49 protein-coding genes (2 of these 49 cut by a window edge) are annotated in these 57,671 nt (G+C 44.5%); 23 read left to right on the top strand and 26 right to left on the bottom strand.

The window, feature by feature from the left end; all coding sequences use genetic code 11:
• From IQO02_RS17865 to IQO02_RS17840, 6 genes are all read right to left on the bottom strand, one after another.
• Positions 1–565, bottom strand: partial view of an SDR family NAD(P)-dependent oxidoreductase gene (locus IQO02_RS17865; protein ID WP_065100706.1) — the 5' portion only. It extends 245 nt beyond the left edge of the window; only the first 565 of its 810 coding nucleotides appear in the window; its start codon is at positions 563–565; the stop codon falls past the left edge of the window.
• Positions 566–863: 298 nt separating this feature from the next.
• Positions 864–2,423 carry a glycerol-3-phosphate dehydrogenase gene (gene glpD / locus IQO02_RS17860; protein ID WP_193838624.1) on the bottom strand — a complete coding sequence of 520 codons (1,560 nt, stop codon included), beginning with the start codon at positions 2,421–2,423 and terminating at the stop codon, positions 864–866.
• A gap of 269 nt (positions 2,424–2,692) precedes the next feature.
• On the bottom strand, positions 2,693–3,478 hold the full coding sequence (locus tag IQO02_RS17855; RefSeq protein WP_010431787.1) for a DeoR/GlpR family transcriptional regulator: 786 nt from the start codon (positions 3,476–3,478) through the stop codon (positions 2,693–2,695).
• A gap of 262 nt (positions 3,479–3,740) precedes the next feature.
• Positions 3,741–5,267, bottom strand: a complete 1,527-nt coding sequence (gene glpK / locus IQO02_RS17850) for a glycerol kinase GlpK (RefSeq protein ID WP_010431785.1) — start codon at positions 5,265–5,267, stop codon at positions 3,741–3,743.
• A gap of 59 nt (positions 5,268–5,326) precedes the next feature.
• The gene (locus IQO02_RS17845) at positions 5,327–6,178 is read right to left on the bottom strand and encodes an MIP/aquaporin family protein (protein WP_010431784.1); all 852 of its coding nucleotides are present in this window, start codon (positions 6,176–6,178) and stop codon (positions 5,327–5,329) included.
• A gap of 497 nt (positions 6,179–6,675) precedes the next feature.
• Entirely contained in the window at positions 6,676–7,107 is a 432-nt protein-coding gene (locus tag IQO02_RS17840) for a PACE efflux transporter (protein ID WP_010431783.1), read from the bottom strand.
• A gap of 126 nt (positions 7,108–7,233) precedes the next feature.
• Between IQO02_RS17840 and IQO02_RS17835 the strand changes: the two genes are divergently transcribed.
• A complete protein-coding gene (locus IQO02_RS17835) occupies positions 7,234–8,121 on the top strand; it encodes a LysR family transcriptional regulator (RefSeq protein WP_010431782.1) in 888 nt (295 codons plus the stop codon).
• Positions 8,122–8,204: 83 nt separating this feature from the next.
• Here IQO02_RS17835 and arsB read toward each other — a convergent pair whose 3' ends face one another.
• From arsB to IQO02_RS17820, 3 genes are all read right to left on the bottom strand, one after another.
• On the bottom strand, positions 8,205–9,260 hold the full coding sequence (arsB, locus tag IQO02_RS17830; RefSeq protein ID WP_010431781.1) for an ACR3 family arsenite efflux transporter: 1,056 nt from the start codon (positions 9,258–9,260) through the stop codon (positions 8,205–8,207).
• 105 nt (positions 9,261–9,365) lie between these two features.
• Complete coding sequence (locus IQO02_RS17825) at positions 9,366–9,707, bottom strand: ArsR/SmtB family transcription factor (protein WP_016789951.1); 342 nt, start codon at positions 9,705–9,707, stop codon at positions 9,366–9,368.
• A 134-nt stretch (positions 9,708–9,841) separates the two neighbouring features.
• Positions 9,842–10,366: an HPP family protein gene (locus tag IQO02_RS17820; protein ID WP_016789950.1), complete on the bottom strand. Its 525-nt coding sequence runs from the start codon at positions 10,364–10,366 to the stop codon at positions 9,842–9,844.
• A gap of 140 nt (positions 10,367–10,506) precedes the next feature.
• On the opposite strand from IQO02_RS17820, the gene IQO02_RS17815 reads away from it, so the two are divergent.
• From IQO02_RS17815 to IQO02_RS17800, 4 genes are all read left to right on the top strand, one after another.
• Complete coding sequence (locus IQO02_RS17815) at positions 10,507–11,079, top strand: TetR/AcrR family transcriptional regulator (RefSeq protein WP_016789949.1); 573 nt, start codon at positions 10,507–10,509, stop codon at positions 11,077–11,079.
• A 78-nt stretch (positions 11,080–11,157) separates the two neighbouring features.
• Complete coding sequence (locus tag IQO02_RS17810; protein WP_102282461.1) at positions 11,158–11,955, top strand: Cof-type HAD-IIB family hydrolase; 798 nt, start codon at positions 11,158–11,160, stop codon at positions 11,953–11,955.
• 180 nt (positions 11,956–12,135) lie between these two features.
• On the top strand, positions 12,136–12,783 hold the full coding sequence (locus tag IQO02_RS17805) for a DsbA family oxidoreductase (protein ID WP_102282460.1): 648 nt from the start codon (positions 12,136–12,138) through the stop codon (positions 12,781–12,783).
• A gap of 34 nt (positions 12,784–12,817) precedes the next feature.
• Positions 12,818–14,026 carry a winged helix-turn-helix domain-containing protein gene (locus IQO02_RS17800; protein ID WP_102282459.1) on the top strand — a complete coding sequence of 403 codons (1,209 nt, stop codon included), beginning with the start codon at positions 12,818–12,820 and terminating at the stop codon, positions 14,024–14,026.
• Between the two features lie 63 nt (positions 14,027–14,089).
• Here IQO02_RS17800 and IQO02_RS17795 read toward each other — a convergent pair whose 3' ends face one another.
• Complete coding sequence (locus IQO02_RS17795; RefSeq protein ID WP_016767368.1) at positions 14,090–15,028, bottom strand: LysR substrate-binding domain-containing protein; 939 nt, start codon at positions 15,026–15,028, stop codon at positions 14,090–14,092.
• Positions 15,029–15,134: 106 nt separating this feature from the next.
• Here IQO02_RS17795 and IQO02_RS17790 point away from each other — a divergent pair, with 106 nt between their 5' ends.
• From IQO02_RS17790 to IQO02_RS17780, 3 genes are all read left to right on the top strand, one after another.
• Positions 15,135–15,458 (top strand): putative quinol monooxygenase, encoded by a 324-nt coding sequence (locus IQO02_RS17790; protein WP_010431757.1) that lies wholly within the window; start codon positions 15,135–15,137, stop codon positions 15,456–15,458.
• A gap of 3 nt (positions 15,459–15,461) precedes the next feature.
• Complete coding sequence (locus tag IQO02_RS17785) at positions 15,462–16,436, top strand: Gfo/Idh/MocA family protein (protein ID WP_016800420.1); 975 nt, start codon at positions 15,462–15,464, stop codon at positions 16,434–16,436.
• Between the two features lie 198 nt (positions 16,437–16,634).
• Complete coding sequence (locus IQO02_RS17780) at positions 16,635–16,973, top strand: hypothetical protein (RefSeq protein ID WP_010431750.1); 339 nt, start codon at positions 16,635–16,637, stop codon at positions 16,971–16,973.
• Positions 16,974–17,300: 327 nt separating this feature from the next.
• Here IQO02_RS17780 and IQO02_RS17775 read toward each other — a convergent pair whose 3' ends face one another.
• The gene (locus IQO02_RS17775; RefSeq protein ID WP_016767370.1) at positions 17,301–17,516 is read right to left on the bottom strand and encodes a hypothetical protein; all 216 of its coding nucleotides are present in this window, start codon (positions 17,514–17,516) and stop codon (positions 17,301–17,303) included.
• A 179-nt stretch (positions 17,517–17,695) separates the two neighbouring features.
• Positions 17,696–18,454, bottom strand: coding sequence for a DeoR/GlpR family DNA-binding transcription regulator (locus IQO02_RS17770; protein WP_010431743.1), 759 nt, complete (start codon positions 18,452–18,454; stop codon positions 17,696–17,698).
• Between the two features lie 280 nt (positions 18,455–18,734).
• Between IQO02_RS17770 and ltnD the strand changes: the two genes are divergently transcribed.
• The 8 genes from ltnD (at position 18,735) to IQO02_RS17730 (ending at position 28,071) form a co-directional block, all read left to right on the top strand.
• Positions 18,735–19,649 (top strand): L-threonate dehydrogenase, encoded by a 915-nt coding sequence (ltnD, locus tag IQO02_RS17765; RefSeq protein WP_010431740.1) that lies wholly within the window; start codon positions 18,735–18,737, stop codon positions 19,647–19,649.
• A 2-nt stretch (positions 19,650–19,651) separates the two neighbouring features.
• The gene (gene otnK, locus IQO02_RS17760; RefSeq protein WP_010431737.1) at positions 19,652–20,908 is read left to right on the top strand and encodes a 3-oxo-tetronate kinase; all 1,257 of its coding nucleotides are present in this window, start codon (positions 19,652–19,654) and stop codon (positions 20,906–20,908) included.
• 11 nt (positions 20,909–20,919) lie between these two features.
• Entirely contained in the window at positions 20,920–21,567 is a 648-nt protein-coding gene (locus IQO02_RS17755) for an aldolase (RefSeq protein ID WP_016784348.1), read from the top strand.
• Positions 21,567–22,343 carry a 2-oxo-tetronate isomerase gene (gene otnI, locus IQO02_RS17750; RefSeq protein WP_065099283.1) on the top strand — a complete coding sequence of 259 codons (777 nt, stop codon included), beginning with the start codon at positions 21,567–21,569 and terminating at the stop codon, positions 22,341–22,343. The genes IQO02_RS17755 and otnI overlap by 1 nt, the downstream gene beginning before the upstream one ends.
• Before the next feature lie 178 nt (positions 22,344–22,521).
• Positions 22,522–23,976 carry a GntP family permease gene (locus IQO02_RS17745; RefSeq protein WP_010431730.1) on the top strand — a complete coding sequence of 485 codons (1,455 nt, stop codon included), beginning with the start codon at positions 22,522–22,524 and terminating at the stop codon, positions 23,974–23,976.
• Between the two features lie 113 nt (positions 23,977–24,089).
• Entirely contained in the window at positions 24,090–25,277 is a 1,188-nt protein-coding gene (locus tag IQO02_RS17740) for a glycerate kinase (protein ID WP_016794833.1), read from the top strand.
• 287 nt (positions 25,278–25,564) lie between these two features.
• On the top strand, positions 25,565–27,016 hold the full coding sequence (locus IQO02_RS17735) for a catalase (RefSeq protein WP_010431722.1): 1,452 nt from the start codon (positions 25,565–25,567) through the stop codon (positions 27,014–27,016).
• Positions 27,017–27,198: 182 nt separating this feature from the next.
• Complete coding sequence (locus IQO02_RS17730) at positions 27,199–28,071, top strand: patatin-like phospholipase family protein (protein WP_010431719.1); 873 nt, start codon at positions 27,199–27,201, stop codon at positions 28,069–28,071.
• 132 nt (positions 28,072–28,203) lie between these two features.
• On the opposite strand, the gene IQO02_RS17725 is transcribed toward IQO02_RS17730, so the two are convergent.
• From IQO02_RS17725 to IQO02_RS17715, 3 genes are all read right to left on the bottom strand, one after another.
• Complete coding sequence (locus IQO02_RS17725; protein WP_010431715.1) at positions 28,204–29,199, bottom strand: 2-hydroxyacid dehydrogenase; 996 nt, start codon at positions 29,197–29,199, stop codon at positions 28,204–28,206.
• Positions 29,200–29,420: 221 nt separating this feature from the next.
• The gene (locus IQO02_RS17720) at positions 29,421–29,753 is read right to left on the bottom strand and encodes a DUF1971 domain-containing protein (protein WP_010431713.1); all 333 of its coding nucleotides are present in this window, start codon (positions 29,751–29,753) and stop codon (positions 29,421–29,423) included.
• A gap of 79 nt (positions 29,754–29,832) precedes the next feature.
• A complete protein-coding gene (locus tag IQO02_RS17715) occupies positions 29,833–30,642 on the bottom strand; it encodes a ferredoxin--NADP reductase (RefSeq protein WP_010431711.1) in 810 nt (269 codons plus the stop codon).
• 332 nt (positions 30,643–30,974) lie between these two features.
• On the opposite strand from IQO02_RS17715, the gene IQO02_RS17710 reads away from it, so the two are divergent.
• Positions 30,975–31,919, top strand: a complete 945-nt coding sequence (locus IQO02_RS17710) for an acyltransferase (RefSeq protein ID WP_010431709.1) — start codon at positions 30,975–30,977, stop codon at positions 31,917–31,919.
• A gap of 110 nt (positions 31,920–32,029) precedes the next feature.
• Here IQO02_RS17710 and IQO02_RS17705 read toward each other — a convergent pair whose 3' ends face one another.
• The 3 genes from IQO02_RS17705 to glgX all read right to left on the bottom strand — a co-directional run bounded on the left by IQO02_RS17705 (position 32,030) and on the right by glgX (position 36,862).
• Positions 32,030–32,752 carry a tRNA (adenine(22)-N(1))-methyltransferase gene (locus IQO02_RS17705; RefSeq protein ID WP_010431701.1) on the bottom strand — a complete coding sequence of 241 codons (723 nt, stop codon included), beginning with the start codon at positions 32,750–32,752 and terminating at the stop codon, positions 32,030–32,032.
• A gap of 142 nt (positions 32,753–32,894) precedes the next feature.
• The gene (locus IQO02_RS17700; RefSeq protein ID WP_010431693.1) at positions 32,895–34,637 is read right to left on the bottom strand and encodes a diguanylate cyclase domain-containing protein; all 1,743 of its coding nucleotides are present in this window, start codon (positions 34,635–34,637) and stop codon (positions 32,895–32,897) included.
• 230 nt (positions 34,638–34,867) lie between these two features.
• The gene (gene glgX, locus IQO02_RS17695; protein ID WP_016789939.1) at positions 34,868–36,862 is read right to left on the bottom strand and encodes a glycogen debranching protein GlgX; all 1,995 of its coding nucleotides are present in this window, start codon (positions 36,860–36,862) and stop codon (positions 34,868–34,870) included.
• A gap of 434 nt (positions 36,863–37,296) precedes the next feature.
• Between glgX and lamB the strand changes: the two genes are divergently transcribed.
• Complete coding sequence (lamB, locus tag IQO02_RS17690; protein ID WP_010431678.1) at positions 37,297–38,505, top strand: maltoporin LamB; 1,209 nt, start codon at positions 37,297–37,299, stop codon at positions 38,503–38,505.
• Between the two features lie 162 nt (positions 38,506–38,667).
• Positions 38,668–39,495, top strand: a complete 828-nt coding sequence (locus IQO02_RS17685; RefSeq protein WP_010431676.1) for a MalM family protein — start codon at positions 38,668–38,670, stop codon at positions 39,493–39,495.
• A 604-nt stretch (positions 39,496–40,099) separates the two neighbouring features.
• On the opposite strand, the gene pulA is transcribed toward IQO02_RS17685, so the two are convergent.
• A complete protein-coding gene (gene pulA / locus IQO02_RS17680) occupies positions 40,100–43,747 on the bottom strand; it encodes a pullulanase-type alpha-1,6-glucosidase (RefSeq protein WP_016787363.1) in 3,648 nt (1,215 codons plus the stop codon).
• 403 nt (positions 43,748–44,150) lie between these two features.
• Positions 44,151–45,923 carry an alpha-amylase family protein gene (locus tag IQO02_RS17675; protein ID WP_050613098.1) on the bottom strand — a complete coding sequence of 591 codons (1,773 nt, stop codon included), beginning with the start codon at positions 45,921–45,923 and terminating at the stop codon, positions 44,151–44,153.
• A 180-nt stretch (positions 45,924–46,103) separates the two neighbouring features.
• On the opposite strand from IQO02_RS17675, the gene IQO02_RS17670 reads away from it, so the two are divergent.
• Positions 46,104–46,493 carry a DUF1294 domain-containing protein gene (locus tag IQO02_RS17670; RefSeq protein WP_010431668.1) on the top strand — a complete coding sequence of 130 codons (390 nt, stop codon included), beginning with the start codon at positions 46,104–46,106 and terminating at the stop codon, positions 46,491–46,493.
• A gap of 56 nt (positions 46,494–46,549) precedes the next feature.
• On the opposite strand, the gene IQO02_RS17665 is transcribed toward IQO02_RS17670, so the two are convergent.
• Positions 46,550–47,134, bottom strand: a complete 585-nt coding sequence (locus IQO02_RS17665) for a LysE family translocator (RefSeq protein ID WP_010431665.1) — start codon at positions 47,132–47,134, stop codon at positions 46,550–46,552.
• Positions 47,135–47,275: 141 nt separating this feature from the next.
• On the opposite strand from IQO02_RS17665, the gene IQO02_RS17660 reads away from it, so the two are divergent.
• A complete protein-coding gene (locus IQO02_RS17660; RefSeq protein WP_010431662.1) occupies positions 47,276–47,716 on the top strand; it encodes an Lrp/AsnC family transcriptional regulator in 441 nt (146 codons plus the stop codon).
• A 26-nt stretch (positions 47,717–47,742) separates the two neighbouring features.
• A complete protein-coding gene (locus IQO02_RS17655; RefSeq protein WP_016767381.1) occupies positions 47,743–48,672 on the top strand; it encodes a LysR family transcriptional regulator in 930 nt (309 codons plus the stop codon).
• A gap of 185 nt (positions 48,673–48,857) precedes the next feature.
• On the opposite strand, the gene IQO02_RS17650 is transcribed toward IQO02_RS17655, so the two are convergent.
• The 5 genes from IQO02_RS17650 to dsrO all read right to left on the bottom strand — a co-directional run bounded on the left by IQO02_RS17650 (position 48,858) and on the right by dsrO (position 56,071).
• On the bottom strand, positions 48,858–49,919 hold the full coding sequence (locus tag IQO02_RS17650) for a c-type cytochrome (RefSeq protein ID WP_016767382.1): 1,062 nt from the start codon (positions 49,917–49,919) through the stop codon (positions 48,858–48,860).
• Between the two features lie 9 nt (positions 49,920–49,928).
• Positions 49,929–50,570 (bottom strand): c-type cytochrome, encoded by a 642-nt coding sequence (locus IQO02_RS17645; RefSeq protein ID WP_010431654.1) that lies wholly within the window; start codon positions 50,568–50,570, stop codon positions 49,929–49,931.
• 412 nt (positions 50,571–50,982) lie between these two features.
• Complete coding sequence (locus tag IQO02_RS17640) at positions 50,983–54,075, bottom strand: tetrathionate reductase subunit A (RefSeq protein WP_016794825.1); 3,093 nt, start codon at positions 54,073–54,075, stop codon at positions 50,983–50,985.
• Positions 54,076–54,089: 14 nt separating this feature from the next.
• The gene (gene nrfD, locus IQO02_RS17635) at positions 54,090–55,238 is read right to left on the bottom strand and encodes an NrfD/PsrC family molybdoenzyme membrane anchor subunit (protein WP_102282458.1); all 1,149 of its coding nucleotides are present in this window, start codon (positions 55,236–55,238) and stop codon (positions 54,090–54,092) included.
• The gene (dsrO, locus tag IQO02_RS17630) at positions 55,235–56,071 is read right to left on the bottom strand and encodes a sulfate reduction electron transfer complex DsrMKJOP subunit DsrO (RefSeq protein ID WP_102282457.1); all 837 of its coding nucleotides are present in this window, start codon (positions 56,069–56,071) and stop codon (positions 55,235–55,237) included. The genes nrfD and dsrO overlap by 4 nt, the downstream gene beginning before the upstream one ends.
• A gap of 221 nt (positions 56,072–56,292) precedes the next feature.
• Between dsrO and IQO02_RS17625 the strand changes: the two genes are divergently transcribed.
• Positions 56,293–57,671: the 5' portion of a sensor histidine kinase gene (locus IQO02_RS17625; RefSeq protein ID WP_102282488.1), read on the top strand. It continues 493 nt past the right edge of the window; the window shows 1,379 of its 1,872 coding nt (coding positions 1–1,379); its start codon is at positions 56,293–56,295; its stop codon lies off the right edge, out of view.

Raw genomic sequence — 57,671 nt, 5'->3', positions numbered from 1 at the left:
GGTTTACTGCAACAACCATCGGCCCTGTTGAACCTAATTCTTTTGCCATTTTACGAGTCCACATGGTGATCGCCAGTTTGCTTTGTGCGTAAGCATCACCATCAGAAAGCGTTTTTTCCCCTTCGAGAGCTTCAATACTTACTGCCGCTTGTGCCGCTGAAGATAGGTTCACCACTCGGCTAGATGAACCGAGCAATGGCAATAGACGTTTGGTTAGGTGATAAGGCGAAACCGTATTCACTGCAAAACGAACATCTAACCCGTCTTTAGTTATTGGGTTCGGAGTGTTGAACACGCCAGCGTTGTTAATCAGTACATCAATCTTATCGTGCTCAGCAATCACTTCGTCGGCCAACGTATCGACCTCTGCCAGAACCGATAAGTCTGCTACGTAGCTTTGAATTTTCGCTTCAGTCGAGAGCGTCACAAGCTGTTGCTCAACGTTTTTGAGTTTGCTTGGGTTACGTCCATGCAATAAAACGTGGTGGCCTTGTTGAACGAGTACTTTTGCAGTTTCGAAGCCGATACCATCAGTAGAGCCAGTGATCAGGATAACTTTTTGCATGGAATAGATTCCTTATTAAAGCGCTGACATCGCGAGCGTTTTTGAATGTTTCGTTGAGATAAAGAATAGCAACCTTTTGTAAAGTTGATAATCCAGCAGATTAATAAAACACTATTTAGTTTTTGTTGAAAATAGGGGAATGAACAAAGCCTCAGTCAGTGTGAAGGAGACGATCAATCGAGAGGTTTATCTGATCGAGCTCTTAGATCGGAATAGTAGACAATAAAAAAGCTTAGCGTGGGGAGCGCTAAGCTTTGTCATTATTTATATTCAGGAGCAGATGGTTTTGCTAGAAGAACTAACCGACTTGAGAAAAGTTCACCACAGTGCTTTCAAGGTTCTCTTTTAAGTAGCTAGAAACTGCATGCTGCTCTGTTTCACTTAAGTACAGACCAAGCTTGGTTCTGCGCCATAAAATGTCTTCGTCTGTTAGTGCCATCTCTTCATTGATCAAGTAATCGATCTCAGCTTGATAAACGCCGTGTGCTTCGCTTGAGAATTGGATACCAAGATCAGCTTCGCTCGTTGCACCTTCCAGCAGCTTCCAAGTGTAAGTACCAAATTGAGTCACATAACGTAGTAACAGTGCTTCTGATATCCAAGGGTACTTGGTGTGGATCATCTTAGCGAGCTGTTCTCTGCTGCAGCTGAAGTTACCACCTGGCAGGGTATCGTTAGCCGTCCACGGAGCGCCCATGTTGGTTAGGTAAGGGTTGAGTTTCTTAAGCGCCGCTTCACCTAGCTTACGGTAGGTGGTTAGTTTGCCGCCGAAGATCGAAAGTAGTGGCGCTTGGTCTAGCTCGGCATCTAATTCCAGTGTGTAGTCACGAGTGATCGCTTGTGGTGAATCCGATTCATCATCACAAAGCGGTCTTACGCCACTGTAAGTCCAAGCTACATCTTCACGCGCTAACTGTTGTACGAAGTGCTGGTTAACAATATCAATTAGGTAATCCACTTCTTCATCGTTAATCTCTACTTTACGTGGGTCGCCTTTGTACTCAAGATCGGTAGTGCCAATGATCGAGAACTTATCTAGGTAAGGGATCATAAACACAATGCGATTATCTTTGTTCTGCAGAATGTAGGCTTGTGGTTCGTCATGAATGCGTGGCACGACAATGTGCGAACCTTTAATCAAACGAATATTTCGAGGAGAAGCCTGTTTTAGCCCGTCATCAAAGAATTGCTTAACCCAAGGGCCGGCAGCGTTCACTAGCGCTTTCGCTTTGCGCTCGAAACGTTGATCCGTCATTACGTCGTGGATCGTTACATGCCAGATTCCACCTTCACGATGCGCTTTTTCAACTCGGCAATAGTTACGCACTTCTGCGTTATTCTCTTTAGCCGCTAGAACGTTGAGCAATACCATACGCGCATCATCAACCCAACAATCTGAGTATTCGAAGCCCGTCTTCATTTCTGGTTTCAATAGACCTGATTTTGCTAAGTTGACTGTCTTACTTCCTGGAAGCGTGGTGCGTTTACCCAAGTTATCGTAAAGGAATAGGCCACAGCGAATCATCCAAGCTGGGCGCAAAAATGGTCGATGAGGTAAACGGAAGCGCATTGGTTGTGCAACGTGAGGTGCTTTTCTTAGCAGAACTTCACGCTCAGCAAGTGCTTCCGAAACCAAACGAAACTCGTAATGTTCAAGGTAACGCAAGCCACCGTGAATTAGCTTTGAGCTCGCCGATGACGTAGCAGAAGCAAAATCATTCGCCTCGTATAAACCAACGTTAAGACCTCGACCTGCCGCATCTGCCGCGATGCCCGCACCATTGATGCCGCCGCCGATCACGATCAAGTCTAAAGTGGAAGATGTACTATTTTTTGAATTATTTTGTTGAGCACTCATGGTTTTGACCTCTTTCTGAGCGAACGAGCATTTTAGAACATAATTGAATCCTATATTAACTTTCGTTTGCGGTCATTTATTATTTTCGTTTATGAGCGTTTTATGTGATTTGTGCATAAAAAAACCTCTGCTTATGAAAGCAGAGGTTCAAATAAGTCTAATTCGAGCATAGAAGCGACAGTGACAGCGAGCAAGTTTTACTTTATTAACTTTTCTATAAAGAATCGTGATTCATTGAAGAAAGTGGCGTCACTGAGTTATTTTTTGATTTATACGCTCATAGGACGAGCGGTATCGATCACTTCTAATGGTATTGCAGAATCTTTAAGGATGTTGAGAATCTCTTCTGGTGGTTGCTTGTTGGTAAATACCATGTGCGCTTGAGATATGTTACCAAGCTTAACCATCGCGTTACGGCCAAATTTACTGTGATCGACCGCTAAGAAAATACTGCGGCTATTATCGATAATCGCTTGTTTTACGCGAACTTCATGATAATCAAAGTCAAGCAGTGAACCATCAAAGTCGATGCCGCTGATGCCCAAGATACCGAAGTCGAGACGGAACTGCTTTACAAAATCGAGTGTCGCTTCACCGACAATACCACCATCGCGGTTTCGTACTTCGCCGCCCGCCAAGATAACCTTAATCTCAGGGTTCGGCAGAAGGATACTTGCTACATTGATGTTGTTGGTCACGACTCGTAACTGTTTGTGGTTTTTGTTTAGTGCTCGGGCAACGGATTCTGGTGTAGTTCCGATATCGACGAATAGAGTTGCGCCATCTGGAATATGCTTAACCAATTCATCCGCAATTACGTCTTTTTCGTTAAAGTTAAGTGCTTTACGCGTGTTGTAAGAGGTGTTTTCTGAGCTTAAAGGAATGGTTGCACCGCCATGATAGCGACGAATTTTGTTGCTGTCAGCGAGCTCATTTAGGTCACGTCTGATGGTTTGAGGACTTACATCAAACTTCTCTACCAACTCTTCGGTACTCACATACCCTTGTGTTTTAACCAGGTCGACTATCTGCTGGTGTCTTGGTATTTGCTTCACTTTACTTACCACTCCCTGCACGCTGCTGTGTTTTAGCGCACTTAATTCTAAATATCACCTCGCGCTATTGTGCTCGAATTGATACTCAGAGAGAAGTAATGATGGTAAGGAATCATGTCTAAACCGCAAAAACGAAGCTCAAAATGTAGAAATAACCACTGAAACGCAAAAAAGAGCACAAGATTGTGCTCTTTTTGGTTTCGTTTACTGAGACTCGAATAACCGGTTTATTCGTATCTTAGTTTTAGTCTGGGCATTTGGACTAGTCTTCACCTTCGTCTTCATTGTGAAGCTCAGACCAAACTTGCGCACACTTGATTGCGCGTTTCCAACCTTTGTAACGGCGGTTGCGTTTTTCTTCATCGTGATGTGGCATAAACGTACGGTTTAGTACGGCTTTATCTTGAAGCTCATCAATACTGCCCCAGAAACCAACCGCTAGACCCGCAAGGTAAGCAGCACCCAATGCCGTTACTTCTGTTACTTCAGGACGGTGAACTTCAGTATCCAATACGTCTGATTGGAATTGCATTAGGAAGTTGTTTGCTACTGCGCCCCCATCAACACGTAGGTTGGCTAGCTTAATACCAGAGTCAGCTTGCATTGCGTCTAATACGTCGCGAGTTTGGTAAGCAATGCCTTCCAGCGTTGCACGAATGATGTGGTTCGAGTTCACACCACGAGTCAGGCCAACAATCGTACCACGAGCATAAGCGTCCCAGTATGGCGCGCCAAGACCAGTAAAGGCAGGAACAACATACACACCATTTGACGAGTCTACTTTCGTTGCAAAGTACTCAGAATCTTCTGCGCCAGCCAGTAGCTTCATTTCATCACGTAGCCATTGGATTGATGCGCCGCCCATAAATACCGCACCTTCAAGTGCGTAAGCTGGTTCGCCGTTAGGGCCACATGCTAGTGTTGTTAACAGGCCGTTCTTAGATGTGACTTTCTCTTGGCCGGTGTTCATTAGAAGGAAACAACCTGTGCCGTAAGTGTTCTTAGCTTGGCCTGCTTCTACACACATTTGACCGTAAAGAGCGGCTTGTTGGTCGCCTGCAATACCTGCGATTGGAATACGAGTACCACCTTTACCACCAAGGTTCGTTTGGCCGTAAACTTCTGAAGAACGTTTTACTTCAGGCATCATTGACGCTGGAATACCCATTTCGTCTAGCAGTTTGTTATCCCAGCATAGGTCGTTGATGTTAAATAACATAGTACGTGACGCATTGGTGTAATCCGTAACGTGAACACGTCCTTGAGTCATCTTCCAAACCAACCAAGTATCAACCGTACCAAACAGTAGTTTGCCAGCTTCAGCGTCTTCGCGAGCGCCTTCAACGTTGTCTAGAATCCATTTTACTTTTGTACCTGAGAAATACGGGTCAAGGACTAAGCCAGTATTGTCACGTACGTAGTCTTCTAGGCCACGCGCTTTTAGGTCTTCACAGATGTCTGCTGTACGGCGACACTGCCATACGATTGCGTTATAAACCGGTTTGCCTGTTTCTTTGTTCCAAACAATGGTGGTTTCACGTTGGTTAGTGATACCAATACCCGCTAGCTCATCGCTGCGGATGCCGGCTTTAGCAAGTGCTTCAACCAATGTAGAGCTTTGAGTTGCCCAGATTTCCATTGGATCGTGTTCAACCCAACCCGCTTTCGGGTAAATCTGAGTGAATTCTCTTTGAGAAGAGCTAACGATGTTTGCATCGTGATCGAGGATTACAGCGCGAGAACTTGTGGTGCCTTGGTCTAGGGCAACAATGTATTTTTGCTCGGTCATGGTAAGAATCCTTTTTGTCTTGTTATTTATATTTTAGTAAATGTAGGGGCGCTTAGGGATTAAGCTTGAGCTTGTTCAGCTTCTTCTGTATCACATTGGTTTGGAATGGTGCAGCCTTGGCCTTCAATTGGCAGGTAAGCACCGATAACTCGTGGGTATAACCAACCACCAAAACAGGCACCAGCAATTGGAGCAAGGATTGGTACGATGAAGTAAGGGATATCACGAGCACCTGTTAGTGCGAAATCCCAGCCTGCAAAGTAAGCAAACAGTTTTGGTCCAAAGTCACGAGCAGGGTTCATTGCAAAACCAGTTAGTGGACCTAAAGAACCACCGATAACCGCGATCAGTACACCAATTAGTAGAGGGTTCATTGCGCCGCGTGATGCGCCGTTGTTCTCATCACCTAACGCTAAGATAGCGAACATCAAAACAGCAGTAATCACAAATTCCACAGCAAAAGCGCCAAAGAAAGAAAGTGAAGCATGTGGGTATGTTGAGAAAATACCGGCTGTTGATAGTGCATCTTGGCTGCTACGTACGAAGTTATGTGCAATTTCGTAGTCGGTGAATAGGTTACTGTACAGGCTGTAAACCAATGCCGCAGAGCAGAATGCACCAAGTAGCTGAGAAATGATATAAGGCACAACTTTTGCTTTATCAAAACCGTGGAACATTGCTAAGGCAATAGTCACTGCAGGGTTGATATGAGCGCCAGAAACGCCAGCTGTACAGTAAATGGCTATTGCTACGCCGAAGCCCCAAATAATGCTGACTTCCCATTGTCCGAATGTTGCACCAGTTAATACCAGTGCCGCCACACAGCCAACGCCAAAGAATATGAGCAAGCCTGTACCGATAAATTCGGCTAGGCATTGCCCGAATAAAGAAGGGTGTTTGTTTGTTGTCATGTTCGAGTCCTTGTTAGTTTTTGCTTATCTAGCACGTGCATTGTGCATATATTTGCGAACTCGAAAACAAACGAACATTAAAAGTGAGCGTTTGAGCATAAATTTGTTAATTAAAGTCACTTGAAATGTTAATCCGAACACTTTTGTTCGAAAAAGAAGCTCGCATGAACGTCATTGCTCGAATTGATATGTTCCGTGGTCGCTAAAACTACCTGTATGTAAGTGAATGCACAACTGGTACGAGGAGCCTTCTGTTGGGATTTGTGACGGTACTTCGTGGATGGTGGATTATTAAACTGAAATTTTGTGGACTTTGTAGCGTTCTCAATATGTTAGAAAAGCGTTAACAAACAAGGCGATATTGTCTAAATGAATAAACTACCAAACCCGATGTGGTTTGGTAGTTCGTTTTTTTGGTTTTCTTTTCTAAGCATTAAGCATTAAGCAGTTAATCACTTGAGCATTCAAGAACTAAGCATGAGCGATCGAATGGTTGATTAACTTAGTGCACGGACTTTTCCTTGAGCGACAAAGTAATCCCGAACCGAGTCATACACCCAGTTAAAGCCAATTGCATACAGCACGAAGAAAACCACTAGGCCAATGTCCATGATCAGTACAGTTAAGAAATTGAGCTGCAGGACCCACATCAAGACAGGTAGAGTTACTGTCATCAAGCCAAGTTCGAAACCTAGTCCATGTAGTACGCGTGTTTTCTTGGTTCGTTTACTGCGGTCTGCTCCGAATACCTTGTCGTAGCCGTAGTTGTAAACATAGTTCCAAGCCATTGCGATTAAAGACATAGCGAGTGCCAATCCTGCCATTTTCCCCGCGCCATCCCCAGTTATGTAAGTTGCAAGCCCTGCCATCAAAATCAAAGCTGCTAATTCAAATAGCACCATGTGTAACATGCGTTCTTTATGTGACATCTTTTACTCTCTTTATATTTTCTAGCCTCTATGAGCTAATGACTTGTTTAGATAATATCTATTTAAGTGATAATATAAAGATAGTTATCATCACATATGGTGATAGTAAGTGTTGGGAGATACCGAATGTACAACATTGAACAGCTAAAAATGTTTGTGTATGCCGTTGAATTAGGGTCATTTTCTGCAAGTGCTCGCCAACTTGGAAAAGTGCAATCGGCGGTGAGCCAAGGCATCAGTAATCTTGAAATAGATTTTAATGTTAAGCTTTTTGATCGTTCGACTCGAAAGCCCTCACTAACCAAAGCGGGCGAGCAGTTATTTAAACAGGTCAAAGCAATCGTGCTTCAGGTTGAAGACCTGAATGTGACGGTTAATGCGATGGGGAGCGGTGAAGAAGGACTCATTAAAATTGCATTAGATGATTCATTATTGGTCCCGAACCTATCTAAAATCCTAAGTGAGTTTAGTAAACAGTTCCCTGCGACTGAAGTTGAACTGGTGGCGTGTACCACAACAGAGGTTAATCCGTTGATTATCGAAGAGAGGGCTGACATTGGATTAATGTTTACCAACTTGGCTTTTGACGTCGGATCTGAGCCATGTTTTATCGGTCACTTACCGTTTATTGCTGTGTGTCACCCAAGTCATGCGCTCGCAAAAACAGGTGTTGCGAAACTCTCTGACTTACTTCCGCATCGTCAGTTAATGTTGAGGGGAGACAAAGGTAAGGTGATGGATCAGTTTCCGCTGATTGCCGGAAAGGTATGGTGGTCAAACAGCTTTATTGTTATCAAAGAGGTGGTGCTCGGCAGTGATATTGGTTGGGCTTATTTACCCAAACACCTTGTCGAAGAGGAGTTGGATAAGCAACGTTTAGTAGAGATTAATGTCTCATTCGATCACAAAACATGGTCGCCACCCGTTGATCTTGTTTTGTCTAAAACACGCTCGAAAGGTCCTGCATTACTTTGGCTTGAACAGGCCCTGAAAGGCTTATTGGACGAAACGTAAACTGGACGAAACTGAATAAAGAAAAGGCTCACCGTTTAACGTGTGAGCCTTTCTGTTTTGTGTGATGCAGTTTTTTGTTAGTGCTAGATGCTAGGTTTTACGGTTTGACCGTTGTAATACTTGCCTTTCATCTTAAGCGCCACGTTCACTAGGTAAATCAACACAGGTACTTCAATCAGTGGACCGATAACACCAGCAAACGCTTGGTCTGAGTTGATACCGAATACGGAGATAGCAACGGCAATCGCTAGCTCAAAGTTGTTACCTGTCGCTGTGAATGCAATTGATGCGTTCTTGTCGTATTCAATACCCATCTTCTTACCAATGAAGAAGCTGATGAAGAACATCGCTGTGAAGTAGATAGTCAGTGGAACCGCAATCAGCAATACGTCCATTGGCAGTTCTACAATCATCTCGCCTTTTAGGCTGAACATTAGAACGATAGTGGCTAGTAGTGCAATCAGTGTGATTGGAGAGATGCGTGGAATAAACACATCGTTGTACCATTGCTCGCCTTTCATCGACACAAGGATTTTGCGGCTTAAGAAGCCCGCTAGGAATGGGATACCTAGGTAGATAAGTACACTGTGTGCAATATCGATCATCGAGATATCAACCATCATGCCTTCGTAACCGAATACAGGTGGTAGAACGCTGATGAATAACCACGCCATAAAGCTGTAGCTCACCACTTGGAATGCGCTATTCAATGCAACCAATGCTGCGCCGAACTCTTTGTTACCGCCGCCGATATCGTTCCAAACCAGAACCATCGCCACACAGCGAGCAAGACCAATCAGAATGACACCCACCATGTAACCAGGGTGGTCACCCAAGAACGTCAGTGCCAGCACGAACATTAGAATTGGGCCAACTAACCAGTTCATGATTAAAGATAGCTTGATGGCTTTCTTATCTTTGACCACGGTGCCTAACAGGTTGTAGTCAACCTTAGCCAGAGGTGGGTACATCATTAAGATAAGGCCAATCGCAAGTGGAATGTTGGTAGTACCAACCGACATCGATTCATTCCACTGTTCGATCTGTGGGAACAAGGTGCCAAGCAGAACACCAAGCCCCATCGCAATAAAGATCCACAGTGTTAAGTAGCGATCTAGAAAACCTAACTTTGGTTTCATGATATTTTCTCTTTAGTTGATATCGTTAATCGTCGAAAGACGATATTTAAAAACAAAAAAATACGCTTAGTTTGTTCTGTATTCGACAAACTAAGCGCGATGAATCTATTTTAGAATGGTATCGATTAGCGTCTCAAATTGCTGAATCTTATCTCGATTAATGCGGTAGCACATCTTCGGTGGTATCGATTCAGCAGTGATGAAACCTGAGGTTTTCAAGATTCTTAGGTGCTCTGATACTGTTGATTGCGCCAAACCTAATTCGCTAACCAAGTCGCTGTTCAAGCAGCCCCCCGATTTTTCTAGCGTTGAAAGGATACTCAATATACGAACTCTTGCCGGGTGAGCAAGCGCTTTGGCCAGAGCCGCCATTTGCGTTTCAGCTTCGGCATCACCATGTCCGATTGGTAGAGCACAGCCACCAGTTGTAGGGCAAGTTTCGTTCATATTGATGTTTCGCTTTCTATAATCGTTAAAAGACGATTAATAGTAAGCCCATTTTATATAAGGGTCAATATGATCTTTCAATTTGCTTTTAAATTGGATGTCAAAATCCATATTTATCATTGAAATTCAATGGACTAAGACTTGGATGAACCAAACCAGTATAACGGCCACTTTTGTTGTGAATCGCTGTTATTCAATAGCGCACTGATACCAATCAAAGCGATGCTGCCTACTAATACGGGAGTGAATAAGAACGTCCAATCCACATGCGTGGTACCCGCTAAAGCTATCACAATCGGATTAGCGCCAGCGGGTGGGTGAACCGCACGAAAGTATTGCATTAGCATGATGGATGAGCCGACAGCGATTGCCATGGTCAAATAAGAATCCCCAAAGCCATATAACGCGATTAAGCCCACAGCAGCCGAAATAAAGTGACCCGCAATGACGTTTCTAGGTTGAGCTAACGGCGATGTTGGCACCGCAAACAGCAGTACGCACGTCGCACCAAATGGAGCCATTAACCACGGGAACCCAGAGCTTTCTGCTAATAAGCACAAGATTAAGATACCGAGCGTACCGCCAATAAAACCTTTAACAAGCTGGCTTATGCTTGCTTTCGGAGGAAGGGCTCCACCACCAGATAGTTTGCTGATCATAATCGTTTCCTCTTCGTTTTCTGTTTTTTATTGAAAGTGTACAGATCTGTACTGTTTGATTTGGATGATACAGATCTGTACACTTCTTGCAACGAGAAATTGAGCTCTACGATTTCAGAGCGAGTCGAGGTTGATGAACGATGAGTAAAAAAGATCTGATTCTGGATGTAGCAGAATCGTTGTTTAATCAGTTTGGTTATACCGCTGTTGGGGTGGATATGATTAGAGATGAGGCAGCGGTTTCCAAAACATCCATGTACCGCCACTTTGGATCGAAAACCAAGCTGATTGAAGCCGTGTTAGAAAGGCGTCATCAGCGTTTCGAGTCGAGTTTAGAAGCGGCACTATCATCAACTTCTGGATTACAAAACCAACTCGATGCGCTGTTAGATTGGCACCTTGCATGGTTTGAACAACCTGACTTTAAAGGCTGTATGTTCATGCACGCGCTGGCTGAATTTAAAGAGTCTGAAGATGACATTGCGATGCTCTCGCGACAGCACAAGGTTTGGCTCAAAAATAGCATTCGTGATGTGTTAAGAGGTAATGAAGAAGTCGACACTGCAATACTCGAATTACGCAGTGAATCGGTTATGACTTTTATCGAAGGACTTATTGTAAGAGGTGAATTTGGTCAGCTTGATTCAAAGTCAGACTCAAACAGACAAGCCTACCGAAAAGCATTGCATTCACTGGCTATTCTAGCGATATAATCGAACGCAGAACCGTTACACAAGATAACGAAAAATCATAATTTACACTTTAATCTTTACTTATAGGTAAGCCCTGAAATGCCACAACAGAACATCAAATTTATCGCTGCTGATATGGACGGCACTCTGCTTAATGAACACGGAAAGTTAGACCCAGAATTCTTCAATCTTTATGAGCGACTAGAAGCTCAAGACATCATTTTTGCTGCGGCATCGGGCCGCCAGTACTACAGCTTGATGGAAACTTTTTCCCCGCTAAAAGATCGCATGATGTTCGTTGCTGAAAACGGCACATTAGTGATGCACAAAGGCCAAGAGCTCTACAGCTGCTTACTTGATACTGATGCCATCAAAGAAATCATTAAAGAAGCGCGTGCGATTGAAGGCGCGCATGTAGTGCTATGTGGTAAGAAATCAGCGTACATCGAAACCAAAGATGAGCGTGCTCTGGCGGAGATCTCTAAGTACTACCATCGCCGAGAGCAAGTAGAAGACTTACTGGCGGTAGAAGACGATTTCATCAAGGTGGCTATCTGTCACTTCGACGGTTCACAAGAGAAAGTGAACCCAACTATTGATGCCAAATTCGGTGAGAACTACCAAGTGGTTGTGAGTGCAAAAATTTGGTTGGATGTGATGAACGCTGAAGCGTCAAAAGGTGCGGCGATTAAGCATCTACAAAACACGTTAGGCTTCACTTACGAGCAGACCATGAGCTTTGGTGATTACCTAAATGACTTGGAAATGCTTAAAGAGAGCTACCACTCTTACGCGATGGAAAACGCACACCCTAAGCTGAAAGAGATCGCTCGTTTTGGTGCGCCAAGTAACATCGATGCAGGTGTGTTCCAAGTGCTAGAGAAGCTGCTCGCGTAATGTGGTAAAGCTCAATCATATTTTTATCAAAGCCAACTCGGTAGTATGAGTTGGCTTTTTTGTTAGGTAATGTTGAATTGAGTTAAATTTGAACGAGTGTTCAGCTTGTTGTAGTCTAATCAGAAAGATGGGTATTCACTTTGAATTGGATACACTTTACTAACGACATTTGGAATGATGATGAGCAATAAACTTCAACTCGATATTATTTCTGACGTAATGTGCCCATGGTGCGTGGTCGGTTACAAAAACTTAGAACAAGCCATTGCTGAGCTTAGCTTGGCAGGTCAAATTGAACTTGAATGGCAGCCGTTTGAGCTGAACCCTGATATGCCGCAAGAGGGTGAAAACATGCGAGACCATATCATGAGAAAATACGGTTCTAGCGCAGAAGAGAGTCAGCGTTCACGTGAGCAGATCGTGGATCGTGGTAAAGCGGTTGGGTTCGACTTTGACTTCTATGAAAGTATGAGAATGGTGAATTCACGTCATCTGCATGTACTTCTCGACTTTGCGCTAGCGTATGGCAAGCAGACTGAGTTAAAGCTACGTTTCTTTCATGCCCATTTTACAGAAGAAAAAGATCTGTCTGATCTTGAGGTTATTGCTCAAGAACTTGAAGCGGTTGGCTTGGATTCTAATAAGGCATTGAAGCGTCTAAAGAATACCGATAACTTGAAGAAAATCCAAGCTCAAGAGTTTGAATGGCAACGCATGGGTATTTCAGCGGTGCCAACAGTGGTATTCAATCGTAAAAGTGCGGTAACAGGTGCTCAGACGGTAGAAACGTACAAGCAAATTCTTCAAGAACTTATTGCTGAATCATAAGCCGATCATTGATATCAATTAGAGTCTGAATCTCATGGAATCACTGTCACTCGCTCAGGCGCAAAAAATGGTACTGCTTTCGCAGAAATTGCCACCTAAGAAGCTGCCGCCTAAAAAGCAACGTAATGGCGGCTCCTTGGCGAATACACTGTCTGCGATTGAAAACCTTGGGTATGTGCAAATTGATACCATCTCTGTGATTCAGCGAGCTCACCATCATACGCTGTGGAATCGTAATCAAGACTATCAGCTTGATCATCTCGACAAGCTGTTAGAGCGTCGAGAGGTGTTTGAGTATTGGTCGCACGCCGCCGCGTATTTACCCATGCGTGACTTCCGATTCAGCCTACATCGCAAGAGTGGATTCGCAAGCGGTAAGCTTAAGCATTGGTATAAAAAAGACGATGCCCTGATGGCGCATGTTCTCAAACGTATTGAGAGCGAAGGGCCGTTGATGGCGAAAGACTTTGAAGGGGATAGGCCAAACCCCGGTGGGTGGGGCGGTAAACCGGCCAAGCAAGCATTGGAAACCTTGTTCATGCAAGGCGATTTAATGGTGCCAAGCCGAGTGAACTTTCATAAAGTGTATGACTTAACCGAGCGAGTTTTACCGAGCGGAATTGATACCTCTGAACCGACTGAACAAGAGTACATCGAGCATCTGATAACTCGTTATTTAGAGGCTAACGGAGTTGGAATAGCGTCGGAAATGAGCTACCTACTCAAGAACACAAAGCCTCTTATTCAGAAAACACTCCAACAGATGTTTGAAAATAATCAGGTGCTGAAAGTGGATGTTCAAGGTTCTGATTACTATGCTCTGCCGTATGCCTTTGACCTGTTGAATCAACCCCTTTCTAGAACCAAACTAAAGATACTGTCGCCATTTGATAATTTGTTGATTCAACGTAAACGAATGCAATCATTGTTCAACTTTGACTACCTCCTTGAGTGCTATGTGCCAGAGGCCAAGCGTCAGTTTGGTTACTTTAGTTTGCCTATTCTGTGGCAGGGTGAGCTGGTGGCACGAATGGATTGCAAAGTTGATAGGAAGAGTGGCTTACTCAATATTCGTAACTTGGTTGTTGAAGATCGAATCAAAAACCATGAATTATTAATTCACGCCTTATGCGATGAGCTTAAACACTTCATGGTGTTCAACCAATGTGATGAGATGGTCGTCCATAACACTACTCCTTCTGAGCTTGGTAAGCACTTGATGAGTCATTGGCAAATGGTTTAGCGTTCATCGTTGCTTTAAAGCCATTAGTAACGCAGCCCACCTTAGTTACTCAGATCACTCTAGTTATTTAGAAAGCTCGGCTAACAAGAACTCGACAAAGGTTCTGTTCTTCAACGACAGTTGCTTGGTCTTGTAGAGTAAGTGAATCGGTTTGGGTAACGGTGCCATGCCGGGCAAGATCTCCAATAGCATTCCACGCTCAATTTCTTCGGCAACTAAGATAGTCGGCTGTAACAATACGCCTACGCCTTGAAGGGCAGCATATCGCAACACATCCCCATTGTTCGACATCAAACGTACTTGCCCTTTATTCACCGCGCTATGCGTTGCTTGGTGGTTCTGAGGAGCTAGGAGTTGCGATTCACTGCTTTGCGCACCCCGCGCTTGTGTATCTCGACCACTCACATCACGACGACTGCTATAGCTGAATCCAAGCGATGGGTGTTGTGCAAGGTCTTCCAACACACGGATTTCTGCATGTTGGTTAAGGTACTCAGGAGCCGCGCAGTAACACATCTCATAATCCCCTAAGTATCTAGCGACTAAACTAGAGTCAGATAGATCGCCGATTCGCACAATCAAATCAATATCGGATGAATAAGGGTCGACAAGGTCATTATTCAACACGAGTTCGACGTTGATCGTTGGGTGATTTGCGAGGAACTTAGCCACTATCGGGGCAAGTACCTTGTTTCCATAGGTGACCGGGCAGTTTATTTTTACCGTGCCTTGAGGCTGGTTTTCCAAGGTTTGAATCAGGTTTTCAGCATTGCTGAGGTCTTCAAGAATTCGTTTACATTCTCGATAATAAAGCTGACCTGAATCGGTTAAAGATTGCTTACGCGTGGTGCGATGAATCAGCTGAGAGTTAAGGCTCGTTTCAAGGTGGTGGACATGTTTACTGATCATGGTTGCCGACAGGTTGAAGTGGTTGGCGGCGCTGCGAAAGCTGCCTTGCTCCACTACGTAAACGAAGACCTTCATGCTAGTTAACTTATCCATTAAACACTCTCAGTTGATAAATAATAAACAAAAGGTGAGTTTATCAATTATTAGGGGTTAATTATATTAATGGCAAACCGATAATTAACTTAAATAAGAGCGTGAAATGCCTCAAACAAACGAAACCATCTTTGTGACTGCCGAACTTAAGATCAAAACCAACATTGAACGTGAGGCTGCGGTTGAAGCTATCGAGCAGTTTTGCCTAGACATGCAAAGCGAACCTGGCTGCCTACAAGCAATTGCGACCTATGATCAAAGCCAAAGCGATCGTGTGATTTTGCTTGAGCAATACGCAAACCGCGAGGCTATTAATCAGCACTTTGTGATGCCTCATACCCAAGCGTTTATTGAGCGTGATATTACGGAATTGGTGCAAGCATTTGAAACACAACGTGGACCTATCAAAACACAAGAGCAGGAGATCTAAGACATGAAATGGGGAATCCTAGGAACCAGTTTTATCTCAGGTGTAATGGCCGATGCGATTAAAGGTGATGCTCAAAGTGAATTGTATGCCGTCGCTGGACGCACAGAGAAAACACTCAATGAGTTTGCTGCACAGTACCAGCCAACACGAACCTTCAACAGCTACGAAGCCTTGATTGAAGACGAGTCGGTCGACATTATCTACATTGCTCTTCCAAACCACGTTCATCACGAATACGTGATTAAAGCGGCTCAAAAAGGCAAAGCTATCTTGTGTGAAAAGTCTCTGTCGGTTGATATGGAAAAAACCGAGCAAGCTTTGCAAGCAGTGAAAGAAGCGGGCGTATTCTTCGCTGAAGGTCTGATGTACCTAAACCATCCACTGATCGCCAAGCTTCATCAAGAGCTAGCGACAGGTGAGATTGGCGAAGTGCGCTCTATTCAAGGTTCCTACGTTGCGGCGATTGATCAGTTTGTTAACCCTGCGAGCAAGGGTGCACTGTACAACTTGGGTTGTTACCCAATGTCTCTGATTCACTCTGTCGCGCAACAACAGTTTGGTGAGAGTGTGTTTGATGATGTGCAGATCTCAGCAATCGGTCGACGAGGTCAAGATGGCAATATCTGTGAATCGTCGGCGATGATACGTTTTAATGACCACTTCACCGCACAAATCCATACCGCAGAAGACCACGGCTTAAAGCATGGCTTCACGATTCTAGGCAGCAAAGGCTGCATCACTATTGATACTAACCCATGGTTACCGACCGAAGAAAACTCGTTTACGGTAGAGATCTATGAAACGTCGACACGTGAAGTGAAAGTTGCAGCCCAAGGCGACGGTTTCCACTATCAAGTTCGTAATATTCGCCAAGCAGTTGAGCGAGGTGACACACAACTTGCTGCGCCAATGGCGACCCATCAAGACTCGCGCGTAATCATGAAGCTATTAACCGATTGGGATCTCGCGGCGAGTTAGTGTCTTAGTCAATTCTATGTTCGCCTCATGCTTGATAGCCTTGTCAGTGATCAAGCAGGAGGCGTTTCCTCTATATCTTCTAGCCGACTCTCCTAATAAATACTTTGCATTTGAAACTGCCACAGTGTCCAATGTCGGTTAAGACAATATTGACAGAAAAACCTTATTTTTTAAGGTGTTAAATAGGACCTTTGCCGCATGCGTAAATCAGACAAGAAGATCGAGAATCAAATCAGAGATGTGTTAAATGATGTTTGTGAAGATACACTGAAAGGCTTCGATGGTTTTTTGTGGGTGACTCACTCGGTCAACTTCTCTTCATTCCCACAAAGTTTGAAAATTGTCTGTGTATTCGATACCAACCAGGATAGAACGAACTTCTTAAATGGCGAAGGTCAACAGAGTGTCTCTGCGGCAATCCAACAAGCGTTCAATCAAGTTGGGATTCAACTGAAGAATATCGATAAGCACATCAGTTACGATACACAAGAAAATTGCGACCGAGACCATCAAGGGAAGTGGAATAAAAGGCTTTAATACTTTTTCTGCTTTAGAGCCCCCCTGTGTTGTGATCAAAAGGTCGTGAAATGAAAAAAGCTTAAATATCGCTTAACAAGAACACACTGCTAAGTGTGTTCGAGCAACTTTTAATACCAGCCTTATGGCTACTCGCAGGAAGTGTCGTTTGGTTTGTTTGGTTTGTTTGGTTTGTGTGGGGGATTAACGTTGTCCCCTTTGACGATCCTTACCTCTCTGATACTGAGTATCAGCGTCTAATTAAGTAAGAAACTCAGTTGATCAATATCGGCCTATGGGTAGGCAAGCTTTATATCGCGTGTGTGGTGATGTTTTTTATTGTACGCGTTAGGAAAGTGCTTCGAGCCTCAAGCGATTGATGAAATCAGTAAGGGTTTCGCTTTGAACAACTTTTTGTATCAATTTGACCTGGGCTTCGGTCATGGTTTTCGCAAGTGCATTTTCTTGTTCGATGCGTTCCATTCGTTCACTAAACGTTTCGGTGTGCGCGGAAAATACAAAAGTAACGGGTAAAACCAATGCCAAAAGGCGCTTGAAAAACATAACCTAACTCGTTGAATGGACTCATGACTATTATGCCGACCAACGACAATATTATTAATGAATAAACACGCTTAACTGTAAAAATTATTTTTATCGAGTGGATAAATAAATGTTCTTGGAATTGGGTTATTCAGGCTCTGAATGTTTGGTTGGTGAGCCTGAAAATTGATGAGGATCCGTTACGAATTAATGACCTTAATACCTTTGTCTTGAAGTTCATCAATCACACTACTCGAAAGATCAATATCGGTGATCACGCCATCAAGCGCGCTTAAATCTAAGGCGTGGAAGGTAGCGATGCGCCCGTATTTGGTTGAGTCTGAAATCAGATAGTTTGAATTAGCTGCTTGAACAATGGCTTGTTTGACTAACACCTTATTTTCACAAGGTGTCGAGAGCCCTTTTAGATTCCAAGATGAAGAAGAGATAAACGCAATATCAATATTCATCCCTGCCAAAAACTCAGCCACTTTACCCCCAATACTCGATTGATTTTCACGGTCAATCTTGCCACCAGTATGGTAAATCTCAGATTGTGTGTTGTTCATTAGGTACGCGGCAATTGCGAAGTCATTGGTGATGATAAGCAGATCATCTCGCCCTGCAAGTTGGTGGGCGATCTCCAAAGAGGTTGTTCCAGCGTCTAAGTAGATAGTCGAATACTTAGGAACCAATTGAGCCGCTAGTTGACCTATTTGAGCTTTTTCGCTTGCTTGCTGTTCTACCTTTATGTCGTGTGACAATTCGCTGTGAAGTGCTTTAGTCAGCTGAACACCGCCCGAAACTGAAATCACTTTCCCTGATGTCTCTAGCTTTACGATATCCCGACGAATGGTCATATGAGAGACCTCTAGGTGCTCTACAAGCTCAGAAATACTGATCACTTCTTGGTGTGATAATAGTGACAAAATGGTTCTCTGACGTTCCGCTGGAATCATGATTCTTCTTCTATGTTCTTATTTTTCATCATCCTATCAATCTTTCTCTGTTTTGTGAATATCTGTGAATATCTGTTGTTAAATAGTAATTAGAACTGTGATAGTCGCCGAAATTACCATTATCAAATGCCTCGAAAGGGTTAAATTACTCATAAGTGTTAACTTTTGTTAAAAGTGTGACTTGTCACTAAGTCGCATTCGATTGCTTCACATATAATCACAAACATAAACAAGAATTAACAAATTTAGAGTTTAACAATTACGTGAAAGGCATCTTGCTATGAATGAAGTTCAATCTGTTGGTGTTATCGGTTTAGGTTCTATGGGCATGGGCGCAGCGAAGTCATGTGTGCGAGCAGGGCTTGATGTATATGGTTTCGATTTGAATCCGCAAGCGCTTGAAACCTTGGGTGAATATGGTGCAAAAGTGGTCTCGACAAGTGCGGTTGAGTTTGCAGACAAACTTGATTCTGTTTTGATATTAGTTGTGAATGCTGCTCAAGTTAACACGGTACTGTTTAAGACTGGTCTTGCGGCGGCACTAAGACCTAATACACCGATTATGGTATCGGCGACGATTTCCGCGGAAGACGCAAAACAAATCGAAGCTCAGTTATCTGAGTACGGTCTTGTGATGCTTGATGCTCCCGTTTCAGGTGGTGCAGTAAAAGCAGAAGCCGGTGAAATGACCATTATGGCTTCAGGCGCAGTAAGTACATTTGAAGCTCTGGCTCCTGTACTCGATGCAACTGCAGCAAAAGTCTACAACATTGGCGAAGCGGTTGGACTTGGCGCGACTGTGAAGATTATTCACCAGTTACTTGCAGGTGTTCACATTGCTGCTGGCGCGGAAGCGATGGCATTAGCGGCACGCGCAAACATCCCTCTAGATCTGATGTATGACGTAGTGACTAACGCAGCGGGTAACTCTTGGATGTTCGAGAATCGTATGAAGCACGTTGTTGATGGTGATTACTCTCCAAAATCTATGGTCGATATCTTCGTAAAAGATTTGAACTTGGTATCGGATACCGCTCAAGACCTGAAATTCCCACTTCCTCTATCAAGTGCAGCACTGAATATGTTCGTGAGTGCGAGTAATGCTGGCTTTGGTCAAGAAGACGACAGCGCTGTGATCAAAGTGTTTCAAGGCATTGACCTGCCAGGTGTTAACACACCAAAAGTGGAGAAGTAATCATGTTATTAGGCGTTATTGCAGACGACTTTACTGGTGCGACAGATATCGCGGGTTTCCTTGTTGAAAACGGTATGCGCACTATCCAATTAAATGGCATTCCTACTGGTGATTTTGAGGTTGCAGCGGATGCGGTCGTGATCAGCCTTAAATCACGTTCTTGCCCCGTTGATGAAGCTATTACCGACTCCGTTGCCGGGCTTAAATGGCTACAAGCACAAGGCTGCCAACAGTTTTACTTCAAATATTGCTCCACTTTCGACAGCACGGCTGAGGGCAATATTGGGCCTGTCACTGATGCGCTTTTAGCGGAACTTGGGGAATCATTTACGATGGTTTGCCCTGCATTGCCAGTAAATGGTCGTACGGTTTACAACGGTCACTTGTTTGTTTTTGGTGAGTTGCTCTGTGATTCAGGTATGCGTTATCACCCTGTTACACCAATGACGGATTCAAGTGTGGTTCGAATGATGGACGCACAGTCAGCAGGTGTTTCCGGTTTAGTTAACTTTCAAACGATTGAACAGGGCTCTGATGCTGTTACCGCTCGTCTTAACGAACTCAAAGCTCAAGGTAGTCGCTACGCCGTGGTAGACGCATTTAATGCAGAGCACTTGGTGACGTTAGGTCAAGCGGCTAAATCTCTGAAACTAATCACAGGTGGCTCAGGCCTAGCTGCTGGTATTGCTAAAAATTGGACGAAACATCTTGCTGACCAAAGTGATGCAAAACATGCAGGTAGCCCAGTCAAAGCACCAACGGTTGTATTCTCTGGTTCTTGTTCAGTGATGACTAACCAACAAGTTGCGCTATACAAACAGCTTGCTCCTCACTTTGCTATCGATGTGAAGGCTTGCTTAACCAATGATCAATACGCCAATGAAGTATTCGATTGGGTGATGACTCATATTCAAAGTGAATTTGCACCGTTGGTATACGCGACGGCTGAAGCAACGGCACTAAAAGTTATTCAAGAAGAGTATGGCGCGCATGCCTCTAGTCATGCGGTTGAACAGTTCTTTAGCCAGCTAGCGATTAAGTTGCAGCAGAACGGAGTGAAGAACTTCATTGTCGCTGGTGGTGAAACCTCTGGTGTAGTGACCCAAAGCTTGGCTGTGAAAGGTTTTCATATTGGCCCTCAAATCGCACCAGGTGTGCCTTGGGTGAGGTCGGTTGAAGGTGATCTTTCATTGGCACTTAAATCTGGCAACTTTGGTGATGAAAACTTCTTCGCTAAAGCTCAATCATTCTTTTCATAAGCGAGATTCAAATGAGTAAAGTTTTGATGAACGAGCAGCAGTTAAGAGAGCAAATGGTCACGCTCGCTCGTTCAATGTTCGAGCGAGGTTATGCTACAGGTGGCGCAGGTAACCTATCTATCAAATTGCCAAATGGACATTTTCTAGCAACACCAACAGGCTCTTCATTTGGTCGCCTTATCGCTGAGGAATTGTCGGTTGTTGATATTGATGGTAACCACATTTCAGGTAAGAAGCCTTCGAAAGAAGCCGCGTTCCACTTAGCGATTTATAGAAATAATGAAGAGTGCAATGCGATTGTGCACCTGCACTCTACATATCTAACTGCACTGTCTTGCCTTGAAGGGTTGGATGGTAACAACGCGATTAAGGCTTTCACACCGTATTTCGTGATGCGAATTGGTGAGTTGCCAGTGATTCCTTACCTACGGCCCGGCGACCCAAAAATTGCTGAAGAGTTGGCAAAACGAGCAGGTGATTATCGAGCATTTTTGTTAGCAAACCACGGCCCAGTAGTCACTGGTACCGATTTTGTAGATGCGGTGGATAACGCCGAAGAACTGGAAGAGACCGCTAAATTGGCGTTCTTATTGAAAGATAAAGACATCCGTTACCTAACAGACGAAGAAGTGATGGATTTAAAAGGGAGAGGAAAATAATGGCTAAGTTCGCTGCAAACTTAACAATGCTGTTCACAGAAGTGCCATTTCTAGAGCGTTTTGAGAAGGCACACCAAGCGGGCTTCAAAGCAGTTGAATACCTATTCCCTTATGTATTTGAGGCCGAAGAGCTTTCAGAAAAAATGCAGAAATTTGGTTTTGAACAAGCGCTCTTTAATATGCCTCCAGGTGATTGGGATGCAGGCGAGCGTGGCTTTGCCGCTATTCCTGGTCGTGAAGATGAATTCAAAGCCAGTGTCGACAACGCGCTTATGTATGCCAAAGCTTTAGGCTGTAAAAAAGTACACGCTATGTCTGGTCTACTGGATGAACGTTTTACTAAAGAGCAACACGTAGAGACGTTCATATCGAACATTCGTTTTGCGGCAGACCAGTTTGCTGAGCAAAACATTGAATTGATGATTGAACCGCTGAATAGCCGTGATGTTCCTAATTACTTCGTTGCTCACCAACGTGATGCTGTCGAACTGATTAAGTTGGTCGATAGGCCAAATGTGAAGTTGCAACTCGACCTTTATCACGCGCAAATTATGGATGGTGATTTAAGTACTTTGATTCGTGAAGTTGCTGCTTATACCGGCCATATCCAAATTGCTTCTGTACCAGAAAGGCATGAACCATCGGAAGGCGAATTGAGCTACCCACACTTATTTAGTGTTTTGGATGATTCAGGTTACCAAGGTTGGATTGGTTGTGAATATAACCCAAGAGGCACGACAGAAGAGGGGCTTGGCTGGGTAAAAAGTTATTTATAGCGTGGTGTGAATGGCGTTTATATGTAACGAACCATAAAAGTAAAAACTGATTTAGATAACACGGCTTACAGGTAAGCCAACACATAACGATAAAGTGCAATAGGTGATCCCGATATCACCTATATGCACCACCCTACAATTTTCATAAAAATGAAGAAAGAGACAAAAGGAATATAAAATGGATGGAGCACTGATAGGCATCGTAATTGGCATTTTAGCCATGATGGGTATGATTATTAAAACGAGAATCCCAGTCGCACTTGCTATGATTATTGCAAGTATCATCATGGGTCTGTTTGCAGGAATGGCACCAACCGAATTGATCAACGCAATTAAAGCAGGCTTCGGTGGTGTTTTAGGCGGCATTGGCCTGATTATCGCGTTTGGCGTGATCATGGGCGCGTGTTTCGAGCGTTCTGGGGCTGCGGTTCGTATGGCAAAAACCTTTGTTAAGCTTTGTGGTAAAGGCCGTGAAGATTTAGCACTAGGTTTCACTGGCGTATTAGTGGCTATCCCGGTTTTTTGTGACTCTGCGTACATCATTTTGCATTCCCTTGTTCGCGCAATCTCACGAGATACGGGTAAGTCAGCGGTTGGCCTTGGTGTGACTCTAGCACTTGGTTTGCTTATCACTCACGCACTTGTGCCACCAACACCGGGCCCAGTTGCTGTGGCTGGAATTCTAGGTGTAGATCTAGGTGAGTACATGTTGTGGGGTTTGATGGTTTCTATCCCTATGATGCTTCTTTCTATGATTTATATTCGCCGAGTAGGTAACGAGTACTACCGCGTACCAAACGGTGAAACATGGATTACGAACCAAGCTGATTGGGCAAACCTTGAAAAAGTAAAAGAAACAGATGACAGAGAGCTACCAAGTAACTTTTTATCATTCGGTCCAATTTTGTTGCCAATCGCATTCATTCTAATCAATACGCTTGTTGGTCAAGGTGATACTGCAATGCACAACGTTATTTCGTTGATTGGTAACCCAGTGGTGGCTGTAGGTATCGGTGTTCTTATGGCGCTATACGGTCTTACTCGCCACATCGAACGTAAAGACATGGTTAGCTCTATGGATGATGCGCTATCGACTACAGGTCTAATATTAGTAGTTACTGGTTGTGGTGGTGCAATGGGGGCTGTACTTAAAGCATCAGGTGCTGGGCCTCAAGTTGCAGAAGCGATCGCGAGCAGTGGCATTCCACCATTATTAGTACCATTAGCAATTGCATCTATGCTTCGCTTAATCCAAGGTTCAGCAACGGCGTCCATGATGGTTGCGGCGACAATGACATTACCTCTTGTTGAAACGTTAGGTTTGGATCCTGTGTTCGTGGCCCTTGCTTGTGCAGTAGGTCCTGTAGGCTTCTCTCACTTGAATGATTCATACTTTCATATCATTAACCGTACGTTAGGTATTACTGAACTTGCAGACCAAATCAAGATCTGGTCTGTGTCTTCAACTATCGCATGGGCGATTGGTGCAAGCATCATCATGGTTCTCAACCTGGTATTTGGTAAAGGCGGTACGTGGATTGATCCACTGATACCAATTGCTGTGTTAGGTGCTCTGTTTGTGTGGCTAAAAAGTAAAGAGAAATCACAAGTAAAGACAGCCGTTACTAACTAATATTACATAGCTTTATATACTGCCCCTATTAAGTGATTAGCTTGCTGATCTTCAATAGGGGCATTTTTGGATCGGGCACTCATCAAAATTACTAATCTTTTGGATATCTCAGTATGAAAATTGTTATTGCACCAGACTCGTTTAAAGAGTCTTTATCTGCCTTATCGGTGGCAGCGTGTATCGAAAAGGGCTTTCGTGAAATCTTCCCTGACGCTGACTATGTGACCTTGCCTTTGGCCGATGGCGGTGAAGGGACTGTGGATGTATTGCTCCAAGGGCTTTTTGGTGAAAAGCGACATAGCCAAGTCGAAGGGCCGTTAGGGCAACCAGTCAATGCAGAATGGGCAATGCTAGAACCGTCGGATCAGAATCCTAAGAAAACGGCTTTAATTGAGGTCGCCGCTGCCTCTGGTTTGGATTTACTTAAATCAGAACAGCGTAACCCGTTAATAGCTTCTTCATTTGGTACAGGGCAATTAATCTTAGAAGCCATTGAACAAGGTGCTGAGAGCATTATTTTAGGATTGGGTGGCAGTGCGACCAACGATGGTGGTGCAGGTATTGTTCAAGCGTTAGGTGGACGCTTGTTAGTTAGTAAAGGGCAAGATAGTACTGGACAAGAGCTTGGCCGAGGTGGTGCTGCACTTGCAGAATTAGCATCAATAGATCTTACAGGTTTGGATTCGCGCTATGCAGATGTCGAGTTGATTGTGGCATGCGATGTTGATAATCCATTGTGTGGCGATAACGGTGCCAGCCATGTATTTGGTCCGCAAAAAGGAGCGACACCTGAACAAGTCTTAATGCTTGATAAGGCGCTTGCGAATTTTGCTCAAGTCGCAGAAACGCAAGGTTGTGTAGACGGCGGTGAATCCGTTCAAAAGCGTATGGGTTATGGTGCGGCTGGTGGCTCGCCGATGGGACTTGGTTTGCTATTCAACATGCAAATTAAACCTGGTATCGAGATGGTACTGGACGTTTTGCAAGCCGATGATGTGTTGAAAGGTGCCGACCTTGTGATTACCGGTGAAGGGCAGATGGACAATCAAACTCTGCAAGGAAAAACACCTTATGGCATTGCCAAACGTGCGAGCTTACAGGGCATTCCAACCATAGGAATTGCCGGATCTTTAGGCACCGAAGTAGAAGCGCTTTACGGCGAAATGAGCAGCTTGTTTGGAACTGTAAGATCGCCACAAACTTTAGAAAAAGTATTACAAGAGGCGGAGCTTAACTTAACAAGAACGGCAAGAAATATCGCAGCGACTTTACGGTTAGGTCACAAAATATCTCAAAAATAGTGGGCTTCTACGAGGTAGGCTGCGCCTAGCTTTGGTTTGCTGTGTTTTGTAAGTTCATGATTATTATATTGTAAATATTATTGTCAATATTGAATGATTATGATTTAGATCATTAATTTGATAGGTTTTATCCATGATAACTATAAATACAAACGATTATATTTTACTTTAGCCCAGGCGTATCCTATATCCTTAATTACTGCGTGGTTTTGTGTGATGAATAGCCACCATTCAGAAGTAAAGATGCAACAAAGATGGTGCATCTAAAAGGTAATAAGGAATAGATGATGAGTAAAAAATTAACTACAGCTGCGGGTTGCCCTGTTGCTCATAACCAGAATGTTCAAACTGCGGGTAAACGCGGTCCTCAACTTCTTCAAGATGTTTGGTTTTTAGAAAAAATGGCGCATTTTGATCGTGAGGTGATTCCAGAGCGTCGTATGCACGCGAAAGGTTCAGGGGCTTACGGCACTTTCACTGTGACTCACGATATTACTCAATACACCAAAGCTAAACTATTCTCTGAAATTGGTAAAAAGACGGATCTGTTTGCACGATTTACAACGGTAGCGGGCGAACGTGGCGCAGCGGACGCGGAGCGTGATATTCGCGGTTTCGCGTTGAAGTTTTATACTGAAGAAGGTAACTGGGATATGGTGGGTAACAACACGCCAGTATTCTTCCTTCGTGATCCTCTTAAGTTCCCAGACTTAAACCACGCCGTTAAACGTGACCCTCGCACTAACATGCGCAGCGCGAAGAACAACTGGGATTTCTGGACTTCTTTACCTGAAGCACTTCACCAAATTACTATCGTGATGAGTGATCGCGGTATCCCTGCGACTTACCGCCACATGCATGGTTTCGGCAGTCACACGTTCAGCTTCATCAATGCTGACAACGAACGTTTCTGGGTTAAATTCCACTTCAAATCTCAGCAAGGTATTAAGAACTTGTCTGACGCAGAAGCGGCACAAGTGATCGGTGATGATCGTGAAAGCCACCAACGCGATTTGCTAGACAGCATCGATAATCAAGATTTCCCGAAATGGACGTTGAAAGTTCAAATTATGCCAGAAGCTGATGCGGCAACGGTTCCTTACAACCCATTCGACTTAACTAAGATTTGGCCTCACGCTGATTACCCATTAATTGAAGTGGGCGAATTTGAGCTAAACCGTAATCCACAAAACTTCTTCGCAGAAGTTGAGCAGTCGGCGTTCAACCCAGCAAACGTAGTTCCGGGTATCAGTTTCTCACCAGATAAGATGCTTCAAGGTCGCCTATTTGCTTACGGTGATGCACAGCGGTACCGTCTAGGTGTTAATCATCAGCATATCCCAGTAAACGCACCTCGCTGTCCTGTACACAGTTATCACCGTGATGGTGCGATGCGTGTTGATGGTAACTTTGGTAGCACATTAGGTTATGAACCAAACAATGAAGGCCAATGGGCAGAGCAACCCGATTTTGCAGAACCAGCATTGAATCTTGATGGCGCAGCAGCGCATTGGGATCACCGTGAAGATGAAGATTACTTCTCGCAACCCGGTGACCTATTCCGTCTGATGACACCAGAGAAGCAAGCGATACTGTTTGATAATACCGCTCGTAACTTAGGCGGTGTACCAAAAGAGATTCAACTACGTCACTTAAGACACTGTTACAAAGCTGACCCTGCATATGGTGAAGGTATTGGTAAACTGCTTGAAATCGACGTAAGCGAGTTTAATTCGTAACGGTTTAATCTAATTCGATTTAGATGCTTAAACTTTAAAAGCTGTTGGGTGAACACCTAGCAGCTTTTTTCTATTTTAATTGATAGCTTTTGCCTATCGAAGTTATCAATTTATCCCATTATATTTCTAAGCCTGAGCGGATTATTCTGTCCCTATCAATTTATAAAGTAGTTGGGTTTGAGATGAGTAAAAGCGCATTAATCGTTGAAGGTGGAGCAATGAGAGGTATTTTCGCTGCCGGAGTGTTGGATGCTTTTATGCAAGACGACTTCCGTCCTTATGATTTTGCCATTGGCGTATCTGCGGGTGTGTCTAATTTGGTGGGTTACTTATCTCAAGCACCGAAGCGTAGTTATGATGTTATTACAACGATGGCAACCGATAAGACGTTTTTTAACCCCGCGCGCTTTGCCAAAGGTGGCAACTTAGTAGACGTGAAGTGGTTATGGAACGAATCCAATCAACGTTATCCACTCGATTGTGGTGAGCTGTTTTCAAGCCTCCCACTCATAGCAGCTGTCACAAATGTCGATACGGGTAGTGCAGACTACTATCATATCAAGCCAGAAAACCTTTCTAATGTGGTTGAAGCAACAACAGCTTTACCTATAGCTTACCGCGAAACACCGTGTTTCTCGGGTGGTTGTTATACCGATGGTGGTGTAGCGGATTCGATTCCGGTTCGCGAAGCATACCGTCGCGGCGCACGAGACATTACGGTGATTCTTTCTCATCCTCTTAGCTACCGAATGAAACCGCAGAGGTATCAGTGGATGCTGAAAAAGCTGTTAAAGAAATTCCCAAATATTGCTGAGTCGATGGCTGTGCGCGCCGAAAACTACAACCAGTCTTTGGAGTTCATTCGTAACCCTCCCAAAGATGCGACCATTAAAGTGATTGCGCCGCCAGAAGCCTTCGCGGTGAAGCGTTTGACCATGGATCAAGTGACACTTGATGCAGGTTACGAGATGGGCATCCAAGCTGGGGAAGAGCATATCGCGATCCGAAAAGGCGTGTATGGTTTGGATATTGAAGATTGTCACTTTTGTGTCTAGTTCTGTTTTCGATAATGGACTAAGCTAAAAAGCCACGCTATTCATTAAGACCTAGCGTGGCTTTATATTTTAGAAAACAATCTATTTTTAAAACAATATTTTATTAAAGCAGCCTGTTACTAAACCAGTCTATTACTCGACCAATTCATTACCGCTGGTGTTACCAGTAAAGAAGGCATCAACACTGGTGAGCGTTGTGTTGGCAATGTTGAACAACGCATCTTTAGTCAAGAAAGCTTGGTGACCTGTGAACAGTACGTTGTGGCAAGCGGACAGGCGGCGGAATACATCATCCACAATGACATCGTTCGATTTGTCTTGGAAGAACAACTCTTTTTCGTTGTCGTAAACATCGAGGCCAAGCGCGCCAATCTTGCTCTGTTTAAGCGCTTCGATTGCAGCTGTTGAATCTAACAATTCACCACGACTTGTGTTGACTATCATCACGCCATCTTTCATTTTATCAAATGCAGTCGCATCCAATAAATGGTAGTTTTCTTTGCTCATTGGGCAGTGCAGAGAAATAACATCAGACTCTTGGTAAAGCTCGTCTAGTTCAACATATTTAGCCCCAAGTTCGACAGCCAACGGATTCGGATATGGGTCGTAGCATAGGATGTTCATGCCTAAACCTTTCAGAATACGCATGGTCGCTAGGCCAATTTTTCCAGAGCCTATCACACCTACAGTTTTACCGTGGAAGTTGAAGCCTACCAAGCCCTCAAGAGAGAAGTTTGCATCACGAGTACGCTGATACGCTTTGTGCAGCTTGCGGTTTAAACACATCATCATGCCGACCGTATGTTCTGCTACTGATTCTGGTGAATAAGCAGGAACGCGAACCACTTGTAGACCAAATTCTTTGGCTGCGTCTAGATCGACTTTATCAAAACCTGCACAACGCATCGCAATCAGTTTGGTGCCACCTTGCGCTAGAATTTTAAGCACGTCTCGTGACAGGTCATCGTTTACAAAAGCACAAACAACTTCGTTGTCGTGCGCCATTTTTGCGGTTGTTGTAGTGAGTCGAAAATCGTGAAAATGAAACTCAGCATCGAGTTTACCTTTCGCAAGTTCGAATGATTTTTCGTCGTATGACTTTGAGCTAAAAAAAGCAATGTTGAGCATAGCTTCCTCTCTTACCTAAAATGTGAAGACCCAAAATTTTATTATCTAAAACCGGGTTCAAATTAATAACTTTATTCAGTGTGCTAGAGTTTTTTTGTCTTGTCTATCACCATTAGCCATTGTAATTATTATGGTTAATTAGATTTCACCTTCGCTTTTTTAACATTGAAAACCATATTACGAAGTAGCTAGCTCATAAGTTCATTCAGATTGAATTGATCTTATTTTCGGGTATTAAACATTTTCTTGGTCTCTTTTTCTGACCAGAAGTTGATATTAAACTGAGCATCGTCACTAAGTTCAATACGGTGCCAATATTGCGGAGGGCTTGTCGCAAATTGTCCGGCATTGATGATCACGGTGACTTCTGGTTCTGTCGCATCTGCGTTTGCAAAACCGTGGTAGGTAACCGTACCTTCCATAACACATAATTGACCGAATACACCCTCTGCGGTGTTGTGGTGGCTGATTAACGCGGCAGGCACGTTGTCTTTAGTGAAGAATGGTGTTGAACGTTGAATCTTCCAATGTGAAGGAATGCGTAAATGACTCATATAAAACCTCTCAGACTTTCATACTTTATGTAATGGACGTATCAAGTGCACGATCGCCCCTCAATATTTGTTAACTTTATTACCAGTAGTTTTCGCTACTAAATTGACCTGGTTTTTTACGTAAGTGTTTTTGTAATCCCAATGAGATCAGTGCTTCGCTCGTGTCTCGAACCATTTGGGGATTACCGCAAAGATAGAAGAAACTATGTCTTTGGTTGATAGTGATAGACGAGGCTCGCTCAAGGTCGCCTCCACGTAACAAGCTTGGGATTCGTCCGCGCAATGTTCCGGTGACTGATTCTCTAGAAATAATTGGCACATACTGTAGTTTCCCCTGAAAATGTTGAACAAGCTGAGTGATACGATCTCGATAAGTCAGGTCTTGCTCTGTTCGTACTGCGTGAATCAGCACAAGGTTTTTGAACGATTTACCCTTTTCTGGCCCTAACCCTGCGTCTTTCTGCTGTTGTATCTGCATGCTTTCGAGCATCGAGATAAACGGACCAACCGCGGTTCCTGTCGATAGCATCCATAGATCGTCTGCGATCTCTGGGATCTCATCCAATGTCATAAATCCACTAGGGTCTTTGCCGACAAAGACATCATCACCCACCTTCAGTTGATGGAGTTGAGGAGAGAGCTGGCCGTTTTGATCCTTAACAATCAAAAACTCCAGGTGTTGATGACCTTTTGCATGTTCTGGCGCATTCACCATTGAATAAGCGCGTCGAACAAATTCACCTTCACTGTTGCGTAACCCCAACTTTGTGAATTGACCAGCTTGGTAGGATGAAACTGGTGCACTGACTTGGAGTGAGAACAATTGATCGGTCCACTCTATCTTGTGTAGGACTTTTCCGGTTACCAAACCATGAGGAATATCTGTCATATCATCACCTTTACGTAGAGAAGCTATCTCATTAAGGATACTCAACTATCTTACTTTTTGGAGTTGCATGTACCATGCCAATAATGAGAATGCTTATCAGTACTAATTCTTTAGTGGGATATAGGTTTGATTGAGTCAGAAAGACTAGATTATTTTGGTGTCCAAAAGACTCTATTGTGTTTTTTTGTTTCTATTAGCGTTCTGAGAGTTAAGTGAGCCATGTCCGAGATCTGTTGAGTGGTTCGACCCTTAGGATATTCCACCAATAACTAAAGAGAATAATTTGTAGATGCGTATAATGGCGGCTTTCGATCTCAATATAGCCGTGTTTTATGCTTGATAATCTTCGTATGGCCTTGAACGTGTTGTTCGTGACCATCAATACTGCAATGACTGCGTTTACCGTAAGCTTCTTTGGCCTCATTAAACTAATTCTTCCAATCCCTGTTGTGCAGAAGTCATGTACTCGTCTCGCTAACTTCACATTTTGGTGTTGGGCTTCGCTCAATCTTTGGATGTTGAATGTTAATAATGATATCGAATGGCAAGTCGAAGGGGGGGAGGACATTTCAACCAAGCAGTGGTACTTGATGATGTCTAATCACCTGAGCTGGGCGGATATTGTGATTTTGTCTTCTATCTTGAAAGATAAGATGCCGATGACTAAGTTCTTCCTCAAGCATGAATTGTTATACGTTCCTTTTGTCGGACTGGCATGTTGGGGTCTAGATATGCCTTTTATGAGACGCCATTCACGTGAGTTTCTGATTCGTAACCCTGAACGTCGCAATGATGATTTTGACGCAATTAACAAGGCGTGTACTAAGTTCAAGTTGGCGCCGACGACATTGGTGAATTTTGTTGAAGGAACCCGTGCCAACCATGAGAAATTATCGACAGTGAAGACACCTTATCGACACCTACTAAAGCCGAAAACTGGTGGTGTGGCGTTTGCTTTGTCTGCAATGGGTCCGATCTTAGATGGTATTGTCGATGTTACTTTGGCTTATCCAGAGAATCAGACTTCTCCATTTGAAGACATGCTGAAAGGTAAGATGAAAAAGGTGGTCGTGCGTATTAAATTACACCCAATGGATGAGAACGTAAACGGTAACTACTTTGAAGATAAAGCCTTTAAACGCCGTTTCCACAGTTGGTTGAATAACACGTGGAAAGAGAAGGACGACTATCTTGATACGGTTTATGGGGTTGATACGCCCTGTGAGGTTGAAACGTTTGATGAGCCCGATGCGGTTCATAAGAAACAAGAGCAGTAAGCTTAAACTAAACCAATAGCATCAAAAAAGCCGATAGTTCATTGAACTATCGGCTTTTTTATTGAATTGGTTGTATCAGAGGTAAGCGATAGAGTTAGTACTTACTACAGTCAAATCGCTTGGTAAGCATCAATGATGTGCTTCACTTCGCTAGGCTTACCTTGCTGATCTTGGCCTTGATGAATGCGTAAATAATGCTGTAATGTTTTGGCTTTGTATTGCTGAGATATCTGTAACTGATGCTCACAACTTGGCGCCCAGATCTTGTCACCAACGTTTGATATCTCACTAAGTGGTCGAATGTTTTCGCTTTCGCCTTGGTTGTTACTGACCAATAAAATCTCGTAGTAACGGCGGTTCTCTTCAATCAACACTTCGTCAACAAGGCCGAACTTGAGCGCTTTTAAATGGCTTCTTAGTTCGAATTGCTGATGCACTGGGCAAAGCAAAAAATCGATATCTTTGTCTGGATGCTGGTGATGAATGTCGTCGACGAGCTTCTGAGTCAGATCGCCACCCACACCAGCAATAATAACGAGGTGTTTGCCAGTGTGCTTATTCAGAGGAATGGCTGCGACATCTAAACAATAGACTTTCCACTGACTCCGCTTGTGTTGTTCAACGTTGTTATCTTGAGGAAAGTAACGCGTTAATTTGCCTTCAAGATCGTGCATAAGAGAGGGAACAATATCGACAAAGTGAATCAGAGGCGCTTTGTTGTCTGACAACAATTGAACACCCAAGAATCCATGATCACAGCAACAATCCCAAATGTGTTGGTAATCATCGCTGACAAGAGAATGGAGTGTTTGCAGTCGGTTACTTAGCTTCATAAGGTTCGTGTCGTTAGGAATAGGGTATTGTCGTGGCGAAGGCGCATTGTAATGACTTTCTATAAAAACAAAAGCACCTAGAAAATAAATCCTAGGTGCTTAAGAAGTCGATGCTTGAAACAATGAGTGACTTCAAGGCTCTTTAAGATTCTTTTGCGACTGCTCTTATATGGCCTTCTACTCTGTTCTTTCCGAGTTGTTGGGCGATAAGTTTCGCCTGTTCCGCTAAAGCTAACGCTGAATCTCTTTCGCCTTCTATTCGTGAAAACCCTACACTAACACCTAACGAAAGCGTGATGTCTGGTGTAGCGATAGTTTTCTCTGAGATCCTAATTCGACATTGATCCAATTGGAATTTGGCATCTTTAGCATCATTTGCTTTGAATAAGATGGCGAACTCTTTCCCACCAACTCGAGCAAGGCACAAGCTCCTTGGTTTAGGGAAGTAGGAACGTAGAGTTTCTGCAGTGAGCTTTATCATATTGTCGCCAATCGCTTCACCGTAGGCGCGGTTTACGTGGTCAAAATTATCGATATCAAGTAAAGCAACATAGGTCTCTGGCTCACTTGCGTAGTTTTTTAATGCGACATTGAAACTACTTTTGTTATCTAGCTGCGTCATCAGATCCTTGCGGCTCAATTGGTGGTTGAGTAACAAGTTAGATAAAGAGACTTCAGTGTAATCTCTGATCATACGCAGAATACTTTGGCTGATCGGCAAACTCGCATTCACATAGAGAATCGCAATCAACTGTTTGCGAGAGTGTAAAGGAATACAGTAATGACGTTGATGGATCTTGAGTTTACATGCCAATGGATCTGCGTACTTTCCGTTTCGGTAAACCATGGTGTCTTCTGGAAAGCGCTCTGCAAGGGATTGACCATAGTGTACTGTTGATTTGTTCCCATGATAATCAATGGTACTAAACGAATGATTTTCCGGCTGATAAAGGCAAAACTGAACGCCTTTATGGTACGTAAAGCTATCCAGTATCGATTTTAACTCTCGCTTAAAGCTGGCGAGGTCATCGACTTTATTAAGTCGTGATAACAACACATTTAAGCGGTAAGCCAGATAGTTTGCCCCAATCCACAGTAGAAGCAGTGAGCCTAGCACCACGCCCGTTAACGTAAATTGGTGTGAACTGGTTAATATGTCGTGGCGATCAGTACCCGCGATGAAAACCCAATTTAAGCTGTTGTCAGCGTCGAAAACCGATATCTTAAAATTATCTTGGTAGTAGTATTCGTGTAACCCGCCAGTTTCACCTTGTGAGAGTTGCTTGCTGATACCGGCATGATAGCTGATTGATTTAGAACCAATACGTTTCGGATCTGGGTGGAATACCAGTCTTTCAGTTGTTCGATCGACAACGAAAACATAGCCATTGCTGAGTGTTTTAAGGCTTCTTAAACCCTGCGTGGTGTGCAACAAGTCAAATTCAATCCATATTTCCTCGTTCAATCTTTCTACCGTGTGTTTTACCGCAAATACCCAACGCCCATCAGGCTTTTGATAAACGGAAGAAATGTAGAAATCCTCAACGACGTTGTCTATTGAATGCCATTGTATTACGGCGATTTGTTCGCTCGAAAGTGGAAGACCTCGAGTGGAAATATAATTTTGAGATTGCGGTTTGTATCGAACGATATCTGAGAAATTGGGTGTTCTTTTTAGGATATTATCACTGATTTCGCGAAATTTTTTGTCATCAAAGCTGGATGCCTTAGGTAAGCCTAAACTGGTCTCAAGAAAGTAAAGCTTGCCGAAAACGGCTTCGATATTTGAGCGAATAGTGGAACTAGCGATACGAATATTTGATGATGATTGGTTAGTTGCTGTAGTTTCTACTTTCTCTAGTTGAGCGATAGCTAAATAAAGCATTCCTCCGGTTAGTAAGAGTATGTATGGTTTGAAAAGCCGAATAAGTGTTTTAGGTAAAGCCATGATATCCAAGACGTTATAGATTCATTTTTATAGTACGGCAATACTAAACAGTTTCATCCATCACATCAATGCAAATGATTCCATATAAAAGAATGATTTATGTGATATTCAGCTAATAAAAAAACCAGCTATAAATATAACTGGCTTTTATGGTTTTTGGCGTTTTATTAAGCTAGCTTAGCTTTTACTTCAATCAAATCAGTGTTATCTGGCGAGTAGTGCAAAATTGCCATCGAAGTCGGCGATAGCAGCATTTCACCTTCTGCATGACCTGGTTTTACATTCCGTAAGTTGGTATCACAAATGGTGACCCAGTTTTGGTCGCGATCAGTCGGTAACGAGAATCGAGCGGGTGCGTTGGTTTGGTTTATCAAATAAATCAATTCGTCACCGTCTTTGCCAATACCTAAGTGCAGCGCAACAGAGCTTAAACGGTTCCAATCATCATGCTCCATGAGTGTGCCATCGACACGGCTCCAGAAGATGCGGTTCGAGTTGCGTTTTTCTCCACTGAACGCCTTAATAAAAGGCACCATATATTGTTGACGTGCAGAGATCATTTCAGCTAACCAAGTCTTGAAATAAGTTTTTCGCTCAGAATCTTCCCAGTTAATCCAGCTAGTTACACTATCTTGACAGTAAGCGTTGTTGTTGCCTTTTTGAGTGTGAGATAACACATCAGCTGTCAGAATATGTGGAATGCCAAAGGCAAACAACAGACTCGCCATGAAGTTACGTTTCTGTTTTTCGCGTGTGGCAACAACCAATAGGTTTTCGGTTTCCCCTTCAACACCGTAGTTATCAGAGCGGTTATCACCGTGTCCATCTCGGTTGTTCTCGCCGTTATCTTCATTGTGCTTGTGTTTGTAAGAGACAAGATCTTGCATTGTGAAGCCGTCGTGATACGTGATGTAGTTTACGGTTAGTCTATATGGCCAGTGTGCTGCGCTGTAGATATCGCGAGATCCCATTAAGCGCGTCGCAAACTCTTTTAGATAGCCTTGATCACCGCGCCAGAAGCTACGTGTTATATCACGCAGTTTGTCGTTACATTCATTCCAGCCTAGTGGAAAGTTACCTACTTGATAACCGTTAGGGCCAATATCCCACGGTTCTGCAATCAACTTGGTCTCTTTGAGCACAGGATCTTGAGCAACGGCTTTGAAAAAAGCAGCTTCAGGGTTGTAATTATCGCCTTCACGTCCCAGCGTCGCGGCCAAATCAAAACGGAAGCCGTCGACTTTGAATTCACTCACCCAGTAACGAAGCGTATCCATCACTAAGTTGAGTGCGGGCTGGTGGGTGAGATCTACTGTGTTTCCACAACCCGTGAAATTCGCATAATGGCAGCCATGTTTAATGTAGTAGCGGCTATCGAGTGCTTTTAGGTTGAAGGTGGTTCCGCCTTCCCCACCTTCTGCTGTGTGGTTGTACACCACGTCTAGAATGACTTCGATGCCATTGCGGTGCAGTTCGCGAATCGCAGTCTTTAACTCGTTTACGGCATCTTTCTCTGCGTAGCGAGGGTCAGGCACCATAAACAAGTATGGGTTGTAACCCCAATAGTTCACTTTACCCATGTCTAATAGGTGTGGTTCATGCATGCATGCGGCAATGGGCAAAAGCTGTAGAGAGTTGATATTTTGCTGTTTGTAGAACGCAAGCATTTCAGGGCTAATCAACCCTAAATAACGACCTTTCGCGTTAGTCTCCACCGCTGGATGAAGTTTAGATAGACCTTTTACATGAGTTTCAAAAAGAACAGTTTCTTCGCGGCTAATACGTGGCTTTTCGACGTCTTGCCAATCAAAGGCATCATCGACAACAACACATTTCGCCATCGAAAAGCTTTTTTCATTGGTATATGGAGTGACGTAATCGAGCGGTTCGCTGATTGATTTGGCGTATGGGTCTGAAAGTAAGATTGGGCCATCGTCAGTTTCAGCAATGAAGCCGTATTTTTGTCCAGCTTTAATGCCTTCGATAAACACATATCTGATATCGGCGTATTCATCTTCCAACGTGTAAGTGGTGAATTCATCGTTCTCATCAAAGAGCGCGAGAGATAGAGATTTACAGTCAGGAGAAAAAATAGAAAAGTTACAGCCAGTGTTACCTAGCGTTGCGCCTAGCGGATAAGGGCGAGCGAGCGTTCTAGTCATTGCTTGATTTCTTGTTCGTTTATCGACATCAGTGAACTATAAGTAAAAAGCTTTGTCACAATAAGGTCAAGCAACTTCACAGATTAATTACGGTAAAAAAAATAATTCATCGATGAAGTTCAAATTATATATTTGAGCTAGATCTCACTTATGTTGAATAATTAGATCTGTGTGCTGTCTACTCCTCCTATATTAAGTGATCTACCTCTTTAAAACACCATTCTGTATATTTTCTACTCCCCTCTAGTCCCCCTTAATTAACTTAGGGGCGGAGGAAGTCAAACTTGTCATCCCCTCTTAATATTGACCCCGTTGAAACGAATCAGGGGAAACCCTAAACCTCTCTATCTTACGACTACCATTACTGCCTTTGGTTGCCGCAAGAGAGCAAAAATATAAAAACCTAAAATAAATCGTCCTTAATGGAGTTAAGAATGAAAAAAGTAAGTTTGATTGCTGCTGCAGTGGCAACTACGTTAGCTGCTGGCTCTGCGTTCGCTGTAGATTTTAATGGCTACATGCGTGCTGGTACTGGTATTAGCGGAAATGATGGTGGTGACGTTTCATTCATGAAGAATGGTATTGGCCGTCTAGGTAATGAAAACGACAACTATTCTGAGTTTGGCTTAGCTGAAGAACTAAAAACTGGTGAGCAAACCTGGCGTTTAGAATCAATGATCGCTTCTGGTGCTGATGGCGCAAATGGCTGGGAAGACGGTGACTTTAACGTCGCTCAGTTCGCTGTTAAAGCAAAAGGCGTTCTATCTTTCGATGAAGAAGCGACTCTTTGGGCTGGTAAAACATACTACCAACGTAAAGATATTCATATTACTGACTTCTACTTCCTAAATACATCAGGTACTGGTGGCGGTATTGAAAATATTTCAGTTGGTAACCAAAAACTTTCTTTAGCGATTATTCAAGATGGCGAAGATGATAATGGTGCTGGTTACATGGCTGATGCTCGCCTAGCAAATATCGGGCTATGGGAAGATGCTAGTTTAGAGCTTGGAGTTGTTTACAACTTCGGTACTGAAAACAAGAATGGCAAATACGATGGTGATGATGGTCTACTTGCTACAGGTATTATCCACCAAAACATGAGCAATGGTTTCAACCAAACAGTTGTTCAGCTAGGTACTGCTGGTTACGGCGTTCAAATGGCTAATTTCTGGGGTTCAGGTGCGTACTATGATCGCTCTGGTGCTCAAGACGATGGTTTTGGTTACCGTATTCTTAACTGGGGTGTAATGAACCTAGGCGAATCTTGGGAAATGGGTCACCAACTTGCATACCTAGCAGGTTCAGACCTAGGTACTGATAAGCATGATTCAAGCCAATACTCTATCGTGGCTCGTCCAATGTATAAGTGGAACGACACAATGCGCACTATCTTCGAAGCTGGCTATAACGCTGGTGAAGTAGACAACGTTGACTTTGGCGGCGCTAAATTTACTGTTGCTCAAGCATGGGCAATGGGCGACAGCTTCTGGGCTCGTCCTGAAATTCGCGTATACGGTAGCTACCTGATGGATCTAGAAAACGATTCATTCGGTGAAGTTAAAGATGAAAACGGTGTTGTTACCGGCCAAGGCGCAGACAACGATTTCGTTGTTGGTATCCAAGTTGAAGCTTGGTGGTAAGCCACTTAGCTTAAAATCCTAAACTGTCCTAATTCATAGCCGGCTTGCGTCGGCTATTTTTTTAAGGAATGTACGATTAAGTTGATCGTTCCCTAGGTGAATAGTTCTCTTTGTGGTAATTAAAGTTAGTAAATTTCTTAAAAAAATAAAAAAGGAAGGGTTATGTATTTCAAAGCTCTGATGTTGAGTGGCTGTGTAGCATTGGCCGGTTGCCAATCAGCACAAGTAGTCGAACAAGTGCAAGTTGCACAAGCTGAACAAGTTAACTCGATTACTGGTCTTCAATTTGCTCCTATGAAGCTACCAAGCTCGGCAATTTTTGACGTGACACCAAATAGCCAAGTATTAAACTATCAAGGCATAAACAGCCCTGTAGTAGCGATTGAATTGCCTGCAGACCGCGGTGAGTATTCAATTAATATCACGAGCATTATCGGTGATACTGCCTTTGTTCCAAATGCGGTCATCTATGACGAAAATGGTCGTGAGCTAGAGCGTTATGGTAAAGATAGCTTCGAATACGCGAAACCAAGATTGCACTTGGGGAACCGTCTCGTTACTGAGAACGATTTTTACCCACCGACAACAGCAAAATCAGTTTATTTAGTTATCTACACAGATCAAAACGATCTTGGTGGCTTTACTGATGTGATCCACCCTGCTCGTTTGGACGCGGAAGGCCGTGGTAATTATTTACCTGAAGTGAAAGATATCCCGATTCCAAATGCTAACGTTGGTAAGATAGAAGTTACAATCGATAAAGCGAGCTTCTTCTCAATTGGTTCATCAAACAGTGAATCTAATGCTAAACCTGCTGTTGCTAAAATCGATACTATTCAACCTGAAACGCAAACCTACTATCACAATGCGATTCAAACAGCTGTAACTGAAGACAATATTCCTAAAGCTCTTAGCTTATTAGATGAAGCAAAAGCATTAGGTATTGAAGGCGCGCAAGAAGTATTTGTAAAAGCTGTCAATAAAAAGTAATTCAACAGTTTGTAAATACTGAATGACATGATAATAAGGGACCCGTTTGGGTCCTTTTTTATTGCTTTAGATAAATATAATTTGAGTGGAAAATAAATTTGGTGAGAGAGGTGACCGAAATAACCAAGCTAGATAGAGTGGCTAAAACAGCCATTGTTACCCATTGCCAAATAGCTGAAAGCAATAGTAGCCATAATTATTTACGCTAAAGCTATTTACGCTAAATTATCGATGCTCTATCGAATAACACTATCTATTGACTCTCGTTATATTATTTTTGAACCTCATAAGTTAATAACCAAGTCTTTACTTATCTTAGTACCGATAAGTCATTAGGATCTCCAATCATGCTTGTGGTTTTAGGCATAGTCGCTATTGGGCCTGCCAAGACCCAAGACCCAAGACCCAAGACCCAAGACCCAAGACCCAAGACAGTTTGTGCATCGTTTCATCAAAGAGCATCGATCGATGTAAGGATAGTAAGAATCGTGTGGTTCATTTGGATTGGAGTTTATTTAGCACAAAAAAAGGGAGACTGACGTCTCCCAAAAGGCTAGCTTTCGCTGGTTTTATTATTTGTTATTAGAATTCTATGCTTTAAGACTTAGTTCTTGGTTACTGAAACGACCGCTTTTTCAACGCTGTCATCCAACTCATGAATCGCATTTAGAGTGAATGTGTAGTCGCCAGCTTCTACTACGCTTAATTGGCAGTTACCATCAGTACCAAGGTCGATTGAACCATCAGCAAGTTCAACTGAATCACAACCGAAGTTAGGTGTTTTCCAGTCAGCATCGGCAAACTTGAAGCCATAGTCCCCCGCTTCCAAAGTACCTGTTACAGAGTAAATCCCATTAGCAACAAAGCTCATCGCCCAATTATCAGCTGCACCCCATCCATTCATGTGACCACGAACGTAAACCGTTGTTTGACCGTATGGAGGAATGCTAGACACATCTTTATCAGAGTTATCAACTGGCAGACCGACACCTTGTGCGTCACCTTGTACTTGTACAAATACAGCGGTGGTTAATGCAGGTACCGTGAAGGTTTCAGCGGCAAAGCTTGCGCCTTTCACTGTGTTATCAGCGGAGTTTTGTTGAACGTCGTGAAGTGTAAAGCCTTTCGCACCTGTGATTTTGAACGATTGAGATTCATTGGTTGAGTTTACAACTGCCACAATCGCATCATTGGCTGGGTCAAGATCTTCGCCCGCAGACACGCCGTCATCGATAGACATTACAATCAGGCCTTCGACTTGATCTTCGCCAACGTTACGGAAGTCGACTCGCTTCATGACTTCGTCTGCTGTGTCTAAGCGGAACAGTTCACTTGAGCTACGGATTTTGAGTAGTTCTAGGAATTGCTGCTTAGTCAGCGCAATGTCGTCTGCGTCCGGTTCAGCCGTGCTGTCACCAATGATGGTTTTGATCAAATCCCAGTTAGCACCATCTTTATCTTCACGTGGTAAACCAACATTCCAGTTATTGTCAGTACCATCAAACATGACGCGGTTGTACCAGTCACCTGAATCGTAAGAATCACGCTGCATAGACTTAGAGCGAAGTAGTTCAGAACCCATATGGATGAATGGTATGCCTTGGCCTAACATCACGGTAGAAAGCGATACAGACTGCATTCGAGCACGCTCTGCTGAGCTAGTACCTGCCGCGATCTTGTAAGCGTTGTTATCCCAAAGCGTTTGGTTATCGTGTTTTGAAACGTAAGAAATGTTTTCTGAAGGCATTTTGGTGTAGCCAGCAGGCGCGCCGTTGTAGTCAACGTTTTTACCCAGTTTGGTGTCGCCTTTGTAATCAATCAACACGTATTCTGCGAGGTTACCTGCCATACCTAAGCGAACAAGATCTTGGTTATGCAAGCGACCATTGATCGAATCTTGATCAACTTTGGTTTCTTCGTTGGCAATCGCTGCGTTACCAAAGCCTTGGTTAAAGCGAAGCGGGTGGTTGCCTTCTGAATCGACGCCACCATCAAATGGGCTGCCGCCTCGTACTGCATCACGTAAACGATCCGAGAAGGTACCGATTTCTGTGCCTGCCATGTTGATTTGGTTTGCTTGGTCGAAGCGTGCATTGTTTGCTACTTCGCCAAAGTCCCAGCCTTCTCCATAGAACAAGGTATTCGGATCGATCTTACGCACTTCTTCCAATGCTTCTACCATCACGTCTTTTGGCTGGTGGCCCATTAAGTCAAAACGGAAACCATCCACTTTATAGTCGTCAGCCCACACCTTAAGTGAATCGACCATTAACTTACCCATCATTAGGTTTTCGGTCGCAGTGTTGTCACAACAAGTCGAGTTTTCGACGCCACCAGTGTTTACGTTAAGACGGTGATAGTACCCAGGGACAATCTTATCCAGTACTGATTTATCGTTCACACCAGACGCGTTGGTATGGTTGTATACCACGTCCATGATCAGCTTGAGATCCATGTCGTGCGTGGCTTTCACCATTTGACGGAACTCTAGGATACGCTTAGAACCATTTGGATCTGTCGCATAACTTCCCTCTGGAACCGTATAATGGAATGGGTCGTAGCCCCAGTTGAAACTGTCGAGCATGCGCAGGTCGTTCATTAGCGCTTGGGCATCGCCTGTAGAAGGGTCATAACCATCGAGTACATCCTCGATGACCTTATTTTCGTCTTCGTTTCCACACAAGGCGGCAGCAGGTTTTACATCACATAGCTTACCAACGGTGTCCGTAATATCGACACGGCTCGCTTCATCTTCATCGACGGTAGCGATATCGAATGCGGGTAAGATATGTAGTGTCGTTAAGCCCGCATCTTTCAATTCTTGAAGGTGTTTAACCGATTCACGATCTGCTTCTGTGAGCGCTAGGTATTTGCCGTTCCATTCTTTTTTACCTAGAGTGTCGCTGAAGCTAAAGTCTCGAAGGTGTGATTCGTAAAGCACGTGGTCTTCGTCTTTCTCTACAGTAGGACGTTTATATCCAACCCAACCTTCAGGCATTAATGCTGAATCATCAAGGTCGATGACTTGAGAGTACGCAGAGTTTTTCGATAAGCTCAGAGAGTAAGGGTCGGTTACTAGGCGAGTCTCAATGTTACCTGTAGTTGGGTGGTAAACCTTCACTTGGTAACGATAGTAACTGTTGACTGCATTAGATACAGCGTCAGTTGCCCAAATACCGGTTTCAGTGCTTTCCGTCATTGGAATGACTTGTGAACTTTGCAGATCTTCGCTGTATAGGACGAGTTCTACATCTTGAGCGGTTGGCGCCCATAGTTTGAAGGTCGCTGCACTGCCTTCAACAATAGCGCCTAGTTCTTCAGCCATCGCATTACCAGCATCTTCACTTGCAAATACCGCATCAAGCACACCCGGCTTTTGAACCTCAGTTGAAGAGGTAACGTCGCCATTAGTATTGTAGGCAACAAGAATTATCTGAGATTTCAAGATGGTACGTAGCGTACTGCCGTCCACATCGATAGCAAGGGCAGGTAAGCTTGCAAGGTGTCGGAAACGCTCTTTCAATTCAGAGGACAGCTCCCCGTCTTTGCTTAGTTCAATTGCAGTGCCACCCACGATCTCTTTGTCGTCGTTCATGGTAATGCTGTTATCTAATGCATAGAACAATTTTACAGAGTCAGCATTATCAGCTGCTTCCCAACCTATGGTGGTAGTATCTAACCAATGTGCTTTCTGGCCGTCAATATTGACTGGGCGATCTGAAATCGGGTCATAATACAATTCACTGCTGCCATGGAAACCGAATACGCCTTGGGATTCACCAAGTTTATCTAGCTCGACTTTAGAATTGGCGCTACCAAATGCTTTCTCATCGCCATTATGTAGGATGAAGTTCATACACTTGTGCGGGTCAGATGCGTCCGGATTCACTCTCAACACGTAGTAAGCACCATAGGTATCGCTGATACCCTCGTATTCGTAAGGGCTGTTCCAATCGGTTCCAGTTTCACTGAGACCCATGGCAACGAGGTCAGTGCTGGTACAGCCTTCGCCGTTCCACAGATGAAGGCCCCAGCCGTCGTAGGTTGAGCCAGAAGTACTCGCGGCTGCAACATCACGTTTGTAATAAATAACAACCTCGTTTTCGCCCGCTTTGTACAAGCCACTGTTGCCAGCCTCTGTACCGTTGTCGCTATCATTATCACTGCCACAACCTGCGATCAAAGTTGCCGTGAAGAGAGGTAAAATCGCTTTAGCCAAAGTAGAGCGTTTGAAGCTCCTCTTTTTGGTCATGTTAAAGGTACTTTGTAGAGTCGCGTTTTTATTAATATTTATATTGTTCACGTTTAATATCCATATTTCACTTTTTATGAAGATGAATATCCTAGTCCGAATGATGGCCAACTATTTGTGATGGCTATATGTAAAGTTATTTTTAATATGTAAAAATACGAAACCTAGTGTCAGTATCACGCTTTGTATTTAGTTTAAGTAAAATTAATTGGATCAATAGCTCATATATTCGATATTAATAACCTAAGGCGTAGATGCTAGGAGTAGATAATAAGGATGAGAGCTCATCCTTATTAATGTGAGGAAGGTATCGAATTGAGAGTCTGTTAATTTAACTCGGAAATTAAGTTAATTATCAACGAGAAAGGTAATAGTTGCTTGGAAACTAATATTGATAGATAGGTTATTCATCTAACGATAATACCCAAACCAAAGATGCGAGCGGCTTTAATTCGATATTAAAAGTACCAATGCCCTTTTCAATGGTGAATTTTTGCCGTTGAACGCCTTCAATATGTTCATCTAGCAAGTAATTACCATCAGTTATTTTGAGCTTTAGGACAACATCGTTTGGAATCTTCAAGTGAATACTCTCAGTGGCGTCCTGGCTGAAGTTTGCGGCAACAATGGTGAGCTCTTGGTTGTCATAGCGCAGGAATGCGTAAACGGAATCACTCAAGTTGTTACTCTGGTGTAAGTCTTGATAATCACCAGTTATTGAAGAGTGCTCAAGGGAAAAGTTCATTACCTTCTGATAGAAGTGACGTAGTTGCTTTTCGTTGTCGTTTAATAATCCGCCATCGAATGCACCGTGATTCATCCATTTTTGATGTTGTGGGACTCTGATGTAATCGAATATAGAGGTACGTGAGGGTTGTCCAAAGCCTGCATCTTCCGCTCCCGGTTCGCCAACTTCTTGTCCAAAATAGATCATGGTCGGTGAACTGCTTAATAATGCGCTGACGAGCATTGCAGGCTTTGCGATATGTGGATTGCCAACAAACTCTGGGGAAGCGATGCGTTGCTCATCATGGTTATCCAAGAAATGCAGCATGTGATGTTCAATATCCATCATCTGATGTTGGATATCGGGGATGATTGCCGTTGAAGCCTTGCCTTGCATGATGTCTTTTAGACCGTCATAAAGGTCAACTTTATCGTACAGGTAGTCCATTTTTCCTAGGTGAATATAGTCGCGGTACAAGTCCGGCTGATAAACCTCTGCCATTAAAAAGGCATCTTGGTTTTCCATCTTTATCGATGAGTTGAGGTAACTCCAGAACTCGACGGGCACCATCTCTGCCATATCGTAGCGAAACCCATCAACGCCTTTTTCTAACCAGAACAAGGCGATGTCTCGGAATTTAACCCAAGAGCTAGGTACATCAACAGATTCCCAGAAGCGGAAATGATCCATGTAATTTCTCTGAGCATAGTCACTTGGCAGTTCAGGGAAATCTTTTGAGCCGTCAGGGCGCACGCCGTAATTGATTTTCACCGTTTCATACCAATCATCGAAATTGGGCTTGTCTAAGCGAGAGCCGTTACCTGTCCATTTGGCGGGCGTTTCGATAAACGGAGAGCGTAGGTTAGGGTGCTGTTCACCACCAAGCGGGGTAAAGGCAGGAGCTATATCTGGCAGTTCAAAGGAGCTGTTGGGAATGTAATAAAAGTTGTTATTTCGGTGATATTCGAGTGTTATGTCATCTTGAGCGCCAAAGTCACTGACTCCCTCTGGGTTATTTAAGCCTTGATAATGACGCGCAACGTGATTCGGTACGATATCGAGGATCACTTTTAAACCGTTGTTGTGGCTCCTTTTGATTAGTGACTCAAATTCTTCTACACGGCGTTCAGGGTTCTCAGCGAGGTCTGGGTTTACTGAGTAATAGTCTTTGACTGCATAAGGTGAGCCTGCGCGTCCCTTTACTACGCTCGGGTGATTGTCTGAAATCCCGATGTGTTTGTAATCATTGATGACGGCGTGATGTGGCACTCCGGTATACCAAATATGCGTAATGCCGAGTTTGCGGATTTCCGATAGCGCTTTGTCGGTAAAGTCATTGAACTTGCCGACGCCATTTTGCTCGATTGTGCCCCATGGAACATGCTGGGTGTTTTTATTGCCGAATAAACGCGTAAAAACTTGGTAGATGGCGTACTTTTGGTTGTACATATTTAAAATTCCTTTAACTTCCATCATGTTATGTAGGGATGGAAGGGCTTTTCTCTTAATTGGGAGGCTGACCTAATTGCTGTTTTATTTATACCAATCGTGGTAAATAACGGCTCATCCTTATCAAAATCTATAGGGCGTAATTGCTACAGTATATGAGCTGTTACCCAAAAGGAGTTGATGTTGTCTTCATCTATTCAAATCGCTATCACCTATATGGTGTTGGTGGTGGTGTCTGTGTTGTTTGTAGAAAGTTCGAAAGCGCTGTTGGCGTGGTATTTAGTTATCGGTGTGGTGACGTTCTTTGTATACGCAAAGGACAAGAGAGCAGCGATCAATGGTAATTGGCGTGTGCCTGAGAAAACCCTGCACATTTTGTCTGTTGCTGGTGGTTGGCTAGGGGCGTTAATCGCTCAAGATAAGCTGCGTCATAAAACGCAAAAACAACCGTTCAGAGCGATTTATTGGCTGACTGTGTCAATGAATGTAGCAGCGTTTGTGTGGACGTTAACACCGAGCGGGCAGGCGTTATTTGGTCGTTGGTTAAGTGAGATTATTGGGTATCTTTAACGAGAATGATGGCTAGTACTCGTGTACTAACCATCACAATATAGGACGTTATTTGATTAGAGCATCGGAATCGTCGAGGCTAACAGTAAGCCCGCCATGCCGTAATTAAAGCTTTTGATGCGTACCGGCGTTGTTAGCCAGTGCTGTAGCTGTTTGCCTGCTGCCGTCCAGAAGGTCACGGATGGTAAGTTGGCTAGCGTAAAGATCGCCGCGATGATCGCAAGCTCCCACCATGAACTGCCACTGCTGTACACTGAAATCGCAGTCAGTGCCATTGACCAACCTTTCGGGTTTACCCACTGAAAACTTGCCGCGCCAATGAAGGTCATGGGCTTATAAGCCTCGGTGCTTTTGGCTTTGCCGCTCAATGCAATCTTAATTGCTAAGTACACAAGGTAAGTCAGGCTTAGGTACTTCAATATTTGGTGAGAAACAGGGTAAGCGTTGAAAATGCCCATTAAGCCGAAGCCAACCAACAACAACATCGCGGCAAACCCTAGAGCTATCCCAAGCATGTGCGGAATAGTACGGGCAAAGCCAACATTGGCACCTGATGTCATGAGCATGATGTTATTTGGACCCGGCGTGAAGGTCGAGACAAACGCAAACAAGGCAAGTGCGCTAAGTTGTTCTAAAGGCATAATGGTTCTCCAGCAATAAAATGAACGAAGTGACTGACCGGTCATGACTTTCACGTGTTGAGAAACATAGTAGGTGGAAAGTGAGGCAATTATGTGCTTTTATTTCCTCTATTATCACTAAATGCACAATAATAAGTACCTATGGATAGATTTGACGAAAGGATATTGCAAGAGCTTAAATTGGACGGCAGAATCTCCAACATCGAGCTTTCAGAACGAATTGGCCTGTCAGCTTCAGCGACCCTAAGGCGAGTACAAGATCTCGAACGTAAAGGTATCATTCAAGGTTACCGCGCGGTTCTGGATAATGGCCTGATGGGTGTCGGCTTTATTGCTTATGTTTCGATTGGTTTATCGAGCCACAGCAAATCGGCTCAGCTAGAATTTGAACAGCATGTCAGCATGGAAAAAGAAGTGGTGGAGTGCCACAACATTACCGGTGCTAACGAATATTTGCTGAGGGTAGAAACCAAAGATCTGCCGGGCTATAAGAAGTTTCATGCCGATGTGCTTGGGGAATGCGCTCAGGTTCAATCCATTACGACCATGGTTGTGATGGATACCCCCAAAGATGAACGCTAGTCGAGTTTTATTTCAGGAGAGGCGCAGTGCCCAGTACTAATCAGTTGTTATTGTTCTTAGATGTGGTTCAACAAGGGTCGTTTACCAAAGCGGCAACCTTGCATGATATGGACAACTCATCACTCTCAAAACAAATAAAAAAGCTTGAGCAAGACCTAGGTGTTCAGCTGCTCAACCGTTCCACGCGCTCGTTCTCGCTGACGTCAGCAGGGGAAGATATTCTCGCGCAAACCTATGTGCTGAAAGATACCATCAATCAGATCCAAGGTATTGCTGATTCCTATCAGTCTGAACCCAAAGGTGTGCTGCGAATTACTTCACCGATCTATTTTGGTCAGCAATATCTGCAACCTATCATCACGCAGTTCATGAGAAAGTACCCGGATGTTCAGATCGTGCTGTCATTGGACGACAAGATCGCCAACATTATCGCAGGGCAGTTTGATATCGCATTTCGCTTCAGCAAGCTTGTTGAATCGAATTTGATTGCGAAGAAGATTGCCGACAGTAACTTTATGTTGGTTGCCTCGAACGACTTTGTGAAGCAGCATGGCGAACCTAAAACGCCACAAGATTTGCTCGCGTTACCTGCTGTAATTTATACCAATGGCGATATGACGGTCGATCATCTGCGTATCAGTGAAGAGCCGCATGGCAACACTTTCCAAAGCCTAACGATTCGTGGCAACTATAAGGTGAGTGATGTTCGCACCATGGTCTCTTGTGTAAGAGATGGCCTAGGGTACGGCTTCCTCGACCAATCAAACTTGTATGCCTCAATGAAAGAACTTGGCTTGGTCACTTTACTTCCAGACTATCCAATCTCTACTGCTGATACGGCTATTTATGCCGTTTATCCGCACCGTAAGCAGACCAAGCTGGTTAAAGAATTCATCACTACGGTTCAAGACTATATTGGCTCTCCGACGATTTGGGAGAAGATGCAGCAAGGTTAGTTATTTTTCTAATCGTTCAAACACAAAAAAGGAGCCAGATCGTTAAACAATTTGGCTCCTTTTTATTCGTCCAGTTGTAACCAATTTACAATGTAAAGCTTAGCTATAGCTGGTGTAAGCAACTATCCGGTCTCACTGAAAGGCATGACTACTCACGAAAGCCGGTTACTGCTCTTTAAAACGAATTAGTGATCATTAATCACTTCTTTACCACTTGGGTAGGCTTTTGAACCCAGTACATGACCGTCGACTTCTTTGCCATAGTAACCTTGGTGGCTGTGGTAACGCTTAGCATTGCCGGCAACATCGCCTTTGTATCGAGGGTCTTGTGGGCGTTCATGACTGTTTACAAACGCTGCCACATCCCACGCATCCTGAATTGACAGCTGTTGGCTTTTTCCAAGCGGCATGTTTTCGTAGATGAAGTACGCGGCGGTGTTCACTCGGTGCATACCTGCGCCCCAGTTGAACGAATTCTCGCCCCAAAGAGGTGGTAGGTATGATCGGCCATCCGCCCCTTTAATGCCTTCGCCATTTTGACCATGACAGGTTTGGCAGCTGGTTTGGTAAACCTTTTCACCACGCGCTATCGACGGTTCTTGTTCAGGGTTATCAATCTTAGGGTAGCCACGACCTGCCAACTTGCTGCGGTCATCGATTGGGTATTTGCTTAGCAGTTCTTCAGGAAGAGGGAAGCTATCTGCTTTTCCTCCGACTTGTAAATCGGCATCGCTGATCTCAGGAACCGGCGTGTCTTGCATGCCGTTCTTGTCTAAGATGCCGCCCATCGCTAGCCAGTATGAATAAGCCGTGAGCGCGACCATCTCTTTTGAGCCTACTGCTGGTGGCAGGCCATTCATTGAATAAGTGAAACAGCCTTGGATACGTTCTGCGTAGCTGTTTACCTTGTCGTTTTTCTTACGGTAAGCAGGGTAGGCCATATACGCTCCCCATAGAGGTGCTGCATTCGCCTTCATGCCCGCTTGCATGTGGCAGTTGACACAGTTTTGTTCATTGCCGACGAACGTACCGCGCATCTGTTGTGAATCGACAAACAGTGAATAACCCAGTTTAACTTTGTCGCCAAACTCCCCTGCAGGAATATCGACCAAGTCTCGTGGCACCAGATACTTGTTATCTTGTGGTTTCTCAACAGCTGGCAGTTCGGTTTGGCGATCGGGTAACTCACCTTCGGCGTAAGCGATTCCAGAAGCAAGGGTTGCGGTAATTAAGAGTAATGTTTTCATGCGAGCCCTTTAGTATCGGAAAGATGCGAAGTAGTAAGACAGGTTTTTGATCTCATCGTCGGTCAACTTGTCCGCGATATTGCCCATCATGTTCAAATCATCACCCTTGCGAGTGCCGTTTTTCCAAGCGTTGAGCTGAGTTTGAATGTAGTCGGCGTGCTGGCTCGCTAGGCGTGGGAACTTATCTACGCCCATACCACTTGGCCCATGACAGGTTGCACAAGCTGGAATGTTGCGGTCCCAATCGCCTTGGAATACCAGTTTACGATAAGGGTTATCAATATCAGCTTGTGAGCCGCGCTGTTCTAAATCGCTGAATTCATAAGAAGGAAGCGAAGCGAAGTACTCGGCAACTTCACGACGAATCGCAGGATCAGACACACCATCCGCCATCCCTTTCATGATCGCGCTTTGACGCTCGCCACTTGAGAATAAGACCAGTTGATGTTCGAGGTAGTCGGCATTGAGCCCTGCAAGCATAGGGGCGATGTTAGGCATGCCTTTCCCGTCGGCTTGGTGGCAACCGCTACAGGTTTCTGCGGCTTCTGGCATTGGATTAGGCGCTGCTTGTGCAAAACCGGATAAAGAAAGGCTTCCCAGAGCAGCGATGCAAAGCGTTAGAGTTTGAGTTTTTATGTTCAGCTTAATCATGAGGCGTCGCTATTGGTTGTAATGCACGCATTTTCGACATAATTGGATGTTCGCGCTATTGTGGATTTCCACATTAATTCACTTGGAACTTGAGGTAAGTCTCACATTAATAACCTTAATCACCATAATGGTATTGGTGTGAATTTCGATAGGCGAATCCAACTGCCGTTAACGAAGTGCAAGGGAACTGCCATGTTCGCCTCGGTGTAACTGCTTATTAAGGCTCTTTATGGCACCGATTGTATAAGCATAGACGCTTGATGGGGCTAGGTAAGAAACATGTAGGGAAGTGATGTGAAGGGTTGATGGTTTGGCGTTGAATAGGTTAGAAAAGAAGAGCAACCTCAAATGACGAAGTTGCTCTGCTGCGTTCCTATTCAGGAATGAATAGGGATAGGTATTGGATCACTGATTAGACTTTGTAGATCTTAGCCGGAAGTGCTTGTCTTGCTGCTGCGCCTACCACCCAATCCAGCATCACACCTTTGCCTTCTCTCGTCGGATCAATTAAACCAATATCATTGATGTTAACGCCATCGTTTGACTTCATTTTTACTGGTTGTTGTGTGTCTCCAATCCAGTGTGCACGTTCACCGAGCTCTTTATGGCCAAAGCCATGTTCAAAGCCTAATGTGCCCGGTTTGATGCCATCAATCACCATCGCCAACGCATGTGTGGTTGAGCTCGGTGTTTCAATAGCAAATACGTCACCGGTTTTGATGCCTGCAGAAGAGGCGTCTTGTGGGTGGATGTAAACCGGGTTCACGCCTTTGATCGACTCTAAGCGTGGTGATAGGTTAGATACCGCACTGTGAATATTGGATTTAAAGTTGGTCAGAGTAAATGGCCACTCTTTTGCTGGGAACTGCTCTGCTAATGGCGTGCCATCTGCCAGCTTTTGTGGATACCATGTCGGGCAACCCATGTACTGCTCGCCACTGATGGTGTTGCGAGAGGTACCAAGCTTTTCATTCCAAATAGCCAGTGGCTTGGTCCATTTGTACTTCATAGTTTCATTGGTATACGCATTGGTTGCGTCTTCAAAACGACCGCCACGCGCAAAAATATACGCCACTTTTAGCATCTCTTCAGGCTTAAGCGTTTTGTTCATCACAGGTACAAGGCGCTCAAGGCCAGACCAAACAATGTCTTCTGCATCCACATTCGGCACGCCGCCTTTGGCAAATGCTAAGTTAGCCGCAGAGCGCAGGTAGAAGTCTTCCGCACTGTGGATACCGTGCCAGTTGCCTTGGCTGTCTTTGATTGCATTTTCACCGAAGCCACCGAGATCAAGCGTTTTTGCCAGATCAATAAAGAAGTTCTCTAAGTTGATGGCGCGTCCGTCTTGAGTGCGTGAGGTTTTAGGCTCAACTATCGGCCAACGAGCGGTGATCGCTTTGGTCGCAACGCCATGCCATGGAGTTGCCATGCCCCAACTTTCGTAGGTCACTGTGTCTGGCACGAGGTAATCCGATAACGCTGTGGTCTCATTGATGAAGGCATCGATAGACACGATCAAGCCAAGCTGTTTAGGATCTTTAAGCTTTTCGCCTAGTAAGTTATCTAAGCCTGGAACGCCATAAAGTGGATTCGCCATGTGGTTGATCCACGCTTTTGCGCGGTAGGGGTAGCCATCAATGGCAGCTGATAAATGCTCGGTTAAAAGCGGCGCTGAGATTGGGTACCACGGCGCGCGTGTTGGGTAAGGTGATTCACCTGCGGCAACACGACGTTTGTATTCGCTGGTCTTGTGGTACGGGAATTTGCTGCGAGATAAGAACACACCTTGAGGCTTAGTCTTACCTTTGAACTTAGTAAAATCGTAACGTGGGCCTGCAACAGAAGTTGGGTAGCCACCCGCTTTCGCCATCGCCCCGCCTTTAGCATTGATGTTACCGATCAGCGCGTTCAGCATCAGAATAGAGAACGAGTTGTAGAAGCCATTGGTGTGCATGTTACCACCGTGAGTATCCACGACGGCTTTCGTTCCGTAGCTGGTGAAGCGTTTCGCTAGTGCAATAATTTGGTCTTGCGGGATTTCACACTGCTCACTGTAATAAGCAAGGTCGTATTTGAAGGCTTCTTCCTTCAATCTTTGTAGAGAAGACTTAACACGAACGGTTTGACCATCGATTTCGACGTCTTGATCGACGAACAGAGTCGCTTCATTCACCTGAATATGCGATGACATCAGTGACGTTGTCACATCTAGTGCGATAAATCCATCATCATCAGACATTGGTTCGCCTGTTTCTAGCAAACCCACATCCGATGCGCGAAGCATACGCCCGTTTTGTGGGTGTGCTTCGTCACTGATCACAAGGTGTGAAGCATTACACCAATGCGTGGTGCCTGCTTTTTGCATCGCTTGTGCGCTTGGGCGAGACAAGAAGTCGTGATTGTATCGTTGGTTCTCGATGATCCATTGGATCATGCCCAGAACTAATGCTGAATCAGTGCCCGGTTTGATCGGAAGCCAGTTGTTACGATCGCCCGCGGCAAGGCTTGACGATCCTGCCGGAAGACTTGGAGTAACAATGGTGTAGCTGAGATTTCCGTTAGTACGCGCCTCAGCCAATTGTCGTGCTTGGCGCTTAAACGGGTTACCCGCTTGAGCCGGAGACATACCGATGAAAAGAATGAACTCGGCGTTATTAAAGTCGGGCTTTAAGTGCGAGAACTTGTCTAAGTCATTCATGATCGCGCCAGAACCCGCGCGGAATGCGTAGCCACAGTAAGAGCCGTGATGACCGAAGTTTCGTGTGCCGTAACTGTTGAATGCAAAGCGCTTCAAGATGTCATCACGGCCTTCATTACCGGCATTGGTCACCAATAACTGGTTAGCTTTTGTGCCGTATTCAGGATTATTCGGATCAAGTGGTGTTTCGATGTCGCGAATCGAACGTAAGCCTTCCACTTCGCCTTCCCCAAACAAGTCACCACCTTCGGTTATCTCAGAGATAAGCTGTTCGTAGCTGATGGGTTCCCACTTGCCTTCACCGCGCTTACCGACACGTTTGAGCGGTTGAGTGATTCGGTAAGGGCTATTTTGAATCTCTAACATGCCATTACCGCGGGCGCAGGCTGTCGAGCGATTGTCGATACCTGACTCGCCAGACAAGCCAATGTAGGCATCTTTTACAGGCGTTTTGAACGGGATCTGTTGGTCGCTTGATAGCGGGTGGTACGGGTTGCCTGAGATGCGCAAAATCTCGTCATTGCGATTATCGATACGCACACGCAAACCACACAATGTCCAGCAGCCAAAACACATTGATGGTGCAACGCGTTGGTTTGGATTCGGCGAGATCTTACCTTGCTCATCGACACTGTATTCCGTCTCGAGTGAGTTACCGTGATGGATGTGATTGGTTTTCTTACCTGCGGTGCCATCAATAGCACCGTGAACCATGTGTTTTGTGGTTGTCGCATAACCTGCAGCAAAAGCTCCAACACCACCGGCAGCAAGGCCTGTTTTCAAAAATTGACGACGTTTGTTATCCATGATGATTCCTCAGACTACAAGCTATGTGAGCGGTTAAGTGGTGACGGTGTGTTTTGGTTTGACTTAGATTTTGTCTTTTGTGAAGAGCCAGTTGTTCTTGTCGATCCAGTAGACACGATTTCAGAAGCGAACAGCGCAAGCGCTAACCAAAGGCCACACATACCAATAATGCCAAGTAACCCAGCGCTACCCATAGGCAGTTCATAAGGGAATGGGCCTACATCAAAACGTGGAATGGTTTGAACTTCCATCATGGTGACCCAACGCACCGCCCATGCTGAAACGATGGTCGCTAGCGCTATGCAGACAATTCCTAGCTTGCTTTGAGATAGACGTTGCAGTGGCAAAACTAAGATCATGCACAGCAAAATACTGGTAGTCATGATGCCTAAATTGATGCCCCAAGCGTCGTTCTCATACAGGTTGAAGTGACCATGGTTAGATGCCCAAATCGAGGTAAGAATGATGGCAAGGCCACCTGTTAACGTAATGGTTCTTTGTACTAGAGCGAGGTCTGTCGGTTTTAAGCTTGGCTTGTTTGAAGGCAGCAGAGCCCAAATCAACAGCGTTAAACCCGTTGCAGCAAAGAATGCGGTCGTGAACCAAAGCAGCGGTGAAGCCGGTTGATGCCAAAGCGGGCGGCTCGCCAAAATCGCAATCTCTGCGCCTGTGTAAAGCGCGATGCTTAAGCCAGAAATAGCGGTCGCAGCAGCGAGTGCAATCATCAGTTTTGCTGAAACCTGCCATTGCCCTAGTGTTAGCCAAGACAAACGCTTTAGAAGCGGGTTTTCACTCTCTTTAAGCTGTGCGATGTCATCACGCAGGTAAACCCAAGCTGTCGCGACAGCCAGACCAGAGAACAGAGGAAGAAACAGAGAGCCTAATGACATCCATGACCAAGGCGTGATGTGGGCATAGAAATACCACGCACGTCCTGGTTGGTGTAAGTCACCTGTTAGTGCTAGTGGCCCAACAATTGCGCCGATGGCCATCACAAGCACAAGCGCTGAACGGAATTGGTGACTGGTTGAGTTCTTGAATATCAGTGCAATCAAAAACAGAATAGCGGCCGCGTAAGCCGAACCAATGTAGAAGAAATATTGAACCGCCCACGGTAGCCAAGCGATCTCTTGAGCGGGAACTAACACTTCAGTGATATTCATGCTGTCTCTCCTTGTTTGCCTTGTGTCGCGGTTGCCAATTCTTGTTTGCTAGAGGATGAGTTATCGATGGCGACTGGATCATAAATCGCAGGTTGGCCTTCAATGTGGCTAACGAATCGCTCGTTCATGCCGATATAGAAAACATGGGGGTTGGTATTCTGCTCTGGCTTGAGCACCTTGATGTCGTCTTGGTTTTCATTGAGCAGACGGTTGATCTCGCTGTTTGGGTCTTTGAGGTCACCAATGACACGCGCGCCACCGACACAGGTTTCGACACAAGCAGGCAGTAAGCCGTCTTCAAGGCGGTGTGCACAGAAAGTACATTTGTCAGCGGTAAGGGTGTCGTTATTAATGAAGCGAGCATCGTAAGGGCAAGCTTGAACACAGTAGGCACAGGCTACGCAGCGCTCGTTGTCGACCATCACAATGCCGTCTTCACGCTGGAAGGTGGCTTGAACAGGACAAACCTTGATGCAGGGTGCGTTGTCACAGTGATTACATAGGCGAGGTAACATGAATGATTTCACGTCTTGTTGAGTAGTCGAACCATCATCAAGGGAGACTTCATACTGTTTTACGGTGGTTCTGAACTGGCCGATTGGCGCTTGGTTTTCAACGCTGCAGCCAACAGTGCATGCCTGACAGCCAACGCATTTACGTAAATCAATCGCCATCGCGTAGCGCTTGCCTACTTCGCCTTTGCGGTCAGGCTGGTTGTTATTGCGAATGGCTGTGCTCGCGACTGCGGTGTTGATTCCGGCAATGGGAATGAGCGCAGCACCGGCGGAAACTTTACCGAATTGGCTGAGAAACCGTCTTTTCAATGAGTCCATAGAGGTACCTATAAATGGGTATTCGATCTGTTAGGCTCATTGTCAGTTTTTGACCGTTCACGGGGTATTGTGGATTTCCACATACCCAGATCAAAATTGATCTAGAACAAATGTGGTTTTACTAATCTAGCTGTTATGCTTTGTTTAAATGCTCTATTTAAAGTGTCGTCATGCGTTATTTGAGTGATGGACATGCCGTCAGTGTGGAGAACGAGATTTCAGTGTCAGTCAGAAACCTAATGACAATTGTTGGCCTTTGTTGGTTGAGCTTAACCGCAGGAATGTGTTTAGCCGCTCAAACGGAGCAAGAGATTACAACGACAGGCACTGTTGAGTCGGAACAGGTTATTGAGGTCGGTGTATTGGCTATTCGAGGCAAGCTTTCCGCTCAACAGCGTTGGCAGCCGACAATGGATTGGTTGTCGGAGCGCATTCCCGGAAAACACTTTGTTCTCAAGCCTTTCAACTTGGAAGATATGGCCGACGCGGTAAAAGGTGTTGAGGTCGACTTTGTTATCACCAACCCCGGTCAGGCGGTTCGCTTAGGACGCCAGTATGCGCTCTCTTGGATGGCCACCATGACCAGTCATAACTTTGAACAGTCGGGAGCCAGCAATACGCAAAGTATTGGTTCGGCCTTGGTGGTGAGAAGAATGTCGCCTTATATTTCGCTCGAACAATTGAGCGGTAAGCCGATTGCGGCGGTCTCGGAAAATGCATTTGGTGGTTACCTCACTATGCGTTACCAAGTGATGCAACAAGGGCTCAACCCTAATCACTTTTTCTCTAATACTCAGTTCTTAGGTTTCCCTATTGATGCCAGCCTGTATCAACTGCGTGAAGGGCACATTGAAGCTGCGGTGGTGCCTGCGTGTTTGGTCGAGAGCATGATCAGTGAAGGTTTGCTGGTGGCTAGTCAATATCGTGTTATCGACAATCAAGCACCAGAAGGGTTCCGATGTCAGGTGTCTACGCCTTTGTACCCTAACTGGTCGTTTGCCAAAACAGAGAGAGCGTCTTCTACACTGGCGAAAAAAATGAGTCAGGTGTTATTTGCGATGCCAAAAAGCAGTGCGCCAGCCATTGCAGCGAATGCATCGGGTTGGACGTCACCGACAAGCCTGCTGTCGATCGACAAGCTATACCAACAACTCGACATGCATCCACTGCAACAACCTTGGTGGAAGGAAGCGTTAATCTGGCTCAAGTACAATCAACAGTGGGCATGGGCATTCTTTATTCTGGTGGTGTTACTGAATGCTTACCACTTTTGGTTGGAATACAAATTCAGCCGCAGCAAAAAGCAGTTGGAAGCCACGCTGCACAAGCTGAAAAGTAAGAGTGAACAGCTAGAACATTCACAACGTATCGCAGTGGTTGGTGAGCTAGGGAGCAGTTTGGCACACGAGATCAATCAACCTTTGGCAGCGATTCGCAACTACAGCGAAGGTGGTTTACTGCGGATTTCGAAGAACAAACCGCTGACTGACATAGAGCCTGTATTTGAGAAAATCCAGTCTCAAGTGGATCGTGCTGATGCGATCATTCAACGCTTAAGAAACATGATCAAAAAACGCTCATCAGATAAGTCTCAGACCAA

The sequence above is a fragment of the Vibrio sp. OPT24 genome (genome assembly GCF_015163545.1).
GTDB lineage: Bacteria > Pseudomonadota > Gammaproteobacteria > Enterobacterales > Vibrionaceae > Vibrio > Vibrio cyclitrophicus.
This window is presented reverse-complemented; position numbering and strand designations above follow the sequence as displayed.

What these genes read in the sequence shown, in the direction of transcription:
- glpD (WP_193838624.1), bottom strand. Translation starts at nt 2,423, where the DNA reads ATGAGTGCTCAACAAAATAATTCAAAAAATAGTACATCTTCCACTTTA.
- glpK (WP_010431785.1), bottom strand. Translation starts at nt 5,267, where the DNA reads ATGACCGAGCAAAAATACATTGTTGCCCTAGACCAAGGCACCACAAGT.
- IQO02_RS17845 (WP_010431784.1), bottom strand. Translation starts at nt 6,178, where the DNA reads ATGACAACAAACAAACACCCTTCTTTATTCGGGCAATGCCTAGCCGAA.
- IQO02_RS17840 (WP_010431783.1), bottom strand. Translation starts at nt 7,107, where the DNA reads ATGTCACATAAAGAACGCATGTTACACATGGTGCTATTTGAATTAGCA.
- IQO02_RS17835 (WP_010431782.1), top strand. Translation starts at nt 7,234, where the DNA reads ATGTACAACATTGAACAGCTAAAAATGTTTGTGTATGCCGTTGAATTA.
- arsB (WP_010431781.1), bottom strand. Translation starts at nt 9,260, where the DNA reads ATGAAACCAAAGTTAGGTTTTCTAGATCGCTACTTAACACTGTGGATC.
- IQO02_RS17825 (WP_016789951.1), bottom strand. Translation starts at nt 9,707, where the DNA reads ATGAACGAAACTTGCCCTACAACTGGTGGCTGTGCTCTACCAATCGGA.
- IQO02_RS17820 (WP_016789950.1), bottom strand. Translation starts at nt 10,366, where the DNA reads ATGATCAGCAAACTATCTGGTGGTGGAGCCCTTCCTCCGAAAGCAAGC.
- IQO02_RS17815 (WP_016789949.1), top strand. Translation starts at nt 10,507, where the DNA reads ATGAGTAAAAAAGATCTGATTCTGGATGTAGCAGAATCGTTGTTTAAT.
- IQO02_RS17810 (WP_102282461.1), top strand. Translation starts at nt 11,158, where the DNA reads ATGCCACAACAGAACATCAAATTTATCGCTGCTGATATGGACGGCACT.
- IQO02_RS17805 (WP_102282460.1), top strand. Translation starts at nt 12,136, where the DNA reads ATGAGCAATAAACTTCAACTCGATATTATTTCTGACGTAATGTGCCCA.
- IQO02_RS17800 (WP_102282459.1), top strand. Translation starts at nt 12,818, where the DNA reads ATGGAATCACTGTCACTCGCTCAGGCGCAAAAAATGGTACTGCTTTCG.
- IQO02_RS17795 (WP_016767368.1), bottom strand. Translation starts at nt 15,028, where the DNA reads ATGGATAAGTTAACTAGCATGAAGGTCTTCGTTTACGTAGTGGAGCAA.
- IQO02_RS17790 (WP_010431757.1), top strand. Translation starts at nt 15,135, where the DNA reads ATGCCTCAAACAAACGAAACCATCTTTGTGACTGCCGAACTTAAGATC.
- IQO02_RS17785 (WP_016800420.1), top strand. Translation starts at nt 15,462, where the DNA reads ATGAAATGGGGAATCCTAGGAACCAGTTTTATCTCAGGTGTAATGGCC.
- IQO02_RS17780 (WP_010431750.1), top strand. Translation starts at nt 16,635, where the DNA reads ATGCGTAAATCAGACAAGAAGATCGAGAATCAAATCAGAGATGTGTTA.
- IQO02_RS17775 (WP_016767370.1), bottom strand. Translation starts at nt 17,516, where the DNA reads ATGTTTTTCAAGCGCCTTTTGGCATTGGTTTTACCCGTTACTTTTGTA.
- IQO02_RS17770 (WP_010431743.1), bottom strand. Translation starts at nt 18,454, where the DNA reads ATGATTCCAGCGGAACGTCAGAGAACCATTTTGTCACTATTATCACAC.
- ltnD (WP_010431740.1), top strand. Translation starts at nt 18,735, where the DNA reads ATGAATGAAGTTCAATCTGTTGGTGTTATCGGTTTAGGTTCTATGGGC.
- otnK (WP_010431737.1), top strand. Translation starts at nt 19,652, where the DNA reads ATGTTATTAGGCGTTATTGCAGACGACTTTACTGGTGCGACAGATATC.
- IQO02_RS17755 (WP_016784348.1), top strand. Translation starts at nt 20,920, where the DNA reads ATGAGTAAAGTTTTGATGAACGAGCAGCAGTTAAGAGAGCAAATGGTC.
- otnI (WP_065099283.1), top strand. Translation starts at nt 21,567, where the DNA reads ATGGCTAAGTTCGCTGCAAACTTAACAATGCTGTTCACAGAAGTGCCA.
- IQO02_RS17745 (WP_010431730.1), top strand. Translation starts at nt 22,522, where the DNA reads ATGGATGGAGCACTGATAGGCATCGTAATTGGCATTTTAGCCATGATG.
- IQO02_RS17740 (WP_016794833.1), top strand. Translation starts at nt 24,090, where the DNA reads ATGAAAATTGTTATTGCACCAGACTCGTTTAAAGAGTCTTTATCTGCC.
- IQO02_RS17735 (WP_010431722.1), top strand. Translation starts at nt 25,565, where the DNA reads ATGAGTAAAAAATTAACTACAGCTGCGGGTTGCCCTGTTGCTCATAAC.
- IQO02_RS17730 (WP_010431719.1), top strand. Translation starts at nt 27,199, where the DNA reads ATGAGTAAAAGCGCATTAATCGTTGAAGGTGGAGCAATGAGAGGTATT.
- IQO02_RS17725 (WP_010431715.1), bottom strand. Translation starts at nt 29,199, where the DNA reads ATGCTCAACATTGCTTTTTTTAGCTCAAAGTCATACGACGAAAAATCA.
- IQO02_RS17720 (WP_010431713.1), bottom strand. Translation starts at nt 29,753, where the DNA reads ATGAGTCATTTACGCATTCCTTCACATTGGAAGATTCAACGTTCAACA.
- IQO02_RS17715 (WP_010431711.1), bottom strand. Translation starts at nt 30,642, where the DNA reads ATGACAGATATTCCTCATGGTTTGGTAACCGGAAAAGTCCTACACAAG.
- IQO02_RS17710 (WP_010431709.1), top strand. Translation starts at nt 30,975, where the DNA reads ATGCTTGATAATCTTCGTATGGCCTTGAACGTGTTGTTCGTGACCATC.
- IQO02_RS17705 (WP_010431701.1), bottom strand. Translation starts at nt 32,752, where the DNA reads ATGAAGCTAAGTAACCGACTGCAAACACTCCATTCTCTTGTCAGCGAT.
- IQO02_RS17700 (WP_010431693.1), bottom strand. Translation starts at nt 34,637, where the DNA reads ATGCTTTATTTAGCTATCGCTCAACTAGAGAAAGTAGAAACTACAGCA.
- glgX (WP_016789939.1), bottom strand. Translation starts at nt 36,862, where the DNA reads ATGACTAGAACGCTCGCTCGCCCTTATCCGCTAGGCGCAACGCTAGGT.
- lamB (WP_010431678.1), top strand. Translation starts at nt 37,297, where the DNA reads ATGAAAAAAGTAAGTTTGATTGCTGCTGCAGTGGCAACTACGTTAGCT.
- IQO02_RS17685 (WP_010431676.1), top strand. Translation starts at nt 38,668, where the DNA reads ATGTATTTCAAAGCTCTGATGTTGAGTGGCTGTGTAGCATTGGCCGGT.
- pulA (WP_016787363.1), bottom strand. Translation starts at nt 43,747, where the DNA reads ATGACCAAAAAGAGGAGCTTCAAACGCTCTACTTTGGCTAAAGCGATT.
- IQO02_RS17675 (WP_050613098.1), bottom strand. Translation starts at nt 45,923, where the DNA reads ATGTACAACCAAAAGTACGCCATCTACCAAGTTTTTACGCGTTTATTC.
- IQO02_RS17670 (WP_010431668.1), top strand. Translation starts at nt 46,104, where the DNA reads ATGTTGTCTTCATCTATTCAAATCGCTATCACCTATATGGTGTTGGTG.
- IQO02_RS17665 (WP_010431665.1), bottom strand. Translation starts at nt 47,134, where the DNA reads ATGCCTTTAGAACAACTTAGCGCACTTGCCTTGTTTGCGTTTGTCTCG.
- IQO02_RS17660 (WP_010431662.1), top strand. Translation starts at nt 47,276, where the DNA reads ATGGATAGATTTGACGAAAGGATATTGCAAGAGCTTAAATTGGACGGC.
- IQO02_RS17650 (WP_016767382.1), bottom strand. Translation starts at nt 49,919, where the DNA reads ATGAAAACATTACTCTTAATTACCGCAACCCTTGCTTCTGGAATCGCT.
- IQO02_RS17645 (WP_010431654.1), bottom strand. Translation starts at nt 50,570, where the DNA reads ATGATTAAGCTGAACATAAAAACTCAAACTCTAACGCTTTGCATCGCT.
- IQO02_RS17640 (WP_016794825.1), bottom strand. Translation starts at nt 54,075, where the DNA reads ATGGATAACAAACGTCGTCAATTTTTGAAAACAGGCCTTGCTGCCGGT.
- nrfD (WP_102282458.1), bottom strand. Translation starts at nt 55,238, where the DNA reads ATGAATATCACTGAAGTGTTAGTTCCCGCTCAAGAGATCGCTTGGCTA.
- dsrO (WP_102282457.1), bottom strand. Translation starts at nt 56,071, where the DNA reads ATGGACTCATTGAAAAGACGGTTTCTCAGCCAATTCGGTAAAGTTTCC.